The 56163-nt window shown below is 64.1% G+C and carries 53 protein-coding genes, 1 tRNA gene, 1 pseudogene and 1 riboswitch (1 of these 56 only partly in view); of the genes and pseudogenes, 40 read left to right on the top strand and 15 right to left on the bottom strand.

Going from position 1 to position 56163, the window contains the following annotated elements:
* Positions 1 to 5: 5 nt before the first annotated feature.
* On the top strand, positions 6 to 251 hold the full coding sequence (locus tag JC607_RS15970; protein ID WP_198837950.1) for an SH3 domain-containing protein: 246 nt from the start codon (positions 6 to 8) through the stop codon (positions 249 to 251).
* Between the two features lie 511 nt (positions 252 to 762).
* Positions 763 to 1116 carry a hypothetical protein gene (locus JC607_RS15975; RefSeq protein ID WP_198837900.1) on the top strand — a complete coding sequence of 118 codons (354 nt, stop codon included), beginning with the start codon at positions 763 to 765 and terminating at the stop codon, positions 1114 to 1116.
* A 926-nt stretch (positions 1117 to 2042) separates the two neighbouring features.
* On the opposite strand, the gene JC607_RS15980 is transcribed toward JC607_RS15975, so the two are convergent.
* The gene (locus tag JC607_RS15980; RefSeq protein ID WP_233092948.1) at positions 2043 to 3683 is read right to left on the bottom strand and encodes a PAS-domain containing protein; all 1641 of its coding nucleotides are present in this window, start codon (positions 3681 to 3683) and stop codon (positions 2043 to 2045) included.
* An 83-nt stretch (positions 3684 to 3766) separates the two neighbouring features.
* A complete protein-coding gene (gene regB / locus JC607_RS15985) occupies positions 3767 to 5155 on the bottom strand; it encodes a sensor histidine kinase RegB (protein WP_198837901.1) in 1389 nt (462 codons plus the stop codon).
* A 125-nt stretch (positions 5156 to 5280) separates the two neighbouring features.
* Between regB and JC607_RS15990 the strand changes: the two genes are divergently transcribed.
* From JC607_RS15990 to JC607_RS16000, 3 genes are all read left to right on the top strand, one after another.
* Positions 5281 to 5904 (top strand): SCO family protein, encoded by a 624-nt coding sequence (locus tag JC607_RS15990; protein ID WP_198837902.1) that lies wholly within the window; start codon positions 5281 to 5283, stop codon positions 5902 to 5904.
* Positions 5905 to 6001: 97 nt separating this feature from the next.
* Entirely contained in the window at positions 6002 to 6556 is a 555-nt protein-coding gene (locus JC607_RS15995; RefSeq protein ID WP_198837903.1) for an ActR/PrrA/RegA family redox response regulator transcription factor, read from the top strand.
* A 67-nt stretch (positions 6557 to 6623) separates the two neighbouring features.
* Positions 6624 to 6941 (top strand): H-NS family nucleoid-associated regulatory protein, encoded by a 318-nt coding sequence (locus tag JC607_RS16000; RefSeq protein WP_092899913.1) that lies wholly within the window; start codon positions 6624 to 6626, stop codon positions 6939 to 6941.
* A 115-nt stretch (positions 6942 to 7056) separates the two neighbouring features.
* On the opposite strand, the gene JC607_RS16005 is transcribed toward JC607_RS16000, so the two are convergent.
* Positions 7057 to 7923, bottom strand: a complete 867-nt coding sequence (locus tag JC607_RS16005) for an N-formylglutamate amidohydrolase (RefSeq protein WP_198837952.1) — start codon at positions 7921 to 7923, stop codon at positions 7057 to 7059.
* Positions 7924 to 8196: 273 nt separating this feature from the next.
* Here JC607_RS16005 and JC607_RS16010 point away from each other — a divergent pair.
* From JC607_RS16010 to JC607_RS16040, 7 genes are all read left to right on the top strand, one after another.
* Positions 8197 to 8271, top strand: a tRNA-Val gene (locus JC607_RS16010).
* 77 nt (positions 8272 to 8348) lie between these two features.
* Positions 8349 to 8474: a type B 50S ribosomal protein L36 gene (gene ykgO / locus JC607_RS16015; protein WP_198837904.1), complete on the top strand. Its 126-nt coding sequence runs from the start codon at positions 8349 to 8351 to the stop codon at positions 8472 to 8474.
* Between the two features lie 161 nt (positions 8475 to 8635).
* Positions 8636 to 8938 carry a hypothetical protein gene (locus JC607_RS16020; protein ID WP_198837905.1) on the top strand — a complete coding sequence of 101 codons (303 nt, stop codon included), beginning with the start codon at positions 8636 to 8638 and terminating at the stop codon, positions 8936 to 8938.
* A 41-nt stretch (positions 8939 to 8979) separates the two neighbouring features.
* Positions 8980 to 9588 (top strand): glutathione S-transferase family protein, encoded by a 609-nt coding sequence (locus JC607_RS16025; RefSeq protein WP_198837953.1) that lies wholly within the window; start codon positions 8980 to 8982, stop codon positions 9586 to 9588.
* A gap of 193 nt (positions 9589 to 9781) precedes the next feature.
* Entirely contained in the window at positions 9782 to 10348 is a 567-nt protein-coding gene (gene petA, locus JC607_RS16030) for a ubiquinol-cytochrome c reductase iron-sulfur subunit (RefSeq protein ID WP_092899907.1), read from the top strand.
* 10 nt (positions 10349 to 10358) lie between these two features.
* Positions 10359 to 11672, top strand: a complete 1314-nt coding sequence (gene petB, locus JC607_RS16035) for a cytochrome b (protein ID WP_198837906.1) — start codon at positions 10359 to 10361, stop codon at positions 11670 to 11672.
* Between the two features lie 20 nt (positions 11673 to 11692).
* Entirely contained in the window at positions 11693 to 12484 is a 792-nt protein-coding gene (locus JC607_RS16040) for a cytochrome c1 (protein ID WP_198837907.1), read from the top strand.
* A 63-nt stretch (positions 12485 to 12547) separates the two neighbouring features.
* Here the strand turns inward: JC607_RS16040 and JC607_RS16045 are convergent, their stop codons facing one another.
* The 4 genes from JC607_RS16045 to JC607_RS16060 all read right to left on the bottom strand — a co-directional run bounded on the left by JC607_RS16045 (position 12548) and on the right by JC607_RS16060 (position 17017).
* Complete coding sequence (locus tag JC607_RS16045; protein ID WP_198837908.1) at positions 12548 to 13249, bottom strand: ATP-binding cassette domain-containing protein; 702 nt, start codon at positions 13247 to 13249, stop codon at positions 12548 to 12550.
* The gene (locus JC607_RS16050; RefSeq protein ID WP_198837909.1) at positions 13233 to 14759 is read right to left on the bottom strand and encodes a thiamine/thiamine pyrophosphate ABC transporter permease ThiP; all 1527 of its coding nucleotides are present in this window, start codon (positions 14757 to 14759) and stop codon (positions 13233 to 13235) included. The genes JC607_RS16045 and JC607_RS16050 overlap by 17 nt, the downstream gene beginning before the upstream one ends.
* Complete coding sequence (gene thiB, locus JC607_RS16055) at positions 14735 to 15709, bottom strand: thiamine ABC transporter substrate binding subunit (protein ID WP_198837954.1); 975 nt, start codon at positions 15707 to 15709, stop codon at positions 14735 to 14737. Before thiB ends, JC607_RS16050 begins: the two co-directional genes overlap by 25 nt.
* A 46-nt stretch (positions 15710 to 15755) precedes the next feature.
* A riboswitch (TPP riboswitch) is annotated at positions 15756 to 15856 on the bottom strand.
* Between the two features lie 138 nt (positions 15857 to 15994).
* The gene (locus JC607_RS16060; RefSeq protein WP_198837910.1) at positions 15995 to 17017 is read right to left on the bottom strand and encodes a TerC family protein; all 1023 of its coding nucleotides are present in this window, start codon (positions 17015 to 17017) and stop codon (positions 15995 to 15997) included.
* A gap of 306 nt (positions 17018 to 17323) precedes the next feature.
* On the opposite strand from JC607_RS16060, the gene aroC reads away from it, so the two are divergent.
* The 7 genes from aroC to trxA all read left to right on the top strand — a co-directional run bounded on the left by aroC (position 17324) and on the right by trxA (position 27236).
* Positions 17324 to 18424, top strand: coding sequence for a chorismate synthase (gene aroC / locus JC607_RS16065; RefSeq protein WP_198837911.1), 1101 nt, complete (start codon positions 17324 to 17326; stop codon positions 18422 to 18424).
* A 38-nt stretch (positions 18425 to 18462) separates the two neighbouring features.
* Positions 18463 to 18918: a tRNA (adenosine(37)-N6)-threonylcarbamoyltransferase complex ATPase subunit type 1 TsaE gene (tsaE, locus tag JC607_RS16070; RefSeq protein ID WP_198837912.1), complete on the top strand. Its 456-nt coding sequence runs from the start codon at positions 18463 to 18465 to the stop codon at positions 18916 to 18918.
* Complete coding sequence (locus JC607_RS16075) at positions 18915 to 19913, top strand: aminoglycoside phosphotransferase family protein (protein ID WP_370584832.1); 999 nt, start codon at positions 18915 to 18917, stop codon at positions 19911 to 19913. Before tsaE ends, JC607_RS16075 begins: the two co-directional genes overlap by 4 nt.
* Positions 19892 to 20605 carry a nucleotidyltransferase family protein gene (locus JC607_RS16080; protein ID WP_198837913.1) on the top strand — a complete coding sequence of 238 codons (714 nt, stop codon included), beginning with the start codon at positions 19892 to 19894 and terminating at the stop codon, positions 20603 to 20605. Before JC607_RS16075 ends, JC607_RS16080 begins: the two co-directional genes overlap by 22 nt.
* Complete coding sequence (gene addB / locus JC607_RS16085; protein WP_198837914.1) at positions 20602 to 23526, top strand: double-strand break repair protein AddB; 2925 nt, start codon at positions 20602 to 20604, stop codon at positions 23524 to 23526. Before JC607_RS16080 ends, addB begins: the two co-directional genes overlap by 4 nt.
* Entirely contained in the window at positions 23523 to 26834 is a 3312-nt protein-coding gene (gene addA, locus JC607_RS16090) for a double-strand break repair helicase AddA (RefSeq protein ID WP_198837915.1), read from the top strand. Before addB ends, addA begins: the two co-directional genes overlap by 4 nt.
* A gap of 75 nt (positions 26835 to 26909) precedes the next feature.
* Complete coding sequence (trxA, locus tag JC607_RS16095) at positions 26910 to 27236, top strand: thioredoxin (protein WP_092899883.1); 327 nt, start codon at positions 26910 to 26912, stop codon at positions 27234 to 27236.
* A gap of 50 nt (positions 27237 to 27286) precedes the next feature.
* Here trxA and JC607_RS16100 read toward each other — a convergent pair whose 3' ends face one another.
* Positions 27287 to 27985 (bottom strand): spermidine synthase, encoded by a 699-nt coding sequence (locus tag JC607_RS16100; RefSeq protein WP_198837916.1) that lies wholly within the window; start codon positions 27983 to 27985, stop codon positions 27287 to 27289.
* Between the two features lie 323 nt (positions 27986 to 28308).
* Between JC607_RS16100 and hslV the strand changes: the two genes are divergently transcribed.
* The 9 genes from hslV to holA all read left to right on the top strand — a co-directional run bounded on the left by hslV (position 28309) and on the right by holA (position 38317).
* On the top strand, positions 28309 to 28866 hold the full coding sequence (hslV, locus tag JC607_RS16105; protein ID WP_198837917.1) for an ATP-dependent protease subunit HslV: 558 nt from the start codon (positions 28309 to 28311) through the stop codon (positions 28864 to 28866).
* Positions 28863 to 29936, top strand: a complete 1074-nt coding sequence (locus JC607_RS16110) for a hypothetical protein (protein WP_233092949.1) — start codon at positions 28863 to 28865, stop codon at positions 29934 to 29936. Before hslV ends, JC607_RS16110 begins: the two co-directional genes overlap by 4 nt.
* Positions 29933 to 31231, top strand: coding sequence for an ATP-dependent protease ATPase subunit HslU (gene hslU / locus JC607_RS16115; RefSeq protein WP_198837918.1), 1299 nt, complete (start codon positions 29933 to 29935; stop codon positions 31229 to 31231). Before JC607_RS16110 ends, hslU begins: the two co-directional genes overlap by 4 nt.
* A gap of 134 nt (positions 31232 to 31365) precedes the next feature.
* Positions 31366 to 32505 (top strand): alpha/beta hydrolase, encoded by a 1140-nt coding sequence (locus JC607_RS16120; protein ID WP_198837919.1) that lies wholly within the window; start codon positions 31366 to 31368, stop codon positions 32503 to 32505.
* A gap of 65 nt (positions 32506 to 32570) precedes the next feature.
* Complete coding sequence (gene dapE / locus JC607_RS16125; RefSeq protein ID WP_198837920.1) at positions 32571 to 33725, top strand: succinyl-diaminopimelate desuccinylase; 1155 nt, start codon at positions 32571 to 32573, stop codon at positions 33723 to 33725.
* Positions 33722 to 34138 (top strand): GNAT family N-acetyltransferase, encoded by a 417-nt coding sequence (locus tag JC607_RS16130; protein ID WP_233092950.1) that lies wholly within the window; start codon positions 33722 to 33724, stop codon positions 34136 to 34138. Before dapE ends, JC607_RS16130 begins: the two co-directional genes overlap by 4 nt.
* A gap of 61 nt (positions 34139 to 34199) precedes the next feature.
* The gene (gene leuS, locus JC607_RS16135; RefSeq protein WP_198837921.1) at positions 34200 to 36758 is read left to right on the top strand and encodes a leucine--tRNA ligase; all 2559 of its coding nucleotides are present in this window, start codon (positions 34200 to 34202) and stop codon (positions 36756 to 36758) included.
* Positions 36759 to 36779: 21 nt separating this feature from the next.
* Positions 36780 to 37301: an LPS assembly lipoprotein LptE gene (gene lptE, locus JC607_RS16140; RefSeq protein WP_370584833.1), complete on the top strand. Its 522-nt coding sequence runs from the start codon at positions 36780 to 36782 to the stop codon at positions 37299 to 37301.
* Complete coding sequence (gene holA / locus JC607_RS16145; RefSeq protein WP_198837922.1) at positions 37301 to 38317, top strand: DNA polymerase III subunit delta; 1017 nt, start codon at positions 37301 to 37303, stop codon at positions 38315 to 38317. The genes lptE and holA overlap by 1 nt, the downstream gene beginning before the upstream one ends.
* 128 nt (positions 38318 to 38445) lie before the next feature.
* Here holA and JC607_RS16150 read toward each other — a convergent pair whose 3' ends face one another.
* Positions 38446 to 38964, bottom strand: coding sequence for a DUF3576 domain-containing protein (locus tag JC607_RS16150; protein WP_198837923.1), 519 nt, complete (start codon positions 38962 to 38964; stop codon positions 38446 to 38448).
* Positions 38965 to 39314: 350 nt separating this feature from the next.
* Here JC607_RS16150 and JC607_RS16155 point away from each other — a divergent pair, with 350 nt between their 5' ends.
* Entirely contained in the window at positions 39315 to 40292 is a 978-nt protein-coding gene (locus tag JC607_RS16155; protein WP_198837924.1) for a porin, read from the top strand.
* 122 nt (positions 40293 to 40414) lie between these two features.
* A complete protein-coding gene (locus tag JC607_RS16160; RefSeq protein WP_198837925.1) occupies positions 40415 to 41062 on the top strand; it encodes a YggS family pyridoxal phosphate-dependent enzyme in 648 nt (215 codons plus the stop codon).
* Here the strand turns inward: JC607_RS16160 and JC607_RS16165 are convergent.
* The gene (locus JC607_RS16165) at positions 41059 to 41550 is read right to left on the bottom strand and encodes a L,D-transpeptidase (protein WP_370584834.1); all 492 of its coding nucleotides are present in this window, start codon (positions 41548 to 41550) and stop codon (positions 41059 to 41061) included. The genes JC607_RS16160 and JC607_RS16165 overlap by 4 nt on opposite strands.
* A gap of 29 nt (positions 41551 to 41579) precedes the next feature.
* Positions 41580 to 42692 (bottom strand): GTP cyclohydrolase II, encoded by a 1113-nt coding sequence (ribA, locus tag JC607_RS16170; protein ID WP_198837926.1) that lies wholly within the window; start codon positions 42690 to 42692, stop codon positions 41580 to 41582.
* Positions 42693 to 42847: 155 nt separating this feature from the next.
* Here ribA and JC607_RS16175 point away from each other — a divergent pair, with 155 nt between their 5' ends.
* Together JC607_RS16175 and JC607_RS16180 are read left to right on the top strand one after the other, a co-directional pair.
* Positions 42848 to 43534 carry a response regulator transcription factor gene (locus tag JC607_RS16175; protein ID WP_092899859.1) on the top strand — a complete coding sequence of 229 codons (687 nt, stop codon included), beginning with the start codon at positions 42848 to 42850 and terminating at the stop codon, positions 43532 to 43534.
* A 466-nt stretch (positions 43535 to 44000) separates the two neighbouring features.
* Positions 44001 to 44789: an exodeoxyribonuclease III gene (locus tag JC607_RS16180; protein WP_198837927.1), complete on the top strand. Its 789-nt coding sequence runs from the start codon at positions 44001 to 44003 to the stop codon at positions 44787 to 44789.
* 399 nt (positions 44790 to 45188) lie between these two features.
* On the opposite strand, the gene JC607_RS16185 is transcribed toward JC607_RS16180, so the two are convergent.
* Positions 45189 to 45758: a TlpA disulfide reductase family protein gene (locus JC607_RS16185; RefSeq protein WP_198837960.1), complete on the bottom strand. Its 570-nt coding sequence runs from the start codon at positions 45756 to 45758 to the stop codon at positions 45189 to 45191.
* A 25-nt stretch (positions 45759 to 45783) separates the two neighbouring features.
* On the opposite strand from JC607_RS16185, the gene argH reads away from it, so the two are divergent.
* From argH to JC607_RS16205, 5 genes are all read left to right on the top strand, one after another.
* Positions 45784 to 47187 carry an argininosuccinate lyase gene (gene argH / locus JC607_RS16190; protein WP_198837928.1) on the top strand — a complete coding sequence of 468 codons (1404 nt, stop codon included), beginning with the start codon at positions 45784 to 45786 and terminating at the stop codon, positions 47185 to 47187.
* 27 nt (positions 47188 to 47214) lie between these two features.
* A complete protein-coding gene (locus JC607_RS25820) occupies positions 47215 to 47346 on the top strand; it encodes a hypothetical protein (RefSeq protein ID WP_255532542.1) in 132 nt (43 codons plus the stop codon).
* Between the two features lies 1 nt (position 47347).
* A complete protein-coding gene (locus tag JC607_RS16195) occupies positions 47348 to 47584 on the top strand; it encodes a hypothetical protein (RefSeq protein WP_198837929.1) in 237 nt (78 codons plus the stop codon).
* Positions 47585 to 47672: 88 nt separating this feature from the next.
* Entirely contained in the window at positions 47673 to 48947 is a 1275-nt protein-coding gene (gene lysA / locus JC607_RS16200; protein WP_198837961.1) for a diaminopimelate decarboxylase, read from the top strand.
* Between the two features lie 42 nt (positions 48948 to 48989).
* Positions 48990 to 51521, top strand: coding sequence for a DUF4175 domain-containing protein (locus JC607_RS16205; protein ID WP_198837930.1), 2532 nt, complete (start codon positions 48990 to 48992; stop codon positions 51519 to 51521).
* Positions 51522 to 51613: 92 nt separating this feature from the next.
* On the opposite strand, the gene JC607_RS16210 is transcribed toward JC607_RS16205, so the two are convergent.
* Together JC607_RS16210 and JC607_RS26085 are read right to left on the bottom strand one after the other, a co-directional pair.
* Entirely contained in the window at positions 51614 to 52306 is a 693-nt protein-coding gene (locus tag JC607_RS16210) for a hypothetical protein (protein ID WP_233092952.1), read from the bottom strand.
* A 228-nt stretch (positions 52307 to 52534) separates the two neighbouring features.
* A pseudogene (locus tag JC607_RS26085) lies at positions 52535 to 52630 on the bottom strand (zinc-ribbon domain-containing protein); the annotation flags it as partial.
* Between the two features lie 199 nt (positions 52631 to 52829).
* Between JC607_RS26085 and JC607_RS16215 the strand changes: the two are divergent.
* The 3 genes from JC607_RS16215 to JC607_RS16225 are packed head-to-tail and all read left to right on the top strand — an operon-like array spanning position 52830 to position 55164.
* Positions 52830 to 53501, top strand: a complete 672-nt coding sequence (locus JC607_RS16215) for an ATP-binding cassette domain-containing protein (RefSeq protein WP_198837932.1) — start codon at positions 52830 to 52832, stop codon at positions 53499 to 53501.
* 35 nt (positions 53502 to 53536) lie between these two features.
* Positions 53537 to 54409 (top strand): ABC transporter permease, encoded by an 873-nt coding sequence (locus JC607_RS16220; RefSeq protein WP_198837962.1) that lies wholly within the window; start codon positions 53537 to 53539, stop codon positions 54407 to 54409.
* Positions 54406 to 55164, top strand: coding sequence for a 1-acyl-sn-glycerol-3-phosphate acyltransferase (locus JC607_RS16225; protein WP_198837933.1), 759 nt, complete (start codon positions 54406 to 54408; stop codon positions 55162 to 55164). The genes JC607_RS16220 and JC607_RS16225 overlap by 4 nt, the downstream gene beginning before the upstream one ends.
* A gap of 18 nt (positions 55165 to 55182) precedes the next feature.
* On the opposite strand, the gene JC607_RS26090 is transcribed toward JC607_RS16225, so the two are convergent.
* A protein-coding gene (locus JC607_RS26090) for a Hint domain-containing protein (RefSeq protein ID WP_198837934.1) crosses the window boundary here: on the bottom strand, positions 55183 to 56163 show its 3' portion. 42 nt of this gene lie beyond the right edge of the window; the window shows 981 of its 1023 coding nt (coding positions 43-1023); its start codon lies beyond the right edge, outside the window — the gene reads right to left on this strand; it ends in the stop codon at positions 55183 to 55185.

Consider the following 56163-nt stretch of genomic DNA (forward strand, 5'->3'; position numbering starts at 1 on the left):
CCCTCATGTCACCGGTGCAGGCCGGTGTTGCCGGCGAGTACGAGGTTATCGGGGTTGAAGCCGAAGATATGCTGAAAATGCGGACCGGACCCGGCATCGGCTACAACATCATCCTCGGCCTGCCGAATGGCACGCTGGTCAGGGTTCACAGCTGCGAGCAGAGCGGCAGCACGCGCTGGTGCAAGGTCTCTCTTAAGCAAGCCCGCGCGCTGAAGGGCTACGTGTCGGCATCCTACCTGCGGAAACTGTGACCTGCGCGAGGCCGATCCGGTCCTCTCCCGCCGAGAAACCGAAGATCCGGATACGGCCTGTGCCATGGACCGGCATATCCGCAGTACCCCAGAAGACGATCTCTGCGCCGGAGCCAATAAAAGCCGGTCGCCGCCACTGTCTGCGAAAAACAGATCATCGCCGTCATTGCCGCAAAGGATGCCATAACCGGCGCCACCACAAAGGCTGGAAATTCCGGCGCAGCCCTATATTTTATCAGCGGCACCAACACCTATGATCAGGACATGGCCATCGTCTCCGCAAAGCCGGTCAGCATTGGCGCCGCCAACGAAGTGTCATTGCCGCGGCCGACAAAGATGTGTCCGGTGATGGTGATCTTGGGGTGATCTGGGTCATATTCACCCCCTTCGCCCGCAAAACAGGAGCACGATATAGTGTCTGCACGATTGTTGATCGTGTCATTCCTCCGGCTCATGTGTCATTCCACCGGCTCATAACACTATCGCCGTCCAGCTGTCCGCGGTTCAGAATGTGATCGACCGTTGCGCTCCCCATAGCGGATATGACATTGCCGCCGATGGCCTCACCGCTGTTGGCCAGGCGATTGGTGGCAGAATCGGGCGCAACCCAGGTGAAAGCGACCCCGTTGTGACAACCCGAAAATCTGGTGTCATGATTTTTCACCAGGTTTCCGCTGCCGCCAGTGAAATGGGCCTCGGAGCCATGACGGTTCTGGGTCTGTACGATGCCGCCGGTTTGATTGAAAACAATGTAAAATATCCGCAGGAAGACAATTGGAGATCTGAAAATCGTCAGCCTCCGCTGCCGCTCAAGAGGAGGGGTGGTTCCGGAATTTGGGGAGGCGCGTCCATCTGCGTAATTTAAGATGCCCGGAATGGAACCTCTGAACTCACCGGTGTTCGGCGATCACATACTCATGTGATAATCAGGATGCCGCCGCCGATTGTTGTGGTGCTTCAATATTGTTTGAGAATTTTACTATCATGATTTATTGCCCCGGAACCGCTGAAAGCCGAATCTGAAAGAGTTAGATCTCCCGATGGGGAGGTCGCAGCAGGTTCGCGGTACCGACATGTGCCGGTTTGAGTATTCCGAACCAAAGATGTTGGCGATATTCGTGATGCCATTATCTGATTGAGTTGCAGAATTCCGCGTCATAAGGATCGATTGATGCAAGATGCCCAGGTCCTCTCCGAAGGCGAAGAATTGCAAAACAAACGATATGTATGAATAGCAATGGTCCGTGATGATGAGCGCCATATTTCTGGTCTCACATGAAAATGGGCGACTTTCTGGCATTGCATGCCTGCCGAAGCGATCTCACGGTTCTCTGGCGGCGCCGGTTTTATTAAGCACAGGTTCATTGCCGCTTGCGTGCAAAGTTATGGTTGTCTGCGATCTGCCCGGGGCGGCCGGAAAACGGGATCGAAAGAGGCATCTTGCGGCAGATGGCTTCGGGTGCATGGCGCATCTGCTGTCCGGGCGCGGTGAGGTTTTGCCCGGGCTGACCGCGAATCGTCGTCTGACGCTGCGGTGATCGGACCGATCTCCGCAAAACTGCCAGTCGCGGGCGGGATCGGGGGACGGTACAAGACGGGGGCCGCCGCCTGCTCCCGCTCCGCGACGAAGATGGTGCTCACCTTCACCTGGCGCCCGGTCCGGGTCGGATTGGCCGGCCTGTGGCCGCGTGGTGATAGCTTTCATCCTGACGGGGAAGTATCCGGTAAGGCGAGCGACCGCTGCCCGCAAATCGCGATGCGCCAGGTCCTGCCTCGGGGCACCGTGACGGATCAGGCAATCAGCATAGCGCGGGAGCCACCGGCCTCCCCCGCGGCGGATGGGTCTGACAGGCGGAATGTGACAAGCGTTGCGCCATGCGGCATTGGTGCGACGCGGCAGGAAAAGGCGCGGCCGTCAGTCATGCGCAGATCGCCGTCCCAGGCCTCGCGGGTGCCGAACAGGCCGATGAACTCTTCCAGATCATTCCACAGGAGTGTCGGGGCGGTTTTTTCGCGCCAGAAGTGGATCGCCTTGCCGCCGCTGCTGTTATCCGGCCCTTCCAGCGGGCTTTGCCCCCAGAGCCGGGTCGCCGCCGCATTGGCCATTGCAACTGAGCCATCCTGGGCGAAGACCACGACCGCATCCGGCAACCCGTCGATCACCGCCTGGCCGAGTTCCAGATCTGCACGGTAGCGGCGGGTGCGGGTCATTTCGGTCGAGATATCTTCCAGCATGAAGGCAAGCGCGCCATTGGGATGCGGCCGCCCGGTGACCCGCCAGGTGCGGCCCGATGGCAGGGCCCAGGTTTCCTCGAACAGGCCTTCAGCGGCGGCTTTCTCCATCTCGGCCATCTGGCGCCGCCAGGAGCGGTAATCCTTCGGCTCCGGCAGCATCGAGCGTTCGCGCAATGCGTCGAGCAGCGCCGGCAGGCTTGGGCGCGCGATCAGGAATTCCACCGGCAGCCCGGTCAGATCCAGCATCGCGGGGTTGAACATCTGCAAAACCCGCGATTTGTCGAAAATCGCGAGGCCAATCGGCAGTTGTGCGAAGGTCTTGGCCAGGGTCTGGGTGAAGTCACGCAGGCTGCTTTCCGCCGCGACCAGCCCGTCGGCGGGCAGGGCATAACACAGACGCCCTGCATTGCTGCCCCGCCCGGGCAGGGGGCGCGACAGGACATCATACCACTGGACCGTTTGGCCCAGCGTCAGCGAGGCGCGGGTCGCATCGGGCAATCCCCGTGATTTCGCGGCAAGGGCGCTGGTTTTGGCGGAACCGGCTTCAGGGTCATCCGGTTTGCGCGGAAAGATCGCGGGCAGCGGCCAGGTAAGTTCCTTGCCGGGTTCCAGCCGCTCGGCCGCTGCTGCGAGATAGGGGCCATTGGCCCAGATCACCTCGCCATCTGCCGTTTCGCGCCAGATCGGCAGCGGCGCGCGCGCAAGCGTGTCATGCAGCCCGGCCAGCTCATCGCGCAGCGCAAGTTCCGCCAGACCGTCCGAGCCGGGCCGGGCGGCCTCGCCCTCGCCATCCACCAGGGTCAGCCGTGTCAGCCCGCCCAGATATTCGGCGCGCAGCACCATCGGCGGGGTGACATCCTCGCGCGAGCAGAGCACGAAACGTCCCTCGCGCTGCAACCCTTCCAGCCGCGTCCAGAGCCCGGGGAACATCGGCTCCAGCCGTGAGAGAGCCCGGAACCAGGGGCCGCCGGATTCGACCCCGGTCGCCATCAGCGCGCGGGCCGGAGGGGTGGCATCGACCAGCGCCTCACCATCGAAAATGAATACGGTTTCAGGCGAGACGGAACCGAAGACCGAGGCCGCTGCCGGGCTGCGCGACTGCACCGCCGCCATCACGAGAAGGCAGGCGATTGCGATCAGGGCCGCAGTGATCACCAGCCCGCCTGCGAATATCCAGTCCGCTTCCATACCTGGCATGACCCTGCCCACAGCTTCACGTTCCGGTGAAGAGGTTAATGTGCGATGCGTTAATTGCGCGTTAATGCTGAAACGCGCCGCCGTCAGATCTCGATCTGCGCATTGGCAGCGCCCGGCGCGATGTCTGAGGCGAGGAGATCCGCTTTGCGCCAGCGGACCCCGACCAGCGCGCCTGACCGCTCCTGGCGGTCGGCGTCGGGCAGGAACGGATCATGGGCATTGGTGAAGGTCAGACTTGCCCCGGTGCGCTCGAGCAGCGTTTTGGCGATGAAAAGGCCAAGACCCATGCCCTCATATGCCGGGCGCCGGCTCAGATCCTGTTCGTTGCGGCGCGAGCGCACGAAGGGGTCGCCGATCCGGTTGATCACATTGGGCGGATAGCCAGGCCCGTCATCGACGATGCGCAGCGCGATATGGTCGCCGCTCCAGTCATACTGGATCCAGACATGGCCTGCCGCGAAATCGACCGCGTTCTGGATCAGGTTGCGCAGCCCGTGGATGGTTTCGGGACTGCGGCGCACCATTGGTTCGCGCAGGGCGCTGCTGGCGGGACCGGGTTCGAACACCAGTTCTTTGCCGCGGTTCATATGCGGCTCTGCGGCCTCGCGCAGCAGGGTCGAAAGCGGCGCCTGGCGCAGCTGGAGATCATCTTTGCCGGCCCGTCCCATGTCATGCAGGATGTCGCGGCAGCGGTCGGCCTGTTCGCGGATCAGCCGCGCATCGGCCAGCAGCTCCGGCTGATCCGACAGCTCGTCCATCAGCTCGGCCGAGACCAGTTTGATCGTCGCCAGCGGCGTCCCGAGCTCATGCGCCGCCGCCGCGACCACGCCGCCAAGATCGGTCAGCTTCTGTTCGCGCGCCAGCGCCATCTGTGTCGCGAGCAGCGCGTCCGAAAGCGCCCGGCTCTCGCGCGCGACGCGGCGGGCATAGACGCCGAGAAAGACGATGCCGACCACGATGGCCGCCCAGAAGCCAAAGGTGAAAAGCCGCGGGATGGTCAGCGTGATGCCACCCGCAAGCGTGATCGGGATATTCACCACCGCCAGGCCCGAGACCATCGCAATCGAGGCGGTGCCGAGGATCAGTGTCGGGCCGATCCCGAGCACCGAGGCTGAAATGGTGACCGGCGCGATGAACAGAAGCGCGAAAGGATTGGTCAGCCCGCCGGTGACAAAGACCAGAAACCCAAGCTGGCAGAGATCAAACAGCAGCGACAGGAGCGCGCCGGTTTCGCTCAGTCTGCGGTTGCCGGGAAAGATGAAGGTCACGATCAGATTGACGATGACCGAGGCCCCGATGGCGAGCAGGCAAAGCCCCAGCGGCAACGCGATCCCGAACCACAGATCGGCGAGGGAGATGGCCGCAAGCTGACCGCAGATCGCCAGCCAGCGGATGAGGATCAGCGTCCTGAGCCAGACGCGGTCTGCCGCAGCTGTTCCGGCGACAAAGCCAAAGCCCGCGATTTGTCGCATTGTGAATGCGCCTTTACTCGTATCGTTATGCCTTGTTACGGCCCGCGCTCCAGGGGATCAATGGGGCAACTGGACAGCGCAGGAGGCTCCGCGGGGCGTTCCTGGTGACAAAAGCGGAGAAGGCGATGAACAGGATTTACGCAATCGGAGCGGCGGGGCTGCTGGCCGCGCTGATAGGGGGGACGGCGGGCTATCTGTTCTTTGCCGGCCAAAGCAATGCCGACCCGCTGGCGCAATGTCGTGAAGGGAATGTCGGCGGCGCAGATATTGGCGGGCCGTTTACGCTTCTCGACAAAACCGGCACTGAGGTGACCGATAAAGAGGTGATCACCCGGCCGACACTGGTTTATTTCGGCTATACATTCTGCCCCGATGTCTGCCCCTTCGATATGTCGCGAAATGCCGAGGCCCTGGATTTGCTGAAGGACGCGGGTCGCGATGTCGGGCTGGTTTTCGTCACGGTCGATCCCGGGCGGGATACGCCGCAGGTTGTGGGCGATTACGCCGAGGCTTTCAGCGAAACGGCGATTGGTCTGACGGGCAGTCCGGAACAGATTGACGCGGCGGCAAAGGCGTATCGGGTCTATTATAACCTCCAGCCGGCCACCGATGATTTCTATATGGTTGACCATTCGGCCTTTACCTATCTGATGCTGCCCGGTATCGGTTTTGCCGATTTTTACCGCCGCGATGCGACGCCCGAACAGATCGCCAAAGGGGTCGGATGTATGCTGGATGTGACGGGCTGAATTGACCCCGGCCGTCCAGGACCGTAAATTCTGCCAGACCGGGGAAGCCTCTCCGGGTCTGGCATTCGGGTCAGGCACCCGTCAGGAGATATAGCGAATGTCCGGAGAGCTGAATGCCGAGCTGGGGCCGGATCGGACCCTTTTGCTGGTCGATGATGACGAGCTGTTCGTCAAACGTCTCGCGAGGGCAATGGAAAAGCGTGGCTTCCAGCCCGAGACGGCAGAAAGCGTGGCGGTGGGCAAGCAGATCGCCCAGACCCGCCCGCCGGCCTATGCGGTGGTCGATCTGCGGCTGGAGGATGGCAACGGGCTCGACGTGGTGGAGACGCTGCGCGAAAAGCGGCCCGATTGCCGGATCGTGGTGCTGACCGGCTATGGTGCGATTGCGACGGCGGTCGCGGCGGTGAAAATCGGCGCGCTGGACTATCTGTCGAAACCGGCTGATGCCGATGATGTGACAAATGCGCTTCTGGCCAGAGGCGAGGCTTTGCCGCCGCCGCCGGAAAATCCGATGTCGGCGGATCGGGTTCGCTGGGAACATATCCAGCGCGTTTACGAAATGTGTGACCGTAATGTTTCCGAAACGGCACGCCGGCTGAACATGCATCGCCGCACTTTGCAGCGGATTCTTGCAAAACGCAGCCCGCGCTGAAGGCTTTAATTGCGGCCCGCATTTTTTTGCAATAGGGAAGGCTCATGATGAGTATCAGGAGCACTGAATGGAACTCGATCTTAATTCCCTTGATCTGAAAGATCTGAAATCGCTGCAGGCGAAAGTCGGCAAAGCCATTTCGACTTTTGAGGATCGTCGCAAGAAAGAAGCGCTGGCAAAGCTGGACGAAACCGCGCGTGAGCTCGGTTTTGCGTCGCTGGCGGAACTGACCGGGACGGCGGCTCCGCGCAAGCGGGCGCTGGTTGGCGCCAAATATGCCAATCCGGCCAATCCGGCGGACACCTGGTCGGGTCGTGGCCGCAAGCCGCGCTGGTATGCTGAGGCGCTGGCTTCGGGTAAAAGCGAATCTGACCTGCTGATCTGAGCCGGATTTCCGGCGGTGGTATTGCCCGTTCAGCGACGGGCAGCGCCTGACTGCGCGACAGGTCTGGCGGGCGGGAGAGGACTGAGCCCTTCTCTGCCCGCTTAACCGAGCGCGCTTATTCCGCCGCGAGCGGGGGCCGGCTGCCGGTCATAAGCCCGGCGGCGTGGATATCGGCCCCGGTCACTTCGGCAATGACCCCGGTGATCAGCTGGCGAAACCCCTCGAAACCTCCATGCGGCTCGATCCGCGCCTCATCCATGTAAAGCTGGCGGTCGATTTCGATCTGGACGGCGTGAACATTGCGCGAGGGCCGGCCATAGGTCTGGGTGATATAGGCGCCGGCAAAGGGCATATTGCGGCTGACGCGCAGGCCGGCGGCCTCGAAAGCGCCGGCGATCTGATCGACCACATCCCGGCCTGCACTGGCGCCGAAGCGATCCCCCAGAACGATTTGTGGCCCGGGCTGGCTGCCCCGCGATTGCAGATCTGCCGCCTCATGTGGCATCGAGTGGCAGTCAAACAGCACCGCCTTGCCAAATATTTCGCGGGTCTCTTCAATCAGCCCGCGCAGCGCATCATGCCAGGGATGCCAGAAGCTTTGCAGCCGCGCCTCCGCCTCGGGGCGGGCCATTTTGCCGCGATAGATGTGCCGCCCGCCGGCGACCACGCGGGGAATCACCCCGAGCCCCGAAGAGATGCGCGGATTATGTGCCGGCCGTTCCACCCCTTCGATCACCGCCGGATCCAGCTCATCCGGGCCCCGGTTGAGATCGACAAAGGCGCGCGGTGCCCGGGCGGCAAGCAGCGGCGCACCAAGCGCGGGCGCAGCGCCGAACAGCTGGTCGATGAACGCATCCTCGGAAGAGCGGATCGCATGGCTGTCCAGCGCGCTGTCCTGCAGAAAATCCGGCGGATAGATGCGCCCGGAATGCGGCGAGGAAAAAACAACCGGGCAGGTCTGTTGCCCGGGCCGGTGCAGCATATACGCGTCGGAGGAGGTGATTCCTTGCAAAATGGCCTCGGTACAAGCAGGGACGGGCTGGCGCGGCAGAAATCCCGGCTGAAAATCAGGGCGGGATTTCCTCTTCCTGGCGGTATCCTGCGATATAACGTCATAATTCTTCGTTCCGAAACCCCTTGCAGCCAGGATATGGGTTGAGTATAGACCCCTCCACGCCGACGCGGTCAGCCGCGCCTTAATGGTTTTGCCCTGATGGCCAGATCAGAGAAGCGCGGGCAGAGTGTAGGTCAGAGTGGGCGGTTAGCTCAGCGGTAGAGCACTACGTTGACATCGTAGTGGCCACTGGTTCGATCCCAGTACCGCCCACCATTTCATCGCTTTTGGGGTCATACCCGGGGCACGGGTTAATCAGGCGCGTGATGCGCCGCGAAGGACAGGAGACAGCCATGAAGGTTGCCAATTCGCTCCGCTCGCTGAAGACGCGTCACCGCGATTGCCAGGTCGTGCGCCGCAAGGGCCGGGTCTATGTGATCAATAAGACGCAGCGTCGCTACAAAGCCCGCCAGGGCTGAGTGCAGCTTCCAGCTGACGGATACAGGGCCGCTTCGGGAAACCGGAGCGGCCTTTTCCATTTCCGGCGCGTCTGACCGCCGCTGCGGTTGACAGTGCGAATCGCCCGCACCAGTCTGGCCGGTGACGACACCCGGCACCTGTCCCTCTGGTGGAGATTGCCATGCCCCTGCCTTTTGTTCCGCTGGCGTTGCGAATCGGTCTGGCCGCTGTGGCGGGCTATGGCCTTGCGAGATGGGCGACCCTGCGGGCCGGTGAGGGGCGGCGCGATCAGCGCGCCGAGGATGCGCTGGATGATCTTGACGAAGGGTTTTTGCTGCACCGGACGGCGAGCGGCGCCTCGCCGGAGGCGCGCCAGCAAAATGCCAGCCTGCGGCTGAAGCGGATCATCGGCTTTCGCGGCCGGGAATGGGAAATCGACGCGGGCCTTATCGCGAGGCTGCGGTTCAGGGAGCGACGGCAGTGACGGACGGCAAGACGGGGCCCGAAGGCAAAACGGGCAAGGGGCTGAAGCTTTATGGCGGGCCGACCTCGCCCTATGTGCGCAAGGTGCAGGTCATGGCGATCGAGGCCGGGCTGGGGCCGATTGCGATGATCCAGGCGTCAGCTACCCCGGTAGATTCGGCTTTGCCGGCGGTGGCGGCAGTCAACCCGCTGGGCAAGGTGCCGGCACTGGTGACGCCTTCGGGCGAGGCGCTGTTTGACAGCCGTGTGATCACGCGCTGGCTCGATGCTTATGCCGGCAGCGGGTTTTACCCGCAGGACGATGCGCTCTGGCCGGTGCTGACGCTGGAGGCGCTGGCCGATGGCATTCTCGATGCCGCGCTGCTGATGGTCTACGAGGCGCGGCTGCGCCCCGAGGAAAGCCGTTTTACCCCCTGGATCGAAGGGCAATGGGCCAAAATCGCCAGGGCGCTGGATCTGATCGAGGCTGCGCGCCTTTCGGATCTGCAGGGCGCGCTGACGGCGGGGCAGATCGCCCTTGGCGTGGCCCTTGGCTATGTCGATTTCCGCCTTGGCGCGCGCGACTGGCGGGCCGGACGACCCGGGCTCGCGGCCTGGGAGGCCGGATTTGCGGTGCGTCCGTCGATGCTGGAAACCGTTCCGAAGGGGTAGGCGCGGGCCACTGCGCCTGCGGCATGTTCGCATCAATCGTCTTTATCCTTGAATTTGAGGGCGATTGCGTCGGATTGTCCGCTGGACGATCTATCACGGCTTGTTTACAACCGCGCCCGTCAGGGCAGCCGGGAATCCGTCTGCCCCCGCACAAATATCTGGCCGCGCGCGGCCATGCCAGGGAGAGGAACTCGTGTCCCAAGCAGATGATCACGCAGGCAGCCGCCGCGACTTCCTGTATTACGCCACCGCCGGCGCCGGAGCAGTTGCGGCCGGAGCCGCCGCCTGGCCGCTCGTCAACCAGATGAACCCCTCGGCCGATACGCGTGCGCTCGCCTCGATCTATGTCGATGTGACGAATGTGGCCGTTGGCTCGCAGCTGACGGTGAAATGGCGCGGTAAGCCCGTTTTCATTCGTCGTCGCACCGCCGAAGAAATCGAAGCGGCCCGCGCCGTTTCCGGCGATGATGCTTCGCTCATTGACCGCAATTCCGAAAATAAGAACAAGCCGGGCACCGATGCCTCGGACCAGAACCGCTCGCTGGACGAAGCCGGCGAATGGCTGGTGATGATGGGCGTCTGCACCCATCTGGGCTGTGTGCCTCTGGGCAATGGCGCCGGTGAATTCGGCGGCTGGTTCTGCCCGTGCCACGGGTCTCACTATGATACGGCTGGCCGTATCCGCAAAGGTCCGGCCCCCCGGAACCTCGAAGTGCCGGTGGCTCAGTTCACCGACGAAACCACGATCCTGCTGGGCTGAGGAACGCAACATGGCCGGTATTCCGCACGACCATTACGAACCGAAGACCGCCCCCGAGAAGTGGCTGCACAAGCGGCTGCCGATCGTTGGCCTGGTCTATGACACGCTGATGGTGCCTACCCCGAAAAACCTGAACTGGATGTGGATCTGGGGCATTGTCCTCGCATTCTGTCTGGCGCTGCAGATCGTGACCGGCATCATCCTTGCGATGCATTACACGCCGCATGTCAGCCTCGCCTTCTCATCGGTCGAGCGCATTATGCGCGACGTGAATGGCGGGCATATGCTGCGCTATCTGCACGCGAACGGCGCCTCGCTGTTCTTCTTCGCTGTCTATCTGCACATCTTCCGCGGTCTCTATTACGGCAGCTACAAAGCGCCGCGCGAAGTGACCTGGATCATCGGCATGCTGATCTATCTCATGATGATGGGCACGGCGTTCATGGGCTATGTTCTGCCCTGGGGACAGATGTCCTTCTGGGGCGCCACCGTGATCACCGGCCTCTTCGGCGCGATCCCGGGCATCGGCGAGCCGATCCAGACGCTGCTGCTTGGTGGCCCGGCGGTCGACAACCCGACCCTGAACCGCTTCTTCTCGCTGCATTACCTGCTGCCTTTCGTGATTGCCGGTCTTGTGATCCTGCACATCTGGGCCTTCCACCACACCGGCAACAACAACCCCACGGGTGTTGAGGTCCGCCGCGACAGCAAGGCCAATGCCGAGAAAGACACGGTTCCGTTCTGGCCCTATTACGTCATCAAGGACCTCTTCGCGCTGGCCGTGATCCTGGTGGTGTTCTTCGCGATTGTCGGCTTCATGCCGAACTTCCTCGGCCACCCCGACAACTATGTCGAGGCGAACCCGCTTTCGACGCCTGCGCATATCGTGCCGGAATGGTACTTCCTGCCCTTCTACGCGATCCTGCGGGCTTTCACCGCCGATGTCTGGATCGTGATTGCGGCGGAATGGGTGACCTTCGGCATCGTCGACGCCAAGTTCTTCGGCGTGCTCGCGATGTTCGGCGCGATCGCGGTCATGGCGATTGTTCCCTGGCTCGACACCTCCTCGGTGCGTTCGGGGCGCTATCGTCCGATGTTCAAATGGTGGTTCGCGCTGCTCGCGGTCGACTTCGTGGTGCTGATGTGGGCTGGCGCTATGCCCGCAGAAGAGCCCTATGCCACGATCTCGCTGATCGGTGCGGCCTATTGGTTCGCCTATTTCCTCGTGATCCTGCCGCTGCTTGGCATCATCGAAAAGCCGCTTCCTGCGCCGGCGACGATCGAGGAAGACTTCAAATCCCACTACCCGCACGCGGCTGAGTGAAGAAAAGGATCTGACGCAAAATGTTCCGCAAGATCATTCTTTCTGCAGCCACCTCGCTCGCCCTCACGGGCGCAGCGCTGGCAGCTGGCGATGCCGGCCATATCGAGGACGTGACCTTCTCGTTTGAAGGCCCGTTCGGCACCTATGACCAGTTGCAGCTGCAACGCGGTCTCCAGGTCTTCACCGAAGTCTGCTCGGCCTGCCACGGGGCGAAATTCGTCCCGATCCGCAGCCTCGCGGATGATGGTGGCCCGCATCTGCCGGCCGATCAGGTCCGCGCCTATGCGGCCGGCCTTGATGAAGTCGACCTGCCCGATGGCACCACCCGTCCGCGCGAATGGACCGACAACTTCCCCGCGCGTTCGGGCGAAGGTATGGGTCCGGATCTCTCGCTGATGGCCAAGGCCCGCGCGGGGTTCCACGGTCCGGAAGGCACCGGGATCAACCAGCTGCTGCGCGGCATCGGTGGACCGGAATATATCCATGCGATCCTCACCGGCTATACCGGCGAGACCAAGGAAGAAGCCGGCACCACCTTCTACGAAAACCACGCCTTCCCCGGCGGCTGGATCGCCATGCCGCCGCCGCTGACCGAAGACCAGATCACCTTTGAGGATGGCAGCCCCGCCAGCATCGACGCGATGTCGATGGATGTCTCGGCCTATCTGATGTGGTCGGCAGAGCCCAAGATGATGGACCGCAAGAAAGCGGGCTTCGTCGCGGTGACTTTCCTGATCCTCCTGTCGGTGCTCCTCTATCTGACCAACAAGAAGATCTGGGCGCGGGTTAAAGGCAAAGAATTCACGGCCTGAGATCAGGCGTGATTCCGAAAAGACCAGGGACAAAGCCCCGCCCCTCCGGCGGGGCTTTTCCTTTTACGTCTTAAAGCCAAGATAGGCCGCCAGCGCTGGCGGTGGATCGGCCAGCAAGGGCCCCGTCGCAACCGGCGCCGCCGCCACGCCATCCGCGACAAGCACCGTCTGCCCGGCAAAATCCAGCGCGTCGCGGGGCTCATGCGTAACCATCAGCACGGTGGCACCGGTTTCCCCGGCGACTTCGGCCAGCAGGGCCAGCATCTCTCCCTTCAACGCCGGTCCAAGCGCCGCAAAGGGCTCGTCCAGCAAGAGAAGCGGTCGCGCGCGAAGAAGCACCCGCGCCAGCGCCGCCCGGCTCGCCTGACCGCCGGAAAGCTGCGCGGGTTTTCGTGCGCCAAACCCCGACAGCCCGACCCGTTCCAGCGCCTCCGCCACCCGCACGTGATCCGGCGGCGTGAGCCGCAGATCCGGCCGGATCCCGAGCCCGAGATTCTGCGCCAGGGTCAGATGCGGAAACAGGTTCTGATCCTGAAACAGGATCGACAAAGGCCGCTCCCCCGGGGGCAGTCCGGTCAGATCGCGCCCGTCAAGCCAGATCCGGCCCGAGGCCGGTGCATAGAACCCGGCAATCGCTGCCAGAAGCGAGCTTTTCCCGGCGCCCGAAGGCCCGATCACCGCGATCTTCGCCCCAGGCTCCGCCTGCCAGTCCGCGGACAGCCGAAAGCCCTCCTGCTCCAGAACCAGGTTATCGAGCCTGAACATGCCGCCCTCCCGCATCGAAAATCCAAAAGAGCCCGAAGCTGAGCGTGATCAGCACCAGCGCTGCCGCCGCCGCGGCCTCGGTCCGATAGGCGCCCATCAGCTGTTGCACCAGAAGCGGCAATGTCGCCTCCTGGCCGCTGGCGAAAAGCGCGATCACGCCCAGATCCCCCATCGACAAAGCCGCCGCCACTCCGGCCGCAAATCCCAAAGGCCGCGCCAGCCGGGGCAGGGTCAGATAGCGCAACCGCGCGACCCCTTGCAGATCCAGTGATGCCGCCAGCCGCCCGTAATCCGCCTCGAGCGCGCGGGCATCGGTGATCAAAAGCCGGTAGACGAAAGGCAGCGCCATGACCGCATTGACCAGCACCGTCACCGGCAGCGCCAGCTGCCCGGGGGACGCAAAGGGCCGCGCGATCAGGAAAAGCCCGGTCCCAAGCACCAGGCCCGAGACTGCCAGCGGCAAAACGGCGTTCAGCTCCATCCTCCGCGAGCGGCTTCGCGCCACGCCAAGTGCCAGGGTCAGCCCCGCTGCCACCGTCACCAGCGTCGAGATCAGGGCGACCAGAACCGAGCGCAGCGAGGCCCCCCAGAGGCTGGGCGGCAGCTCCGCCAGCCCCGGCAGCCCGCGCAGGATCAGCGCGAGCAGTGGCAACAGCAGGAACGCTGCCGCCAGCAAAAGCCAGCCCGCATCCGCAAGGCGCCGCCAGCCCGCGGGCGCGGGCAGCGGCAGCGCGCGGTCAAGGCCCGCGCCGAAACCTGGCGCGGATGCCAGTCGCCAGGCCAGCAGGGCGGCAAACGCCCCGATCCCGGTCTGGATCAGCGACAGCCCCGCCGCATCGCCAAGGTCGAATTCGAACCGGATCGCCTGATAGATCGCCAGTTCCAGCGTGGTGGCACGCGGGCCGCCGCCCAGCGTCAGCGCCACGGCGAAAGAGGTCAGGCAGATCGCAAAAACCGTCGCCAGCGCGCCGGGCAGGACCGACGCCAGCATCGGGCGCTCGATATGGCGCGCGATGTCGCGCGGGCGAAAACCCAACGAGGCGGCAAGGCGAAACCGCTCTGACGGCACCGAGACCCAGGCCTGCAGGATCATCCGCACAGCCAGCGGCAGGTTCAGGAAGACATGCGCGATGACCACACCATGCAGCCCATAAATGCTGAACCCGGGCAGGCCGAGCGTGGCAAGGCCCGCATTGACCCAGCCCGAGCGGCCGAAAACCGTGATCAGCCCGATCACCGCGACGATCACCGGCAGAAGGAACGGGGCGCCCATCAGGGTGATCAGAAGGCCCCGCAAGGGAAAGCGCCGCCGCGCCAGCGCTTTTGCGACCGGCACCGCCAGCGCGACGGAGATCAACGCCGAAAGCCCGGCCTGCAACAGGGTAAACCGCAGCGCAGCAAGGTCAGGTGTGCTCAGCCTTACGCCCCCCGCCCTGAAGGCCACCGCCGCCAGAGGCGCGGCGACCATGAGCGCGGCGGCGAGGCTTACTGCCCGAGCGAGGCTTGCCATTCCGCCAGCGCAGGGCCCCGCGCCTCCAGCGCCTCATCGGCGGTCAGCAACAAGGATTTCGCCGGACGGTGGGTCTCGAACCCTTCGGGCAGCGCGATCTCGGTTGCGGGATACATCCAGTTGGTTTCCGGGATCACCGACTGGAAGGCCGGCGACTGGGTGAAGGCGATGAACTCCTTCGCAAGTTCGGGCTGTTTTGAGGAGGCGAGGATGCCCGCGACCTCGATTTGCAGGTAATGGCCCTCGGCAAATTCGGCCCAGTCCTTGCTGTCGTCTTTCTCGGCCAGCCGGTGATAGGCGGGGGAAGTGGTATAGGAGAGAACCATATCCGCCTCGCCCCCGAGGAAGAGGCCGTAAGCCTCGGACCAGCCCGGGGTCACGGTCAGGATATTATCGGAGAGCCCGGTCCAGATTTCGGGGGCGCGGTCACCATATGCTGCCTTGACCCACATCAGCAGACCGAGGCCGGGGGTCGATGAGCGCGGATCCTGGATCACGATCTTCAGATCGCTGTCGCCCAGGGCGCGGAAATCTTCGGGCGGCATTGCGGTTTTGGTGCGGTCATAGACAAAGGCGAACCAGCCCCAGTCCCATGGCAGGAAGAGATCATCCTCAAAGGCGACGGGCAGGCCGGTCGGTGCCGCTTCGCCATGTGGGGCGAAAAGTCCGGTCGCGCGCGCCTGGGCGGTCAGGTTGTTGTCGAGGCCAAGAACGACATCCGCCTCGGTGGCGGCACCTTCGAGCTGGAGACGCGCCAGCAATGCCGCGCCGTCGCCGCCGGTGACAAAGCGCAGATCGCAGCCGCAGACCTCTTCAAACGCCTTTTCCACCGCCGGGCCGGGGCCCCATTCGGTGGTGAAACTGTCATAGGTCATGACGGTGAGCACGGGGGTCTCTGCCGCTGCCGCCAGGGGCAGGGAAGCGAGACATGCCGCAAGGAAGGGGCGCATCGGGCGCATGGAGGTCCTCCTGTTGCGACGGGGGCGATGCGCAAGGGGGGATCCGATGCACCTTCCCTCCGCCGGTATGAGCCGGTTCAGGTTCAACGGGTCCGCATGACGCATCTCAGCCCGTGACGGGCACCCCGAGGTGGGGCGGAGCATAGGGGAATGCCGGCGGGGTGCAAGGGGCAGCCGGGGGAGGGGGCGCTGCCCCCGAGGCTCTGGCGAGCCTCTCCCCCGGGATATTTAGCGACAGAAAATGAGGAAGGGGCGCGGTCAGCGCCCCTTGCGGGTTCAGGGGCGGGCGGGGTGGTTGTCGCCTGGCTCGCCGGGGAGGGTGGCATGAACTGGCTGGCCGCGGGTCTTCCACAGCGAGACGACGACGCCGGTGGCGAGGATCGCGAAAGTGACGCCGAGCGAGACCGAGGCCGGGAATTTCTCAAGATCCAGCAGGGCGGCGACAAAGACCTTGGAGCCGATGAAGATCAGGAGGATCGCCAGCGCATATTTCAGATAGGCGAAGCGGTGCAGGATCGCGGCCAGTGCGAAGTAGAGCGCGCGCAGCCCGAGGATCGCGAAGATATTCGAGGTGAAGACGATATAGGGGTCAGAGGTGATGGCGAAGACCGCCGGAACTGAATCGACTGCGAAGACCACATCGGCGATTTCCACCATGATCAGCGCGAGCAGAAGGGGCGTCGCAAAGAGTTTCAGCTTGCCGGTCTTCGGGTCTTCCTTGCGCACGGTAAAAGCGTGACCATGCAGCTCATCGGTGAAATTGAGGCGCCGGCGCAGGAATTTCAGCAGGGGGTTGCTGGCGATATCGGGGGCGTGATCGTCTTTGGCGAGCAGCATTTTAAGGCCGGTGAAGATCAGGAATGCGGCGAAGATATAGAGCACCCAGTGATAGTTCTGCACCAGAGCCGCGCCGAAGCCGATCATCAGCCCTCGCAGGATAATGACGCCCAGGATGCCCCAGAACAGCGCCCGATGCTGGTATTTGCGGGGGATGGCGAAAAAGCCGAAGATCATCGCGATCACAAAGACATTGTCCATCGCCAGGGATTTCTCGACCACGAAAGCGGTGAGGTAGAGGCCTGCGGCCTCGGGCCCGATCTGCCACCAGACAAAACCGGCAAAGGCCACGCCAAGCGTGACATAAAAGGCCGAGAGCTTCAGGCTTTTCGCGACGCCGATTTCCTCGTCGCCCTTGTTCAGGAGGCCGAGGTCCAGCACCAGCAGCACGAGGACGATTGCAAGGAAGGTGAGCCAGAGCCAGAGCGGCTTGCCCAGAAACAAAGTCAGCAGGATCTCCATCCGACTGTAGCCCTTTACACAAGGCGCCAGAGGGAATGACCGTCAGCTGAACCGTGGAAACGGATCGGGAAAATGCCGGGCAATCCATCGGGCGCGTTTCCCGATGCGGTCCGACATCACGCCAGGCGTTTCCCGAAAGAAACTGGCCCTGAGCGCCAGAGGGGCCCGGCCCGCTTTGGTGAAGTGGGGGCAGGCGGTGCCATTTCAACCCCGCGCTTCACTTTTTTGTGGAATGAGGTTGTAACCTGCAAGGGGCGGGCGCTATGCCGCCTGTGTCAGCCCGCCCTGTCAGCACGGAGCACCGTCATGAGCCTCAACACATTCGGCCATCTCTTCCGCGTCACCACCTGGGGCGAGAGTCACGGCCCGGCGCTTGGCTGCACGGTGGATGGCTGTCCTCCGGGCGTACGGCTGACAGAGGGCGATATTCAGCCCTGGCTGGATCTGAGGAAACCCGGCACCTCGAAATACACCACGCAGCGGCGTGAGGCGGATGAGGTGAAGATCCTGTCGGGCGTGTTTGACGGCGTGACGACCGGCACGCCGATCCAGCTGATGATCGAGAATACCGACCAGCGCAGCAAGGATTATGGCGAGATCGCCCATGCCTTCCGCCCCGGTCATGCCGATATCGCCTATCATCTGAAATATGGCCTGCGCGATTATCGCGGCGGCGGGCGGTCTTCGGCGCGGGAAACGGCGGCGCGGGTCGCGGCGGGGGGGGTTGCGCGGGCGGTTCTCGACATGATCGCGCCCGAGGTGACGATTACCGGCTATATGGTGCAGATGGGCGAGAAAAAGATCGACCGGCTGCGGTTTGATGCGGGCCAGATCCGTGAGAACCCGTTCTTCTGCCCCGATATTGTCGCGGCGCAGGACTGGGCGGTCTATCTCGATGATCTGCGCCGGTCGCATAATTCGGTGGGCGCAGTGATCGAGGTCGTGGCCGAGGGCGTGCCGCCGGGCCTCGGCGCGCCGCTTTATGGCAAGCTGGATTCTGACCTGGCCAGCGCGATGATGTCGATCAATGCGGTCAAAGGTGTCGAGATCGGCGATGGCATGGCCTCGGCCGCGCTGACCGGGGTCGAGAATGCCGATGAGATGCGGATGGGCCAGGATGGGGTCGAGTTCCTGTCGAACCATGCGGGCGGGATCCTCGGCGGGATTTCCACCGGGCAGCCGGTGGTGTGCCGGTTCGCGGTCAAGCCGACCTCGTCGATCCTGACGCCGCGCCGCACCGTGAACGAATTCGGCCAGGAGCTCGACCTTGTGACCAAGGGCCGCCACGACCCCTGTGTCGGCATCCGTGCGGTACCGGTGGGTGAGGCGATGATGGCCTGTGTGATCCTCGATCACATCCTGCTGGACCGCGGCCAGACCGCCGGACGGCGTGGCCGCATCGGCTGAGGCTTGCGCCTGACCGGGCAAAAGCCGAAACTCGCGCCATGAAATCTGTCGATCTTTTCCTGCCCGATGAAGAGGCGGCGCGCCTGTTCGGGGGGCGGTTCGGGCTGTGCCTGCGTCCGGGCATGACCGTGCTGCTGGAAGGCCCGGTTGGCGCCGGGAAGTCGCATCTCGCCCGCGCGGCGATCCGCGCCATGGCAGGGGCTGAAATCGACGTGCCTTCGCCCACCTTCACCCTGGTGCAAAGCTACGAGACCGAAGCCGGAGAGGTCTGGCATGCCGACCTTTACCGGCTGAGCCATATTGGCGAGGTCGAAGAGCTGGGTCTCGCCGAAGCCATCGGGCGCGACATCCTGCTGATCGAATGGCCCGACAGGCTGGGGCACTATGCGCCTGACGAGGCGATCCGCGTGACGCTGTCCTATGAGGGGGAAGGGCGGCGGCTGCTGGTCTCCGGGCCAGAGGGTTTCCTCGCCTGCCTTGCGGGGGCGCCGTGAGAGAGGTTGCAAAGACAGAGTTCCTGGCCCGGGCCGGCTGGGCTGCGGCGCGGCGCAGTCATCTCGCGGGGGATGCCTCGGCCAGGTCCTATGAGCGGCTGGTGCTGGGCGATCAGCGCGCGGTCCTGATGGATGCACCGCCCGGATGTGGCGATGATATCGGCGATTTCCACCGGATCGGCGCGCATCTGGCTGGGCTTGGCCTCTCGCCTCCTTTGACCCTTGCGATGGATGAGGCGCAGGGCCTCATGCTGATCGAGGATCTCGGTGACGGGATCTATGCGCGGCTGCTCGAGGCCGATTCCACAGCGGAACTGCCGCTTTACACGGCGGCGGTGGATGCGCTGATCCGCCTGCAATGCGCGGCGCCGCCCGGCCCCCTGCCGGATCTGAGCGCGGCGGACTGGGCGGCGTCAGCCGCTCTGGCGCCGGAATTCTATGCCCTTGCCGCCACTGGAGACCGACCCGATGCGGCGCCGCTCATCGGTGCGCTTGAGACTGCAATCCGCGCCCATGCCGACGGGCCGCGCGTGCTGATCCTGCGCGATTATCATGCCGAGAACCTTCTCTGGCTGCCCGATCGTCAGGGTGTCGCACGGGTCGGGTTGCTGGATTTCCAGCTCGGTCAGATGGGGCAGCCGGAATATGATCTTGTGTCCTTGTTGCAGGATGCGCGGCGTGACGTGTCACCCGGGGTCGAGGCCGCGATGGTGGCGCATTTCGCGCGAGAGACAGGGCGCGGCGATATCACGGCGTCCTATGCCACGCTTGGCGCGCTTCGGGCGCTTCGGATCATCGGGATTTTCGCGCGGCTGACCATGGTGGCGGGCAAGGACCGTTACCTCGCGTTTCTGCCCCGGGTCTGGGGTCAGCTGATGCGCAACCTTGCCCATCCAGGCCTGGTGGAACTGCGCGGTGAAACCCTCGCTCTCCTGCCAGATCCCACACCAGCCATCATCGAAAGGATCAGGTCATGCAGCCCGCCTTCCCCCTGATGGTCTTTGCCGCCGGTTTCGGAACCCGCATGCGCGCGCTGACCCGGAACCGCCCGAAGCCTCTGATCGAGGTGGCCGGGCAGAGCCTCCTCGATCGCGCGCTGGATCTGGGGGCCGGGGCGGGCTGCGACCCGGTGGTGGTCAATACGCATTACCTCTCGCAGCAGATCGCGGATCACCTGAGGGGCCGCCCGATCCGCATCAGCCATGAACCCGAGATCCTCGAGACCGGCGGCGGGCTGAAGGCGGCGCTGCCGGCACTTGGCCATGGCGCGGTGATGACGCTTAACCCGGATGTGGTCTGGACGGGGGGCAATCCGCTCAGCGCGCTGGCGCGGGCCTGGGATCCTTTGCAGATGGGGGCGCTGTTGCTGGTAAAGCCGCGCGAGGGCCTGCCGGGCCGCAAGGGCGGGGCAGATTTCTCGCTGGGCGCGGATGGCCGCCTGACCCGGATGCGCCGCGACAGCGAGACCGGCGAGGATCTCGACCCGAATGGCATGGTCTATCTCGGCGCGCAGATCCTGCGCACGGACTGGCTGTTCCGCCACCCCGAGCGGGTGTTTTCCCTGAACCTCGCCTGGGATGACATGATCCGGAATGACCGCGCCTACGGTCTGATCTGGGAGGGCGGCTGGTGCGATGTCGGCAGCCCCGAAGGTCTCGCCGAGGCCGGGGCTTTGCTGGCGTCATGATGTTCCCCGGATCCGGACCCCGCCTCTTCGGCCTGCCCCCCGGCGTGGATTTCCCCGCAAGGCTGGCGGCGGGCCTGCGCACGCGGCTTGCAGGCCAGCCGCCCGAGGCCATGGCGCGGGTGACGGTTTATCTGAACAGCCAGCGGATGCGCCGCCGCTTGCGCGAGACGCTTCTGGTCCAGGGCGCCGGTTTCCTGCCCCGGCTGAAACTGGTGTCGGAACCGGGGAATGATCCTTTGCTGACGGGCCAGGTCGAGGCCGCCTCGCCTTTGGGGCGGCGGCTGGAACTGGCGGTGCTGATCGACCGGCTGCTGGCGGCAGAGCCCGATCTTGCGCCGCGTCACGCGCTTTATGACCTGGCCGACAGCCTTGCAGGGCTGATGGATGAGATGCGGGCGGAAGAGGTCGATCCGGGCGCACTCGACCTTCTCGATATCGAGGGCCATGCCGCGCATTGGTCGCGCACCCGCCGTTTCGTCTCGCTGATCGCGCAGTTTTTCACCGAAGGTGCGGCGCCGGACAGCGAGGCGCGGCTGCGGCTGGCGCTTTTGGCGCAGATCAGCGCCTGGGAGGCGGCACCGACCCCCGATCCGGTGATTGTTGCCGGATCGACCGGCTCGCGCGGAACCTCGGCTTTGCTGATGCAGGCAGTGGCGCGGCTGCCGCAGGGCGCGATCCTGGTGCCGGGCTTTGATTTCGACCAGCCGGAGGAGGTCTGGGCCAGCCTTGATGACGGGACCGGCCAGGAGGATCACCCGCAATATCGCTATCACCGGCTGATGCAGACGCTGGGCCTTGGCCCACTGGAGGTGCAGGACTGGGACGCACAGGGCACTCCCGATCCGGCGCGGGGCCGGCTGATTTCGCTGGCGCTTCGTCCGGCGCCGGTCACCGATCAATGGATCGCGCAGGGGCCGGATCTGGGCGATTTGCAGGCCGCAACCGCGCGCATGACGCTGATCGAGGCCGCGAGCCCGCGTGACGAGGCCCAGGCGATTGCCCTTTGTCTGCGCGAGGCGGTTGCGGCGGGGAAACGCGCGGCGCTTTTAACACCGGACCGTGACCTCACGCGGCGGGTGACGGCGGCGCTGGACCGCTGGCGGCTGGTCCCGGACGATTCCGCCGGCTCGCCGCTGATCCACAGCCCGGCGGGGCGGATGTTGCGGCTGGTCGCGCGCGGTATGGGCAAGCGGCTGATGGCGGATGAGGTGCTGACGCTGCTGAAGCACCCTTTGTGTTTCTCTACCGATCAGCGCGGCCCGCATCTGCGGCTGACGCATGAGCTGGAACTGCGGCTCAGGGCGCGCGGCCCGGCCTATCCCGATCTCGCCTCGCTGCAGGCCTGGGCGGCAGAGCAGCGCGATCCTTTTGCGGGTCCCTGGGGCGATTGGCTCGGCGGGCTTTTGGCAGAGCTGGAGGCCTGCGCCCCGGCCCCCCTCCCCGATCTGATCACCCGCCACCGCGCGCTGGCCGAGGCTTTCGCGCGCGGGACAGATGCCGGAACCGGCAGGCTCTGGCAGGATGCGGCGGGCGAAGCGGCGCTCGGCGTGATCGAAGACCTCGCCGCCGAGGCGCCCGGGGCGCTGCATCTCGGCCTTGGCGATTATGCCGCGCTGGCGGATGGGGTGATCAACCGCGCCCAGGTGCGCAGCCTGATCCCGGCGGATGAGCGGATCGTGATCCTTGGCGCCCAGGAAGCGCGGGTCCAGGGCGCCGATCTCGTGGTGCTTGCCGGTCTGACCGAGGGCGTCTGGCCGGCACAGCCCGACCCCGACCCCTGGCTGAACCGCAAGATGCGGATGGAGCTGGGGCTTTTGCTGCCCGAGCGCCGCATCGGGCTTTCGGCGCATGATTTCCAGATGGCGGTCGCGGCGCCCGAAGTGGTGCTGAGCCACGCGCACAGGAATGCCGAGGCCGAAACCGTGCCGTCCCGCTGGCTGAACCGGCTGATGAACCTGCTTGATGGCTTGCCGGACCAGGGCGGGCGCGCCGCGCTGGCCGCGATGAAAGCGCGCGGCAACCGGCTGATCCGGGATGCGGGTCTGGTGGCAGCGCCGATCCTCTCGCCCCGCGCGCGCCGCCCCTCGCCGCGCCCGAAGGTGGCGGACCGTCCGAAATCGCTGTCGCTGACCGAGATCGAAAAGCTGATCCGCGACCCCTATGCGATCTATGCGCGGCACCTGTTGCGGCTGCGCCCGCTGATGCCTCTGCGTCCGATGGCGGATGCGCGGCTCAGGGGCGAGATCCTGCATAAGGTGCCCGAGGCGCTTTTGCGCGAAGGCCTGCCGCCCACTGCCGCCGAGGCCGCAGCCGCGCTGATGCGGATCACCGACCGGGTGCTTGAGGAAGACGTGGCCTGGCCCGCGATGCGCGCGATCTGGCGGGCGCGGATGGCGGAACTGGCGCTGCCCTTCGTGCAGGGGCTTCTGGCCGAGGGCGGCGAGGTGGTCTCACTGGAACAGAAATACCGGGTCGAGCTGAAGGACCCGGATTTCGTGCTGGTCGGCAAACCCGACCGGCTGGATGTGACGGCGGAAGGCAAGCTCAGGATCGTCGATTACAAGACCGGCGCGCCGCCGACGGAAAAGCAGCAGGCGGCATTCGCGAAACAGCTGCATCTGGCGGCGGTGATGGCGAGCCTTGGCGGCTTTCCCGAGGCCGGTTTCCCCGATGAGGTCGAGATCGCGTATATCCGTCTGAGCGCCGATCTGAAGACGATATCGGCAGTGCTTGGCCCCGATGACCTGCATCGGCTGCTGGAAGAATTCCGCCGGTTGATCCGCGCCTGGGAAGACCCCGGGCGGGGCTATACCGCGCGCCAGGCCATGCTGGGCGCGCGTGAGCACAGCGATTATGACGATCTCGCGCGGTTTGGCGAATGGGACATCACCGAACAGGCCGAACCGGAGGATATGCCATGACCCAGCATCCGGCATCCCTGGCGCAGATCGCGGCGGCAGATCCTTCGGTCAATGTCTGGCTGGTGGCCAACGCGGGGTCTGGCAAGACCAAGGTGCTGACCGACCGGGTGGCGCGGCTGTTGCTGCGCGGCACCGACCCGCAGAATATCCTCTGCCTGACCTATACCAAGGCCGCGGCCGCCGAGATGCAGAACCGTCTCTTCCGCCGGCTGGGGGAATGGGCGATGGCGCCGGATGCGGGGCTGCGCCGGAACCTTGGCGATCTGGGCGAAGGCGGCGATCTGTCGGAAGCCGCGCTGAAACGCGCCCGCCAGCTCTTTGCCCGCGCCATCGAGACGCCGGGCGGCATCCGGATCCAGACCATTCACTCCTTCTGCGCCGGTCTCTTGCGGCGCTTTCCGCTGGAGGCCGGGGTCAGCCCGTCTTTCAGCGAACTTGATGACCGGTCGGCGGAACTTCTGCGCAACCAGATCCTTGAGGAAATGGCCGAAGGCGAGGCGCGCGGCCTGTTCGAGGCGATCCTGCCCGAGGTGGGCGAGCGGATTGATCCCTTCCTTGCAAAACTCACCGGGATGCGGGCCGAGCTGATGCAGGTGCCGGAAGAGGCCGCGCTGCGGGTGGCGTTCGGGCTGCCGCCGGGCCTTGATGAGGCGGCATTGGAGGAAGAGGTCTTCGGACCGGGCGATCAGGCGATGATCGACGCGGTGGCGCCGGTGTTGATCGGGTCTTCTAAGGTGACCGACCAGAAAGCGGGGGCCGCGCTGGCGGCCTTGCCACCGCTCGGGGTTGCGGTCCTGCCGGTGCTCGAAGGACTGTTCCTGTTTGGCGCCACGGCGAAAGCACCGTTCGGGGCAAAGCTGGACACTTTCCCGACCAAAGACTGCCGCGCGGCGCTCGGGGCGCATCTCGACGGGCTGCAATCGCTGATGCGCCGGGTCGAGGGCGGGCGGGCGTTGCGGCTTGGCCTTTCGGCGTTTCGCAAAGCACTGGCGCTGCACCGGTTCGCCGCCGATTTCCTGCGCCGCTATGAGGGCGCGAAAGCCACGCATGGCTGGCTCGATTTCGATGATTTCATCACCCGCGCGACGGCCTTGCTGACCGACCCGAGTGTGGCGCCATGGGTGCTGTACCGCCTTGATGGCTCCATCGACCATGTGCTGGTTGATGAGGCCCAGGACACCTCGCCCGCGCAATGGAAGATCATCGCGGCGCTGACTGAAGAATTCATGGCCGGGGAAGGCGCGCGCGACACCGAGCGGTCGCTTTTCGTGGTCGGTGACAAGAAACAGTCGATCTATTCCTTCCAGGGCGCCGATGTGGCGGGGTTTGATGCGGTAAAAACCCGTTTCGCGCAAGGTTTTGCGGCGGCGGGTGTGCCGGTCACCGAACAGGCGCTGGAATATTCCTTCCGCTCGTCTCGCGCGCTGCTGGATCTGGTCGATCAGTCCTTCCCGGGCGAGGCCGAGGCGGCGCTTGGCGGGGCTTTCCGCCACCGTCCTTTCCACGAGGCGCTGCCCGGACGGGTGGAGGTCTGGCCGGTTGTCCCGAAACCCGAAGACCCGGAGCCGGGCGAATGGTTCGACCCCATAGACCAGGTCGGCGAGGAAGACGCGACCGAGGTGCTGGCCCGCCAGATCGCGGCTGAGATCGCGGCGATGATTGCGGCGGGACGGCAGATCCCGGATCACCGCGCGCCTGGCGGGTTCCGTCCGGTTCATGCCGGGGATTTCCTGATCCTCGTGCAGCGGCGCGGGCCGATCTTCAACGCGGTGATCCGCGCCTGCAAGACCGCTGGCCTGCCGATTGCCGGACCGGACCGGCTGACGCTGACAGGGGAACTCGCGGTGCGTGACCTGCTGGCGCTCTTGTCCTTCCTCAACACGCCCGAGGATGATCTGGCACTGGCCCAGGTGCTGCGCTCGCCGCTGTTCGGCTGGTCCGAAGCGCGGCTTTACGCGCTGGCGCATGGGCGCAAGGGCTATCTCTGGGAGCGTCTGCGCCATCTCGACGAGCCCGGGACGCTGTCGGTGCTGGATGATCTGAGGAAGCTTGCCGAATATATGCGGCCCTATGATCTGCTGGACCGGGTGCTGACGCGGCATCAGGGGCGCGCAAAGCTCCTGGGTCGGATGGGCGATGAAGCGGCGGATGCGATTGACGAGCTGTCGCAGCAGGCGCTGGCCTATGAGCGCGGCGAAGTGCCCAGCCTGACCGGGTTTCTGGTCTGGATGGAGGCCGGCGAGGTCGAGGTCAAGCGCCAGGCCGAGGGCGAGGGGCGGCTGATCCGCGTCATGACGGTGCATGGATCGAAGGGCCTTGAGGCGCCGGTGGTGATCCTGCCCGATACCGGCGACCGGCGGCTGACCGATAAGGACATGATCCTTGCGATCGGTGAGGGCATGGTCACCTGGTCGGGGCGCAAGGCGGAAGATACCGGCCTCGAGGCCGAGACCAAAGCCGCCCGCGCGGCGGCGCGTGAGGCCGAAAACCTGCGGCTGCTTTACGTGGCGATGACGCGGGCAAAGCACTGGCTGATCGTCGCGGCGGCGGGCGAGGCGGGGCCGGGATCATGGCATCATGCGGCGCTGACCGGGGCAGAGGCGCTGGGCGCTGTGCCGGGCGAGGACGGGCGCATCCGTCTGGGGTTTGGCGACTGGCCGGGGGATGCCCCTGCGGCAGCAGCCGCGCCAGAGGTGCCGCATGCGCTCAGCCTCGCGCCGCTGCCGGGCGCGGTGGCGCCGCCGCGGATCTGGTCGCCCTCGGGCCTCGGCGGTGGCGAAGCCAAGGTCGAGGGCGGGCGATTCCACGTGGTGCTGGATTTCGAGGAAGACGATCCGCTGGAGCGCGGCACCAGGCTGCATCTTTTGCTGCAACATCTGGCAGAGGCGCCGGTTGCGGCCTGGCCGCAGCTCGCGGCCCGGCTGGGCGCGGGCGAGGTACTGCTGGGTGAGGCGCGGGCGATCCTGACCGCGCCGGATCTGGCCTGGATGTTCGGCCCGGGAAGCCTTGCCGAGGCCGAGCTTTCGGCGCCCTGGAATGGCGGCTGGCTGGCCGGGTCGGTCGACCGGCTGGTGATCACCCCCGACCGCATCACGGTGGTCGATTTCAAATCGAACGCGGTGGTGCCCGACGGTGAGGATGGCATCCCTGAACCCTATCTGCGCCAGCTTGGTGCCTATGCCCATGCGGCGGCGCTGATTTACCCCGGGCGCGAGATCAGGGCGGCAATCCTCTGGACCAGGGTGCCCCGGCTGATGCCGGTGGATCCCGCCAGGGTGCAGGCCGCCTTGCAGCGCGCGCAGGCCTGATCAGCCGGACCGGTCCTTGACGTTCGCCAGGGTCAAACCTAGCTTCCATACAACCCAATTCTCAGGAGAGACCCCATGGGCGCTGCAACTGTCGCTGTTACCGATGCCACTTTCGACGCCGAAGTCCGCCAGTCGGATGTGCCGGTGGTGGTGGATTTCTGGGCCGAATGGTGCGGCCCGTGCCGGATGATCGGCCCGGCTCTGGAAGAGCTGGCGACCGAATATGCCGGCAAGGTCAAGATCGTGAAGGTCAATGTCGACGAGAACCCGGAAAGCCCGGCGGCGCTTGGCGTGCGCGGCATCCCGGCTCTGTTCCTGTTCAAGGATGGCCAGGTCGTGTCGAACAAGGTCGGCGCCGCGCCGAAAGCTGCGCTGGACAACTGGATCAAGGCGGCAATCTGATCTGTCGGACGAATGCGGACGGCCCCGGGAAACCCGGGGCCGTTTGCGTTTCATGCGGCCTTTTTCAGGCCCAGAGCCGCCGCGTCATCGGCGGCGAAATAGATGTGATGCATTGCATCGACCCGCCCCGGCATCAGCGCGATATCATCGCGCCGCCAGGGCCAGCCCTGCCGGGTCAGACGCTGTTCGAAACCGGGGGCGATCTCGGCCGACCAGAAAGCGGCAATACCGCCTTTGGCCAGCGCCCCCCGGCTGCGGCTCAACCCGCTTTCGGTATAGATCGCGCCATTGGTGTCCCGCACCAGAGTGTCCGGCCCGTTATCGGTATCCATCAGGATCACGTCGAACCGCCCCGGATTGCGCGCCAGAACCGCTGTCACATCTGCGATTTCAACGCTTACGCGCGGATCGGTCAGCGGATGACCGGCGAGATGCGAGAGCCGCCCGTGATTCCAGGCGACGATTTCCGGCACCAGTTCGCATACCGTCACCTGTGCCCCTGGGCCCAGCAGATCCAGCGCGGCGCGCAAAGTATAGCCCATGCCAAGCCCGGCGATCAGCACATCGCGCGGCGCACGGCCCAGCAGACGCAGCGCGCGGGTCGCCAGCACCGCTTCGGACTGATGGTTGAGGTTCGACATCAGCTCGATGCCGTTATAGCGGATCTCGTAAAGGCTATCCCGCTGGCGCAAAAGGATTTCATCGCCCGCCGCATTGGTGGCGCGGGCCAGATCGTTCCAGACTGTCATGGCTGTCCCATAGCTGAAGCCGCGCCAGGCGCGGTCTGTCAAAATCAAGCAGGTTCAGAGAAGGGGGTTGCCCGCCGGCTCAGCGGCGTGGCAACCCGAAGCCATTGCGGGCGCAGGTTCCGATCAGCACCGGGAACAGCGCCGTGATATTCGGTAGGTTCCGGCTGGAAATCGGGCTGGACATCGGCTCGCCTGGGTCGGGGTCATGAAAGACAGGTGATCATGGCCGTCTGCCCTCCGGAAGTCCAGCCTTACGCCGCTGACTTGTGCCAGTCCGGCCGGCGCTCCATATAGGGGCACGGAACAATGCGAAGGGCATTCCCATGGCTGACGACAAATTCCCCGGCTGGCACGGGACCACGATCCTCGCCGTGCGGCGGGGGGGCGAGGTTGTGGTGGCGGGGGATGGCCAGGTCAGCCTGGGCCAGACGGTGATCAAGGGAACGGCGCGCAAAGTGCGCAGGCTTTCCCCTGGCGGGCATGATGTGGTGGTGGGCTTTGCCGGTTCGACGGCGGATGCGTTCACCCTGCTTGAGCGGCTTGAGAAAAAGCTTGAAGCGGCGCCAGGGCAGCTCGCGCGGGCCTGTGTCGATCTCGCGAAAGACTGGCGGATGGACAAATATCTGCGCAATCTCGAAGCGATGCTGATCGTGACCGATGGCGACCAGCTTTACGTGCTGACCGGCGCGGGGGATGTGCTGGAGCCGGAACATGATGTCGCGGCCATCGGGTCTGGCGGCAATTTCGCGCTCGCCGCCGCGCGCGGGCTGATGGAGACCGAGATGCCGGCCGAGGATGTGGCGCGCAAAGCCATGGCGATTGCCGCGTCGATCTGTGTCTACACCAATGGCAATCTGACGGTGGAGACGATCCGCAAATGACCTCTGATGACCTTCGCGCCGGCGTTCAGGCCGGTATCCTGACCGAGGCTCAGGCCGCGTCTTTGTCGACATTGGTCGCGGCCCGCGCCGGCCGGCGCGCGGCAATGCCGGCGGAAGACGAGCCTTTTGAGTTTTTCAAAGGCTTTTCCGAGATCTTCATCTCGCTTGGCCTGATCATCCTGCTCTCAGGCACGCTTTCCTGGATCGCCTGGGCCGGAGGCGCGACAATCGCCATTGTTCTGCCGCTGATTGCGGCAGGGATCGCCTGGTGGTGGGCAGAGTATTTCACGCTGAGGCGGCGGATGAACCTGCCGTCGATGGTGCTGGCACTGGTTTTTGGCGGCGGTTTGCTGATCGCCGTCACCACACTTGTGTTGCAAAACGCCGGCCAGCCGTCCCGGGGCCTTCTGATGCTGCCGCCACTGGTGGCGACTTTGGGCATGGCGGCCTGGTATCGCCGGTTCCGCTTGCCGTTTTCCATGTTCGTCCTCGGCGGGTTTGCGCTTTTGACGCTTTATGCGCTGACCACCTCGACCGAGGCGCTGATCGGGCTGGCCATCGGGACGCGTTCCGGCGGCATGAACGGGCTCTTTGATCTGCGCGAAAGCCCGGCCTTTGCTTTCGCGACGCTGGGCTTCGGGATCGCAGCTTTCCTTGCGGGGATGTGGTTTGACATGCGCGACCCGCACCGGCTGGGAAGGAATGCCGCAACGGCCTTCTGGCTGCATCTGCTGGCGGCTTTCGCGCTGGTCAATACCGTGGCGGTGACGCTCTACGGCTCGGGCGGCATGGTGCTTTTGCTGATCGCGCTGCTGATCATCACCGGGCTGGCGCTGGTGATCGACCGGCGCTCGTTTGTCTCGGCTGCCATTGGCTATATGGCTTTCGTGATCGTCTGGGCGACGGGGGGCGGCGATTTCGGCTCCTGGGCCTTTGCGCTGCTGCTTCTGGGGGCGCTGATCACCGCCATCGGCACCTGGTGGGTGCAGCTGCGCGGCTGGCTGATGCGCAGCCTCCCCGACTTCCCCGGCAAAGACCGGCTTCCTCCCTATTCGAGGCCCGAAGTATGACCGACCTGACCCCCCGCGAAATCGTCTCGGAACTGGACCGTTTCATCATCGGCCAGGCAGATGCCAAGCGCGCCGTGGCTGTGGCCTTGCGCAACCGCTGGCGCAGGAACCGCCTGGCCGCCGATCTGATCGATGAGGTTTACCCGAAGAACATCCTGATGATCGGGCCGACCGGGGTTGGGAAAACCGAGATCTCGCGCCGGCTGGCGAAGCTCGCGAAAGCGCCGTTCCTCAAGGTCGAGGCGACGAAATTCACCGAGGTCGGCTATGTCGGGCGCGATGTGGAAAGCATCATCCGCGATCTGATGGATGTCGCCATCGTCGATACCCGCGCGATGATGCGCGACGAGGTGCGGGAAAAAGCCAAGCGCGCCGCCGAGGAGCGGGTGATCGAGGCGATTGCCGGCAAGGATGCGCGCGACCAGACCCGCGAGATGTTTCGCAAAAAGCTGCGCTCGGGGGAGCTGGACGAGACCATGATCGAGATCGAGATCCAGGACCCCGTACCCGCCATGCCGATGATGGGCGGCGGCCAGGGGATGGAGATGCAGCTTCAGGGCCTGCAGGAGATGTTCGGCAAGGCATTCCAGCGAACATCGAAAAAGCGGGTCACGGTGGCGGACAGTTATGATCTGCTGCTGGGCCAGGAGGCCGACAGGCTTCTGGATGACGAGGCGGTGAAGGCGCGCGCGCTGCAGGTGGTGCAGGCGGATGGCATCGTCTTCCTCGACGAGATCGACAAGATCTGTGCGAAATCCGAGGCGCGGGGCGCAGATGTGTCGCGCGAGGGCGTGCAGCGGGATCTGCTGCCGCTGATCGAGGGGACGACCGTTTCGACCAAATACGGGCCGGTGAAGACCGATCATATCCTGTTCATCGCCTCTGGCGCCTTCCATATCGCCAAACCCTCGGACCTGCTGCCTGAATTGCAGGGCCGTCTGCCGATCCGGGTCGAGCTGGAGGCGCTGACCGAGGGCGATTTTGTCCGGATCCTGACCGAGACCGACAATGCGCTGACCCGGCAATATACCGGGCTGATGGCGACCGAAGAGGTGGCGGTCAGCTTTACCGAAGACGGGATCGCGACGATTGCGGCGCTTGCGGCCGAGGTGAACCGCTCGGTCGAGAATATCGGCGCGCGCAGGCTTTACACGGTGATGGAGCGGGTGTTCGAGGAACTCTCCTTTACCGCGCCGGACCGCCCGGGTGAGGCGGTGGTGGTGGATGAGGCCTTTGTCGAAAAGAATGTAGGCGGCCTGGCGCGCTCGGCTGATATTTCCCGCTACGTGTTGTGAGGTTGCGGGCGGGGGCCAGCCCCCGCACCCCCGGAGTATTTGTACCAGGGGGAAAGGCAAAGCTTTCAGCCGTGTCACAAGGCGTGATGGGCAGTGGGCTTGACCCGGTGCGGCGGGGCGGTCAGGAAAGAGGCATGAGAATTTTCGTTGCCCTTTTGGCGTTTGTCCTGTTCGCCTCCTGCGCGCCGCGCGGGAATTTTGTCATGCTTGAAGAGCTGACGCCGGAGAAGATCGCGCTGGCGGAAGAGGTCTCGATCCGGGTGCCGATCTATGTCGGCACGTCGCGGCGCGAAGAGAATGGTGAATTCGGGTTCGCGCGGTCGGATTTCGCGAGTTTCATGCGCTATGACATCCTGATGCCGCGTGATCATAAAGTGGGCGAGGTCACCTGGCCGAAATCGGTGAAGCGGGCGGATCCGGCGAAGGATTTCCTGACGCTGTCGGATCAGCAATTCGCAACGTCGGGCGATTTCCGCAAAGAGCTGGCGAAGAACCTGGGGCAGCGCGGCAGTCGTGACGTGACTGTCTATGTGCATGGTTTCAACAATACCATGGCGGAAAGCATCTACCGCGTGGCGCAGATGCATTACGATCTGAAGGTGCCGGGCGTGGCGGTGCATTATGCCTGGCCCTCGCGCGGATCGGCGCTTGGCTATGTCTATGACCGCGATTCCGCTCTGTTCGGTCGCGACGGGCTTGAGGCCTTGCTCCGTGAGGTTGCCGGCGCCGGGGCGGAGCGGATCATCATCGTGGCCCATTCGATGGGCGGCGCGCTGACGATGGAGACACTGCGCCAGGCCTCGATCCGGGGGGATCGCAAGGTGATGGACCGTCTGGCGGGGGTGATCCTGATCTCGCCCGATCTCGATGTTGACCTGTTCCGCGCCCAGGCCCATGCGATGGGGAAACTGCCGCAGCCCTTCCTGATCTTTGGCAGCACCCGTGACACCATCCTGAACATCTCGTCGCGCATCGCAGGCGCGCCTGACCGGCTGGGCAACCTGACGGATCTGCGACCGATCTCTGATCTTGAGGTCACCTATTACGACACCGCCGCCTATAATCAGGGGGCGGGGCATAACAATCTCGGCACCTCTCCGGCCCTGTTGCAGGTGCTGGGCGGCATCGCCAATATCGACGCGGCCTTCCGGGCCGAGGCGCGGACGCGGGTCGGGCTGTTGCCGGGCGTGGTTCTGACGGTGAAGAATGCGACGGCGATTGTACTTTCGCCGGTTGAGGCGGTTGCGGCCGGGGGCGCAGGGGGGGCGGACTGAGGTGCCGGTTGCTCCGCGCGGCGGCCCGGATTATGGCTGTCGCAAGCGCCTGAAGGAGACCCCCCATGACCGATTTCACCCCGCTTGACCCGGCCAGGCTGACCGCACAGCTGATTCGCTGCCCTTCGGTAACGCCGGCAGAGGGCGGCGCGCTGGTTTTGCTGGAGGCAGTGCTGAGCGAGGCCGGGTTCGCCTGTACGCGGGTCGATCGCGGCGGGATTTCCAATCTCTATGCCCGCTGGGGCATGCGGGGTGCGAACCGGTCATTCGGCTTCAACGGTCATACCGATGTGGTGCCGGTGGGGGATTTTGCGGCCTGGTCGCAGGACCCGTTCGGCGCGGCCGAGGTCGATGGCTGGATGTATGGCCGTGGCGCCACTGATATGAAATCCGGTGTGGCGGCCTTTGCCGCCGCTGCGGTGGATTTCGTGCGCGAGACCCCGCCCGACGGCGCGGTGATCCTCGCGATCACCGGCGATGAGGAAGATGTTGCCGAACATGGCACCGTGGCGCTGCTGGACTGGATGGCAGAGCAGGGCGAGCGGATGACGCATTGCCTGGTGGGTGAGCCGACCTGCCCCGATGTCATGGGCCAGATGATGAAGATCGGCCGGCGTGGCAGCGTGACCGCCTGGTTCACCGCGGAAGGGGTGCAGGGGCATTCCGCCTATCCGCATCGCGCGAAGAACCCGATGTCAGCGCTGGTGACGCTGATGGCGCGGCTGGAGGCGGAGCCGCTGGACGCGGGATCAGATCATTTCGACGCCTCAACCCTCGCGATCACCACGATTGATTGCGGCAATAAGGCCACCAATGTGATCCCGGCGCGCGGCACGGCCACGGTCAATATCCGCTATAATGACCTGCATTCCGGGGAAAGCCTTGCGGCCTGGCTGCAGGGGCACGCGGCGGCGGTGGCTGCTGAGACCGGGGTGAAGATCACGGTGCAGGTCAAGAGCTCCGGCGACAGTTTCCTGACCGAGCCGGGCGAATTTTCCGCGATGATCCGCAAGGCGGTGCAGGCCGAGACCGGGGTTACCCCGGAATATTCCACAAGCGGCGGCACTTCGGATGCGCGTTTCGTCAAGGATCACTGCCCGGTGGTCGAATTCGGGCTGGTCGGCAAGACCATGCACCAGGTCGATGAACGGGTCGAAATCGCGCAGATCCACCAGCTGAAAGCGATCTACAGCCGCATTCTCAGGGAGTATTTCGCATGATCCGGGTTACGCTTACCGATGATCTGGCCGCCTGTCAGGCGCTGCGGCGCCGCGTTTTCATCGAGGAACAGGCGGTGTCCGAGGCTGATGAGGTCGACGGGCGTGACGGCGAGGCGCTGCATCTTCTGGCCACAGACGGCCAGCCGCTCGGGACCGCGCGCATCCTGATCGACGGCGCGACCGGCAAGATCGGCCGGGTCTGTGTGCTGGCCGAAGCACGTGGTCGCGGCATCGGCCAGGCGCTGATGCGCGAGGCGGTGGCGGTTTTGCGCGTGCAGCCCGGTGTCACCCGCGCGAAGCTTGGTGCGCAGATCCATGCGCTTGGTTTTTACGAGGCGCTTGGCTTTCGGGCCTTCGGGCCGGAATACCAGGATGCCGGAATTGCCCATCGCGATATGGAGCTGATGCTGTGATCCTTTACCTCTGACCCCGGGAGGGGTAATTCCCTCTCTGTCAGATACAGAGGCTCATCCCATGTCGCGCTACGAACCCGGTCAGATCGAGAAGAAATGGCAATCCGCCTGGGATGAGGCCGGGGTTTTCACGGCGAAAATCGACCCGGCCAAGCCGAAATATTACGTGCTCGAGATGTTCCCCTATCCGTCGGGGCGCATCCATATGGGGCATGTGCGCAATTACACGATGGGCGATGTGGTCGCGCGCTATAAGTCGTCCTGCGGCTTTTCGGTGCTGCATCCGATGGGCTGGGATGCCTTCGGGATGCCGGCGGAAAACGCGGCGATGGAGCGCGGCGGCCATCCGAAAGACTGGACCTATGGCAATATCGCCGTGATGAAGGACCAGATGAAACCGCTGGGCCTGTCGATCGACTGGAGCCGCGAGTTTGCCACCTGCGACCCTGAATATTACGGCCAGCAACAGTCGATGTTCCTCGACATGCTCGAGGCCGGGCTGGTTTACCGCAAAGCCGCTGTGGTGAACTGGGATCCGGTCGATATGACCGTTCTGGCCAATGAGCAGGTCGAGAACGGGCGCGGCTGGCGCTCGGGCGCGCTGGTTGAACGCAAAGAGCTGACGCAATGGTTCTTTAAGATCTCGGCCATGGCCGATGACCTGCTGAGCTCGCTGGATGGTCTGGAGAACTGGCCTGAAAAGGTGCGCCTGATGCAGGCGAACTGGATCGGAAAATCCCAGGGCCTGCAATTCGCGTTCGAGACGGTGAATGCGCCGGAAGGCTTTGAAAAGCTGGAAGTCTACACCACCCGCCCCGACACGCTGGGCGGCGCGAGCTTTGCCGGGATCTCGGCCGATCATCCACTGGCAAAAGCGCTGGCCGAGAAAAACGAGGCCATCGCGGCCTTTGCCGCCGAATGCCGCAAGGGCGGCACCACCGCCGAAGAGATCGAGACCGCCGAGAAGATCGGCTTCGATACCGGCCTGCGGGTGCGCCATCCGCTGGATCCTTCGGTCGAGCTGCCGGTCTGGATCGCCAATTTCATCCTGATGGATTACGGCACCGGCGCGATTTTCGGCTGCCCGGGCCATGATCAGCGCGATTTCGAATTCGCGACCAAATACAGCCTGCCGATCATCCCGGTTTTCGTGGCCGAAGGTGGCGTTGAGGCGCCGCTGTCGGAACCCTTCGTTCCGATGAAATCCGAGCGCGTCACCTATATTCGCAATGTCGCCGGGGCCGGGGTCAAAACCGGCGAACAGGGTATCCTCGATGCCATCGCTCTGGCCGAGGAAAAGGGCTTCGGCGAGGGCGTCACCAAATTCCGCCTGCGCGACTGGGGCCTGTCACGGCAACGCTATTGGGGCTGCCCGATCCCGGTCGTGCATTGTCCGACCTGCGGCGTGGTGCCCGAGAAGAAAGAGAACCTCCCCGTCGAGCTGCCCTATGATGTGAGCTTCGACAAGCCTGGCAATCCGCTGGACCGCCACCCGACCTGGCGCGATGTGCCTTGCCCGAAATGCGGCCAGGCGGCGAAGCGCGAGACGGATACGATGGATACTTTCGTCGATTCGTCCTGGTATTTCACCCGTTTCACCGCGCCGCGCGCCACCACGCCCACGGTGATGTCGGATGCGGACTACTGGATGAATGTCGACCAGTATATCGGCGGCATCGAACACGCGATCCTGCATCTTCTCTATTCGCGCTACTTTGCCCGCGCGATGAATGTGACCGGCCATCTGCCCGCGAAATCGCGCGAGCCGTTCGATGCGCTCTTTACGCAGGGCATGGTCACGCATGAGATCTACAAGACCACCGATGACAAGGGCCGCCCGGTCTATCACCTGCCCGAAGATGTGATCCGCCAGGACAGCGGTGTGACCCTGGCCGATGGCAGGTCGGTCGAGGTGATCCCTTCGGCCAAGATGTCGAAATCAAAGAAAAACGTCGTCGACCCGATGAATATCATCGCCTCTTACGGCGCGGATACCGCGCGCTGGTTCGTGATGTCGGACAGCCCGCCCGAGCGGGATATCGAATGGACGGCCTCGGGCGCCGATGCCACCAGCAAGCACCTCACCCGCGTCTGGACGCTGTCGGACCGCGTCGCCTCGATGCCATCGGATTACGCCGGCACCGGTGACCTCGAGCTGCAAAAGGCGGTGGCGCGGGCGGTGGTCGAGGTCACGAAGTCGATCGAGGGCTTTGCCTTCAACAAGGCGATTGCCGTGCTTTACGGGCTGACCAATACGCTGGCGAAAGCCGACGCCTCGGCACTGGTGGCGCGCGATGGGATGCGGGTGCTGGCGCAGCTGATGCAGCCGATGACGCCGCATCTGGCCGAGGAAATCTGGGCCATGCAGGGCGGCGAGGGGCTGTGCGCCCGCGCGCCCTGGCCGAAGGCCGATCCGGCGCTTCTGGTCGATGATGTGATCACGCTGCCGATCCAGATCAATGGCAAGAAACGTGCGGAAATCAGCGTGCCGAAAGATCTCGCCTCTTCCGAGGTTGAAAAGCTGGCGCTGGCCCATGAGGATGTGGTGAAATTCCTCGGCGGCAATGCGGTGAAGAAGATCATCGTGGTGCCGGGGCGCATCATCAACGTCGTCGCGTGACGGTATCAAGGGGCTGAACCCGTGGGGACTGACCGCCGGACCTTCCTGCTGATGCCGCTGGCGCTTGCCGCCTGCGGCTTTACCCCCGCCTATAAAAAGGGCGGACCGGCCGAGGCTCTGCTGGGTCAGGTGCGCGCCGCAGACCCCGATACCAAAGAGGCTTTTGCCTTTGTGCAGCGAATCGAGGAGCGTCTCGGGCGGCCCGAGCGCCATCTTTATGACCTCGACTATGCCATCACGACCAAAACCGATGGTGTCGGCGTCACCGCAGACAATCGTACCACGCGCTACAATATTTCCGGCGTCGTGACCTTCCGCATCTCGGATACGCTCAGCGGCACCGTGCTCGCAAGCGGGCGGGTGCAAAGCTTCACCGCCTTCAACGCGACCGGCTCGACCGTGGCGATGCTGGCGGCAGAGGAAGATGCGCAAAGCCGGCTGATGTCGATCCTTGCCGATCAGGTCGTGGCGCGGCTGATCGCGGAAATGGCGGCACTGCAACGGCGCAACAGCGCGCGCGCCTCCAGCCCTTCGGCCGGCTGATGCTGCTGCGCGGCGCCGAGGCCAATCGTTACATGGCAAAGCCTGACCCCGCCCGTGCGGGGCTGCTGATCTTTGGCGCCGATACGATGCGGGTCGCGCTGAAGCGCCAGGCGGCGATTCTGGCGCTGATCGGGCCCGAGGGCGAGGCCGAGATGCGGCTCGCACGCATGTCGGGCGCGGATCTGCGCAAGGACCAGGCGGCGCTGTCGGATGCGGTCAAGGCGGTTGGTTTCTTCCCCGGCCCCCGTGTGGCCTTTGTCGAGGATGCAACCGACGGGCTGACCGCCACTTTCACCGAGGCGCTGAAGGACTGGAAGCCAGGCGATGCGGTGATCATTGCCACGGCAGGCGATCTGAAGGGCAAATCGGCACTTAAGTCATTGTTTGAAAAGATGCCCCATGCGGTTTGCATCGGGCTTTATGACGATCCGCCGACCCGCGAAGAGATCGAAACCGAACTGGCCAGAGCCGGGCTGGCGCAGATCCCGGCGGCGGTGATGGATGATCTGACGCAACTTGCGCGGGCGCTGGATCCGGGTGACTTCCGGCAGACGCTTGAGAAGATCGCGCTGTATAAATGGCAGGATCCGACGCCCTTGACGCCGGATGAGGTCGCGGCGCTGGCACCGGCAACGATTGACGCCGAGGTGGACGAGCTCCTGAATGCTGTGGCCGAGGGGCAAAGCCGCCAGGTCGGCATGTTGATGCTGCGGCTGGGAGGGCAGGGCGTATTGCCGGTAACCCTCTGCATCCAGGCGTTACGGTATTTCCGAATACTGCATCTTGCGGCAAGCGATCCGGGCGGCACAGGCAATGGCTTGCAAAAGGCGCGGGTCTTCGGGCCGCGCCGGGATCGGATGCAGGGGCAGCTCAGGAAATGGGGCATGCTCAGCCTGGAACCCGCCATCGCCGATCTGGTCGAAGCGGATCTGACGCTGCGTTCAACGATGAAAGTGCCGGGGCTTGCGCTGGTCGAGCGGGTTTTCCTGCGGATCGCGGCGCGGGCAGGGCGCTGACTGCGGCGCTGCAGCGAGCCATTCGCAGACAGGCCCAGTCTTCCGGGCCCAGTCTTCCGGGCCCAGTCTTCCGGGCCATGAAAAAAGGCGGCCGAAGCCGCCTCTGGTCGTCCCGATTCTGGCTGTGATCAGAGCTTGCTGTCCCGGACCCGGAGCTGCCGCGCCCGGGTGAGAATCGCATCCTCTACCGCGCGGACGGTTTCCGGCGCCACCGCGCCGCCCCCCTGGCTTTGCAGCGCGATCTTCAGGCTGCGTGCCTCGAGCGCCGGATCCTGCACATAGATCGTGGCGCGGTAGGCACGGCCACCACCCGGCGGGCGGCCATAGCCGGTGACGATCACGCCGGTGAAGGGGTCAATGCTTTCGATCGGCAGGAAATTCAGAACTTCAAGCGAGGCCTGCCAGATGTATTTGTTCACCTCGACAGTGGTGTTCGGATCTTCGCCATTGCCGAAGAGATTCCAGATCGTGCCGCCCGCGCGGTTTGATCTTTCGCGCGAATTGCCCAGTTCGGCCGCGCCCTGCTTGCCAGATCTCGCCCCGGCGCGGGTCTCGTCCGCGGTTCCACCACTATTGCCACCGCAGGCCGCAAGGATAACAAGCAGGCCACCACAAAGAAGGGTGCGCGCGGATTTCGCCAGAGCCATCGGAAACTCCCGTTTAACTTAAACGGCTATCTAGCTTAGCCACCTGTGTGGAACAAGGCTTTTTGCCCGGCAAGGCCCCGGTGGTGGCGGCGCCATGCCTGTGCCGCCGCTGTAATGTGGCAATACCAAAGGCCACATCCGGGGCGAGGGACTTGCGGCATGTGGCCCCGCGTGGCCGGCTGTCAGGGGGCGAAAAGGCACTGTGACTTTGCTGCACCACAGGCGAGGCGTTTCCGGGCAGGTCGCGCCATGATCGTTGCAATCAGACCCCGAGAGGCAGAAATACGATCCATACCCAATTCGGATTCCCCTGAGTTGGGCCATCCTTGGAAGTCAATCGAGGGAATACGATGAAAAAGCTTCTTATCGCGACCACCGCTCTGGTTGCTGGCGCTTCGGCAGCCGCAGCAGACGTGACCATCTCGGGCTACGGCCGTTTCGGTCTGCAATATGTCGAAGACCGCGGCCTCGGCCTGGAAGACACCATCATCTCGTCGCGTCTGCGTCTGAATATCGACGCCACCACTGAGACTGATGTTGGTGTGACCTTCGGCGCTCGTCTGCGCATGCAGTATGATGATGGCGACGCTGGAACCATCGGTAACGCTGCCCGTTTCAGCATCGGTTACGAAGGCCTCACCGTTCAGGTCGGCAACGTCGACACCCCTTGGGATTCGGTTGGCCTGACTTATAATTCGGAAATGGGCTACGAAGACAGCTCGTTCGGCGACGACAACGACAGCCCGTTCTTCGCATACAACTCGAAAACCCAGCCGAACGGCTATCAGGGCGTTGCTGCGACCTACTCCATCTCGGACATCAATCTGTACTTCTCGTACATTGACCCGAACCAGATCGTCGACACCCTTCCGGCTGGCGTTTCCGAAGAAGTCGGTCTGGCTGCTGACTGGTCGAACGGCCAGATCTCGGTCGCCGCTGCAATCAACAACAACGTTGGTGGCAACAAAGACTATGACGCCTACTTCCTCGGTGGTGCGTATAACTTCGGTGACGGCAATGTCGGCCTGAACTTCTACAACTACGACAACCCGGCTCTGAACGACTCGTACAACCAGATCACCCTGTACGGTAACTACACCTTCGGCGCCACCACGCTCCGCGCTTACATTTCGGACCTGGACGCAGACGGTGCTGACACCGCTTACGGTATCGGTGCTGATTACTCGCTCGGCGAAGGCGCTCGTATCTCGGGCTCCATCCAGCGCGGCTTCGGCAGCGACGTGACCTTCGTTGACAACACCGGCGCCCGCTTCAATGACGCTCGCGCTAAGACCGTTGCTGACATCGGCGTTCGCTTCGACTTCTGATCTTAACGGATCAATATCTTTGGAAAGAGCGGGCATTGCCCGCTCTTTTCATTTCTGGCGTTTCCCTTCTGTGCCCGGCCGTTGTAATCAGGGCGCGTTCTGAGGCAGCAAAGGCGCGGGCAATGTCACTTACCGGGATCACCGCAAGGCTGCGCGCCGCCGAACTGGCCGCGGGCCGCGAAGCGGGCTCTGTCACCCTGATCGCAGTCTCGAAAGTACAGCCCGGCCCGCGGGTCGAGGCGGTGCTGGATGAAGGCCAGCGCGTCTTTGGCGAAAATTACGTCCAGGAGGCGGCTTTCAAATGGCCCGTCTGGAAGGCAAAATACCCCGGCGTAAAGCTGCATATGATCGGGCCCTTGCAAAGCAACAAGGCAAAGGTCGCGGTCGATCTTTTTGACGCGATCCATTCGGTTGACCGCCCCTCACTGGCCGAGCGGCTGGCGACGCTTGCCAATGCGCGTGGCGCCAGTCCCGATATTTTCATCCAGATCAATACCGGCGAAGAACCGCAAAAGGCCGGTATCCTGCCGGGCCAGGCCGATGATTTCATCTCGGCCTGCCGCGCGATGTATCTGCCGGTGGTGGGGCTGATGTGCATTCCGCCCGATGGCGAAGACCCGGTGCCGCATTTTAAAATGCTGGCCGGGATCGCGGCGCGGAACGGGGTCGGGGGGCTCTCGATGGGGATGAGCTCGGATTTCGAGCTTGCCGTCGCGCATGGGGCAACCCATATCCGGGTCGGCTCGGCGATTTTCGGGGATCGTGCCTAGGCGAAATAAGGCACGATCAGCCTTGTGCCGGGGCGGATGCGCCGCGCGATCCACAGAAGATCGGGTTGTGCAAAGGCCACGCAGCCGGCAGTGGGCCAGCCCGGGCGGCGCCAGGAATGCAGGAAGATCGCAGATCCCCGGCCGGGTGTCGCATCGGGCCAGTTCCAGTCCGTGACCAGCACCAGATCATATTGCGGGTCGGAGCGGCGCAGATCCTCATGCGAAAAACCATGCGGCGCCCGGACATGGGAATTATAGGCCGGATCGCGGCCGTCATCTGACCACAGATCGCCCGGGATCAGCGCTTCCGCCCAGGCCGGCACGTCAGCCCGGGCCAGCCGGTCGGGGCGGTAGAAACCGCCAACGATATGATGCAGCCCGAAAGGCGTCGCCCCATCGCCCTCGCGTTTCTCGCGCGAGATGCCGCCACGCCCGATGGTGCAGGCGAAACGGCGACCCCGGAACAAAAGCCCCGTAGGGGTCAGCACAAGGTCCTCAGCGGTCTGTCCCGGGTGGATCACAGCAAATGCCCCGATCTGGCGGCCTTGGTGGCCAGATAGGCCGCGTTTTCGCGGGTTTTTCCGACCTTCAGTGGCACACGCTCGACCACTTTCAGCCCGCAGCTGTCCAGCATCGCCACTTTGCGCGGATTGTTGGTCAATAGCCGCACCTCGCGAAACCCGAGACCACGCAGGAGTTCGGCCCCGATGCGGAAATCGCGCTCATCATCTTCAAACCCCAGCCGGTGATTGGCGTCGACCGTGTCAAAGCCCTGATCCTGCAGCGAATAGGCGCGCATTTTATTCGCGAGGCCAATGCCGCGACCCTCCTGGTTCAGATAAAGCAGGACGCCCGCCCCCTCGTCGCCCATCTGGGCAAGTGCAGCCTGAAGCTGCGGGCCGCAATCGCATTTCAGCGAGCCCAGCACGTCTCCGGTGAAACAGGCGGAATGGAGCCGCGCCAGCACCGGACGGTCGCGCGCGGGCTGGCCGACCTCGATCGCGTAATGCTCGTCGCCGCCGTCATCGGGGCGGAAGATATGCAGCCGCCCCGCACCCGCCAGCGCCATCGGCAGCCGTGCCGAGACCACGTCGGCAAGCGGTGCCAGCCGCGACAGGGCTGGCAGTGCCTCGTCGATCCGAAGGAAGGTCAGCCCGTGATCAGCGGCCAGCCCCAGCGGGTTTTCAACCCGCACCAGCAGGGCCGCCGGCAAAAGATGCGCCGATTTTGCCAGCAGGACCGCCGCCCGGTGCAGCGCGCCCGAGCCTCCATAAAGCCCCCGCACCGGCCCCTTCAGCGGCACGCGCAGATCATCCTGCGGATCGGCAATGGCCTTGAGCCAGGTCGTATCGGCGCCCGATGGCACTGCGATCCGGGCGATGTCGCCGTCGCAGGCAAAGGCCTTCAGCGTCTCGGCCCGCCAGGCGGTCAGCGCCAGTTCCGGCTCGCCAAAGCTGCGCAAGGCGCTCAGGCGCGGCGACTCCAGCGGCTCGATGGCGATGGCCAGCGCGGCCTCGCCCTCGCCCGCCAGCACCACCGGCACACCCATCCGCAAATCGCCGCGCGCGCGCGAAAGGCGCTCGGTAATATCGGGTCCGAGAGAAGAAAAGCCACCGGCAGCTGCAGTCATATCGCGTCTCCTGACCCCGTTTATCTGGGCACAGGATGACAGAATTGAAATATTTCCTGCTCCTGCGACACGAGGCCGTGACTCCCTTGTCGCAAATCTTGCGGGAAATGTGAACGCGGCGCATCTCTTTCCCAAGCAAACGAAAGGACCGTATCATGGCCCAGCTTCGCAAAATTCTTCTGGTGGATGACGATGACGACCTGCGGGAAGCCTTGTCTGAACAATTGGTGATGACCGAGGATTTCGATGTCTTCGAGGGCCGTACTGGTGCCGAGGGGATGGAGAAGGCCAAGGCCGCGATCTATGACCTGGTGATTCTCGATGTCGGGCTGCCCGATACCGATGGGCGCGAGCTGTGCCGCCGGATGCGCAAATCGGGCGTGAAATGCCCGATCATGATGCTGACCGGTCACGATACTGATGCCGATACCATTCTGGGCCTTGATTCCGGCGCGAATGATTATGTGACCAAACCGTTCAAATTCCCGGTGTTGCTGGCGCGGATCCGGGCGCAGCTGCGCACCCATGAACAGTCGGAAGACGCGGTGTTCCAGCTTGGGCCCTATAGCTTCCGTCCGGCGCAAAAGCTTTTGGTGGATGAGAAGGACAAGAAGATCCGCCTGACCGAGAAAGAGACCAATATCCTGAAATTCCTTTACCGCGCGCAATCGGGCGTGGTGGCACGCGATGTGCTGTTGCATGAGGTCTGGGGCTATAATGCCGGGGTCACGACCCATACGCTCGAGACGCATATCTACCGGCTGCGGCAGAAGATCGAGCCCGATCCCTCGAATGCGCGGCTGCTGGTGACCGAGAGCGGCGGGTATCGGCTGGTCGCCTGAGCTGTGGTGTTTTCGCCGTCCAGTGAAAAGTCGTTAGAATTCGACATAATGTCGCTTGATTCACGACGTCTTAATGGATTGCGGCGCATGATGGCCAGGTGATGCAATGTCAGCGTGACATTGTGTCATGCGAGAGTTCCCCTTGTCGTGTCGGGGTTATGACACGGCATCCTCCCTGTTGGACTGGCCGGGCTCTCGCCCGGCCTTTTTTTGCCGCGCTTTGCGACCGGGCCGGTGCGCACAGCAATACCCGGCGCAGGTGTTGCGTTCCTGCAATAATTCTTGCCGTTTCTGCGGGGCAGTGTTCCCCGATGCTTCGTGCCGGGTCTGTTTGGTGTTAAATTATCCAAACCTCCCTGTTGGACTTATGCCCGGTATCTCGCGTTTCTCATCTGCGGTGCCGGGCTTTCTTTTGCGCGGCCATCGGCCTAGTCTCCGCTTCGGATCATGACTGCCGGAGAGAGAGATGAGCTTTACCCTCGCCACCTGGAACATCAATTCCGTGCGCCTGCGCGAGGGGCTGGTGTCAAAGCTTTTGTCAGAGGACGCGCCGGATGTGCTTTGCCTGCAGGAGATCAAGACGCCGATCGACAAATTCCCGACCGAAGGCTTCGCGGCGCTTGGCTATCGCTATTTGGTGGCGCGTGGGCAGAAGGGGTATAACGGTGTTGCGATCCTGTCGAAACTGCCGCTCGAAGATGCGGGGGATCGCGATTATGCGGCACTTGGCCATGCGCGGCACGTGGCGGCAAAGCTGGAAAACGGCGTGACCATCCATAATTTCTATGTGCCGGCGGGCGGGGATATTCCCGACCGGGCGCAGAATGTGAAATTTGGCCAGAAGCTCGATTTCCTGACCGAGATGCGGGATGCCTTCCATGCGGACCGGCCGGAAAAGGCGATCCTTGTCGGTGATCTGAATATCGCGCCGCGGGAGGATGATGTCTGGAATCATAAGCAGCTCCTGAAGATCGTGAGCCACACGCCGATTGAGGTCGAGCACCTCGGCGCGGCGCAGGACGCGGGGAACTGGGTCGACATCACCCGTCAGGATATCACCGAAGGCAAACTCTATTCCTGGTGGAGCTACCGTGCCGCGGACTGGGATGGGGCCGATAAGGGCCGACGTCTGGATCACATCTGGGCGACGCCCGATATCTCAAATGCCGGCCACGGCTCGAAGATCCTGCGCGCGGCGCGGGGCTGGGAGCAACCCTCGGATCATGTCCCGGTCTTCGCGACATTCGATCTGTAAGCGCAACCGATTTCTTTCAGGAAATCGGCCCGTTTTGTTGCACAAAACGGTCATGGCCGGGTCATGCCGGCAATCTGTCTGCCTCTGCTCAGCAGCAGGGCCTGACCATGTTGTGCGGCTGTGAGCAGTCATGTCGATGCCACGCGTATGATCAGGTTCATGCGCCCGGTATCATCGGCACTGCGCCCCCCGGACCCGGTGTGATTCCGGATCTTATGCACCGGACCAGCGCAGTTGGGGGGCGATCGGGGCCGCGCAGGTGTCGCATGGCAATGAACCGTTCGACGCAGGCCGCCGCAGCCCGGCAGGTGTCAGGTTGCACGCCCTGATCCCCTCCCGGGCTGCGGCGGCCCTGAAACACAGGCGGCACGGATGCGGGCTCTCTTTTGTCGCCGCGTCCTAGTGGCCGGCCATAAGCGCTGAAAGCACGGATTGCGCAGTCACGCTGTCCCATTCCGCATCACCGATCAGCCGGGCGACCTCCTGGCCTTCGGGGTTCAGGATCACGGTTACCGGCAGGGCCATCACCCCCATCCGGCTCGAAAGCGCAGATTTCGGGTCGCGCAGGATCGGCAGGCTGGTGATCGCGGCTTCGGCGTAAAAGCGGCTGATCGCGACGGGTTCGTTCCGACCTGTTGCGACCGGCACGACGGCGATATCGGGCATTGCCAGCTGCAGCCGGTCCAGCGATGGCATTTCGGCCCGGCAGGGCGCGCACCAGGTGGCCCAGAAATTCAGAACCACCCATTTGCCGCGGTAATCCTCCAGCGAGGCGGGCGTGTCGTCGAGCGTGACCAGCTCTGCCGCCGGCAGATCGATCGGGGAGTCATGCAGCTGGAGCTTCTTCATGTCGCCCTCGCGCAGGCCCGCCGCATCGCTGACCACATCTCCGGTTGCGCCCTCAGCCAGGGCTGCATTTGCACCAAGCGCCAGCGCGGTATAAAGAGCCGCCAGAAACAGCCGCATCACCAACTCCATCTCTCCGAGGCCCCGCATGTCTAATGAGGACCAGTCCAAAGCCGCAAACCAGATGTGGGGCGGGCGTTTTGCCGAAGGGCCGGATGCGATCATGCAGGCGATCAACGCCTCGATCGGATTCGACAAGCGGCTCTATGCCCAGGACATTGCTGGCTCGCGCGCCCATGCCGCGATGTTGGCGGCTCAGGGCATCCTTACCGATAGCGATGCCGGGGTGATCCGGGAAGGCCTCCTCACCGTCTTGTCAGAAATCGAGGCCGGTAATTTCCCGTTCCGGGTCGAGCTGGAGGATATTCACCTTAATATCGAAAGCCGCCTGACCGAGATCGTGGGCGAGGCGGGCAAGCGTCTGCATACCGGGCGGTCGAGAAATGACCAGGTTGCGGTCGATTTCCGCCTTTGGGTGCGCGATCAGTGCGACGCGGCGATTTCCGGTCTGAGCGCGCTGATGCGCGCCTTTGTCGCCCAGGCGGAGCAGGGGGCCGACTGGGTCATGCCGGGCTTTACCCATCTGCAAACCGCGCAGCCGGTGACCTGGGGCCATCACATGATGGCCTATGTCGAGATGTTTGCCCGCGACCGCTCGCGGTTTGAAGATGCGCGCAAACGCATGAATGAAAGCCCGCTGGGCGCCGCTGCCCTGGCCGGGACCAGCTTTCCGATTGACCGTCATATGACCGCCGGGGCGCTTGGTTTCGACCGTCCGACCGCGAACAGCCTTGATTCGGTGTCCGATCGCGATTTCGCGCTGGAATTCCTGTCCGTGGCCTCGATCACCGCGATGCATCTGTCGCGTTTCGCCGAAGAGCTGGTGATCTGGTCCTCGGCGCAGTTCCGTTTCGTGCGGCTTTCCGACAAATGGACGACCGGCTCTTCGATCATGCCGCAAAAGAAAAACCCCGATGCGGCAGAGCTTTTGCGCGCTAAACTCGGGCGTATTCTCGGTGCGACCGTGGCATTGTTCACCATCATGAAGGGTCTCGCGCTGACCTATTCCAAGGATATGCAGGAAGACAAAGAGCAGGTCTTTGACGCGGCTGACAACCTTATGCTGGGCCTTGCGGCCATGACCGGGATGGTCTCGGATATGGCGGCGAACCGCGACAGCCTCACGCTCGCGGCGGCCTCCGGTTTCTCGACCGCGACCGATCTGGCGGACTGGCTGGTGCGGCGACTGAACCTGCCCTTCCGCGAGGCGCATCACGTCACCGGCACCCTGGTCGGCATGGCGGAAAAGGCGGGGATCGACCTGCCGGATCTGAGCCTTGACCAGATGCAATCCGTTCACCCCGGCATCACGGATGAGGTCTTCACCGTGCTGGGTGTGGAAAATTCGGTCAATTCGCGCGTCTCTTATGGCGGAACCGCGCCGGTCAGGGTGCGCGAACAGATCGCACGCTGGAAAGCGCAGCTCGCCTGAGCCACGATCCGGAAAAGGGAGTATCCCATGCGTCTCTTTGCGTCTCTCGCGCTGACGATCCTGCTGGCCGCCTGCGGTGTCGCGGGCGAGCCGAAGCATCCTGACGAAAAGGTCAGCTTCTCGGGCAGCCTCAGTCTCGGCGCGAGCCATAGTTTCTGAAATGATCAGGGCGGGCCTGATCCTTTGCATCATTCTGGCGGGTTGCGCGCCCAGACGCGACCCGCTGGCAGATGGTCAGGTGGTCTATGACCCGACGCTTGGGCTTCATGTGTCACGGACCGGCACCGTCATTCCCTCCGCTTCGGCCAATGTGGCAGGGGTGACGGTCGGCGCCAGTACCGGCGGCGGCTATGTTGGTACAAGATTCGGGCCGATCCGCCTCAGCGCCGGGTTCTGAGCCGCCCCCTTCCGGGCCATCGCCGAATTGCGCTCTTGCGGCGCTCTGCTATAGCAAGGCGCGGATGCGGGATGCGAAAGGGCAGGGCATGGATCATTTCCTTTACCAGGGCGGTATTCTTCATGCCGAGGATGTGGCGATCCCCGAGATCGCGGCCGAGGTCGGAACGCCGTTCTATGTCTATTCCACCGCAACCCTGACCCGCCATTTCCGCCTGTTTTCCGAGGCGCTGTCGCCGCTGCCGCATCTGGTGTGTTTCGCGATCAAATCGCTGTCGAATGTCGCGGTGCTCAAGGTGCTGGGCGATCTTGGCGCCGGTATGGATGTGGTCTCGAAAGGGGAATATCTGCGTGCGAAAGCCGCTGGCGTGCCGGGCGAACGCATTGTTTTTTCTGGCGTTGGCAAGACCCGTGACGAGATCCGCACCGCGCTGGAAGGCGGTATCCGCCAGTTCAACGTGGAATCTGAGCCAGAGATGCGGGCGATTTCTGAAATCGCGACCGAACTGGGCAAACTGGCCCCGATCACCGTTCGCGTGAACCCCGATGTCGACGCGAAAACCCATGCCAAGATCGCAACCGGCAAATCCGAGAACAAATTCGGCATCCCCATCGCCCGCGCGCGCGAGGTCTATGCCGAGGCTGCGAAGCTTCCGGGCCTGAAGGTCGTCGGCATCGACGTGCATATCGGCAGTCAGCTGACCGAGCTCGCGCCGTTTGAGGCCGCTTTCGACAAGGTGGCCGAACTGACCGAAGTGCTGCGCGCGGACGGGCATGAGATCACCCGGCTCGACCTGGGAGGCGGGCTGGGCATTCCTTACACGCGCTCGAATGAGGCGCCCCCCTTGCCGGTCGAATATGGCCAGATGATCCGGCGCAAGCTTGGCCATCTCGGCTGCGAGATCGAGATCGAGCCGGGCCGGCTGATCTCCGGCAATTCCGGCATCCTGGTCTCAGAGGTCATCTATGTGAAAAACGGCGAGGGGCGGGATTTCCTGATCCTCGACGCTGCGATGAATGATCTGGTGCGCCCGTCGATGTATGATGCCTGGCACGATATCGTGCCGGTGGTTGAGGGGGCGCCAGGTGATCCGACGCAACCCTTCGACGTGGTTGGCCCGGTCTGCGAGACCGGCGACACTTTCGCGAAAGCGCGCGATCTGCCGCTGCTGAGCGACGGCGATCTGGTCGCCTTCCGGTCGGCGGGGGCCTATGGCGCGGTGATGGCCAGCGAATACAATACCCGCCCGCTGATTCCCGAAGTTCTTGTCAATGGGCATCAATTCGCTGTCATTCGGGAACGCCCTACCTTTGACGAAATCCTCGCACGCGATAGACTGCCCGCGTGGATGAAGGATCAGTAACCTCCGCGCGGCCGAAAGGCCCTGGCGGCGAAGGGAGAACGGATGGCAGCGCGACAGCCCGGCCCGAGCAGTGACAGCGCGACCATCGCGGCGCTTCAGGCCCTGAAATGGCCGCGTCGCCTGACGCTGGCGGGGCTGTGGGCCGAGCGCCTTGCGCGCGCCTTCTGGCCGCTCTGGACCGTGCTTTTGCTGGCGTTTTCGGCGGCGGCTTTCGGGCTGCATGAGGTCGGAACACTCTTGCAGGTGCAGATCGGGCTGGGGCTGGTGGCCCTTCTGGCGCTGGCCTCGCTGATCTGGGGCTTCCGGAAATTCCGCCGCCCGACCCCGGATGAGGCGCTGATCCGGCTTGATGCTTCGCTGCCCGGGCGCCCGATTGCGACCTTGCGGGACAGCCAGGCGATCGGGGCTGATGATGCGCAATCGTCGGCGGTCTGGCGGGTTCACCTGGCGCGGATGGCAGAAAAGGCGCGTGCGGCCCGCGCGGTGCCGCCGGATCTGCAACTCGCGTCACGCGACCGCTGGTCCTTGCGCTATGTCGCGCTGACGGCGGCGGTGATGGCGGCTTTGTTCGGATCGTTCTGGCGCGCGGCAGAAGTGGTGGCCATCGGCCCTGGCCCGGCCCAGGCCATTCCCTCCGGCCCGATCTGGGAAGGCTGGGCGAGGCCCCCGGCCTATACCGGCAAGCCGGTGCTTTACCTCAATGACATCACGGCGGGCGAATTCGAGGTGCCGGTTGGCAGCCGTATCCAGATCCGCGTCTATGGCGACAGCGCGGATGCGCAGATCGAGCAGACCATCGCCCAGGTCGCGCCACCCGCGCCCGAAGGCCCTGGCTCTGAAAATCAGGCCGCCGCCGCGATCCCGGAAGGGCTGAAAGGCCTGACCGAGCTGGTGGTCAGCCAGTCCGGTCGCCTCGCCATTGGTGGCCCGGGCGGGCGCGACTGGCAGGTCATCGCCACGCCCGACACCGCACCCAGCATTGCCGTTTCGGGCGAGATGGGCCGCGAGGCGGATGGCCGTTTCAAGCAGGAATTCAAGGCCAGCGACGATTACGGCGTCACCGCCGGGCGCGTCACCATCAGCCTGCAACCGGAAAAGGTCACCCGCCGCTACGGGCTGGAGACCGATCCGGAGATCTGGGAGCCGGTCACGCTTGACCTGCCGATGCCGATGAAGGGCAACCGGGCCGAGATCACCCAGACCCTTGTCGATGATCTTTCGGAACATATGTTTTCGAATATGCCGGTCAGCATGGTGTTCACCGCGCTGGATGCCGCCGGGAATGAGGGCAGCGCCGCGCCTTATGAGGTGACGCTGCCCGGCAAGCGCTTTTTCGATCCGATGGCCAATGCGGTCATCGAGATGCGGCGCGATATCCTGTGGAACCGCGAAAACCTGCCGCGCGCGCTGGAGCTTTTGAAAGCCATCGGCAACCGGCCTGAAGAGCTCGCGCGCTCGCAGAATGCCGCGAAACGGCTCAGGGTGCTGGTGCGCCAGGCCGATGCCATGGCGCTGCCGCTGACGGATGGGCAGCGCGATGAGGTGGTAAAAGAGCTCTGGGATATCGCCTTCATGTTCGAAGAGGGCGATTTGGGCAATGCCTTCGAGCGGCTGCAACGCGCGCAGGACCGACTGGAAGAGGCGATGCGCAATGGTGCCTCGTCCGAGGAAATCGACCAGCTGATGAAAGAGATGCAGCAGGCGATGCGCGAGTATCTCAAGGAACTGGGCCAGCAGGCGCAGCAGAATGGCGACCGCCAGGATGGCGAGGGCGCCCAGCAGGGTGGCCAGACCATCACCCAGGACCAGCTGCAACAGATGCTCGACGAGATCGAGCGGCTGATGAAAGAGGGCAAGACCGCCGAGGCGATGGCGCTGATGGAAGAGCTGCGCCAGCTGATGGAGAACCTCCAGGTGCAGCAGGGCCAGGGCCAGGGACAGGGCGGTGAAGGCCAGGGCCAGGGCACGATGAAAGACCTTGGCGAGACGCTGAAAGACCAGCAGGGTCTCTCGGATGACGCCTACCGCGACATGCAGCGCGGCCGGAATGGCCAGCCGGGCACCGATCCGGGCGAGCTGGCGGATCGTCAGCGCGACTTGCGCGACAAGCTCAACGAGATGCAGAACGGCAAGCTGCCGGGCGATGGCTCGGAAAAGGGCGAAGAGGGGCGTGAGCGGCTGGGCGAGGCCGAACGCGCGATGCGCGAGGCTGAAGAGGCGCTGCGTCAGGGCGATCTGGCCGGCGCGCTCGACAAACAGGCCGAGGCGATGGAGCGGCTGCGTCAGGGCATGCGCGATTTCGGCGATGCGCTGGCGGATCTGGAACGCGAACCCGGGGCCGAAGGCGGCAACCAGGAGCCGCGCGACGCCCGCCGCGTCGACCCGAATGCGGTCGATCCTCTGGGGCGCGAGCCGGGCGATTCGGCCCGGATCGGGTCGGACCGCAATATGGTGCAGAACAACCCCGATCAGCGCGCGCAGGAGCTGCTGGACGAGATCCGCCGCCGGTCGGGCGAGGCGGGGCGCCCGGATGCCGAACTCGACTATCTGAAGCGCCTGCTCGACCTGTTCTGACCACGAGCGGTAAAAGCCTGAATAGAAAAACCGCGCCGGACACATCGGCGCGGTTTTATTCAGGGTAGCCTTGGCGGAAGCGGGATCGGGCCTCAGCCGCCTGTCTGCGGATCGCCAGTCAGGGCCTGGGTCGCATCATCCATCAGTGAATTGAGCCAGTTGCGCAGGTTGTCGACAAAGACCACATAGGCCTGCAACGCGCTTTCCAGCGCCGGCACCGCCGCGACGATACGGTCGGAAAAAACATAGAGCAGCGCGGCGATCACCAGGACCAGCATGGCCAGAAGGAAGCCGGTGCGGAAACTGCCCCGGGTCAGATCCGGCAGCGAATCCACCTCGGCTTCGGGGTCGAAACGGCTGTCGTCGGGCTGCAATGTGGAATTGATTTCCTCGACATCGGGCAGGAGATCGCGCCGCGCCGTCGGGCGGGCGGGTTCGGGATCCGGCTCGTCGAGATCTTCGCCGCGCAGCATGGCGAGGCGCTTCTGCTGGGCAGTCATTTCCGGCGTGGGCGCGGGTATCGACAGCTCAGGCTGCGATTGCAGCCCGGTATCGGCCTCGGCCCGGCGATTTGTGTTGCGCTGCGCTTCGGCCTTGCGGGCGCTGGCCTCGCGTTCGGCTTCTTCGCGCAGGATTTCAAGCACGGCCTCGTCCAGCTCACGGCGCACCGGCTCCGGGGCAGGGGCCGGGGGAGCGACCTGCGCGGCTGCAGCCTTGCCGGCCAGCGCGGCTTTCAGCGCATCGGTGCCAGTCAGGTCGGTGCCAGTCAGGTCGGCGCTGTGCACGGGTGCTGCGCCTTGTTGCGAGACTTCCGCCTCTGTCACATCTGAGTTGCCCGCGACGAGGTCGGGCCCTCTTGAAACAGCGGCGGCTTCGTAATTTTTTTCTGATCTTTCAGCAGTATTACCTTCACCGCCGGAGATATCGGCGAAATCAGCACCTGTCAGATCTTCCGCAAAGGCATCAGCCAGACCGTCTGAGACCGACTCAGCCGGAAGTTGGAACCAGGCATGGCCGCAATTCGAGCACTGAACGTCGCGCCCGGCCTCCGGGATCGCATTATCCGGCACATCGTATCTGGCGTCACAATTTGGACATGCCAGTAACATGAAAAACCCCGCCCCAAGCTAAGCCCTTTTCTCTTCTAACAATAATCCTGCAATCGTCCAAGACTATGTGTCCCGGACTTGAACAATCCCTGAGAGCCGTGCGAATTAAGTCATGGTTTGTCAGAGTTAGCGCGCATAAAGCTCGGGCGCGCAGTGGTATCGCAGGGGTGTCGCGGAGGCATCGCAGGGGGATCGGGCAGTGATTGCCTTTGAAAGTGCAGCCTATAACTACGGCGGTGGCGAGCTTCTGTCGGATGTGACGCTGAAGCTGGCGCCGGGGTCGTTTCACTTTCTGACCGGCCCCTCGGGGTCGGGCAAGACGACATTTCTCAAGCTTGCCTATGCCGAGCTTCTTCCCACATCCGGTCATGTCACCCTGTTTGACCGTGAGGTGAAATCGCTGCCGCGTGACGACGTGGCGAACCTGCGCCGGCGGATCGGGGTGGTGCATCAGGATGTGCAGTTTCTCGACCATCTGCCACTTGCCGCCAATGTGCAATTGCCACTGACGGTCGCCGGGCGGCGCAGCGAAAGCGGCGATCTGGACGAACTGTTGAAATGGGTCGGTCTGTCGCATCTGGCCGATGCGCTGCCGCCCTCGCTTTCCGGCGGCGAACGCCAACGCGCGGCCCTGGCGCGGGCAATCATCATGGGCCCCGATATCATTCTCGCCGATGAGCCCACGGGCAATGTCGACTGGGAAATGTCGCTCAGGCTGCTGACGCTGCTGGTCGAACTGAACCGGATGGGCAAGACGATCCTGATCGCAACGCATGATCTGAACCTGATCCGCCAGGCCAAGAACCAGATCCCGACCCGGGTGCTGCGAATCTCAAAGCGGCGGATTCAGCTGGCGGGGGCGGATCTGTGAAACTGCCCAGACCGATTTCCCGCGCCCTTGCCCTGATGTCGCCGGATGCGCGATCTGACCGCGTGGTGCCGCCTTCGGGCCACACCGCCTGGCTGACTTCGTTCACCGCCGCCGCGATGACCTTTCTCTGCGTCTTCGCGATGGCGCTGTCGCTGGCATCAGACCGGCTCGCCGGGCGCTGGTCGGATGCGCTGGCGCGGACCTCGACGATCCGCCTTTCGGCGCCGCCCGCGCAGATGGAGCAGCAGACGGCGGCGATCCTGACGCTTTTGGCCGCGACGCCGGGGGTCGAAGCCGCCCGCGCCCTCACCGATGCGGAAAACCGCGCTTTGCTGGAACCCTGGTTCGGGGCCGAGCTGCCGGTCGAGGAACTGCCGCTGCCGCGCCTGATCGAGGTGACCGAGGCCGATCCCGGCTATGATGCCGAGGGGCTGCGCCAGAGGCTCAGCGCCGAGGCGCCCGGTGCGGTTCTTGATGATCATACCCGCTGGCGTCGTCCGCTGGCCGAAGCCGCCTCGAAGCTGCGGCTGCTGGGCCTGTTGTCGATCGTGCTGATCGGCACCGCTATGGCCGCGATGGTGACGCTGGCGGCAAGTGCCTCGCTTGAGGCCAATGCCCAGGTCGTGCGCGTCTTGCGGCTGGTGGGCGCCCGCGACCAGTATATTGCCCGCGCTTTCGTGCGGCGCTTCACGCTGCGGGCCTTTGCCGGCGCCTGTGCCGGTGCGGTGGCCGGGGTGATCGGCATGCTGTTCCTGCCGGGGGCCGATACCGCCGGCGCCTTCCTGACCGGTCTTGGCTTTACCGGCGCTGGCTGGCTTTTGCCCTTTATCCTGCCACCGCTGGTCGGGCTCGTCGCCTTTTTCTCGACCCGCTATGCCGCCCTGCGCAAGCTGAGGGAATTCAGATGATCGTGTTTCGCTGGCTGTTGTCGCTGATTTTCGTGATCCAGATGTATGTCATGCTGGCCGTGGTCGCGGTGCTCTTCGCACCCTGGGCGCTGATGTCGCGCGACGGCGCCTTTGCCGCCTGCCATTTCTACGCCCGCTGGGTGATCGCCTCGGTGCGGATCCTGTGCGGCCTGCGCACCGAGATCCGTGGTGAGGTGCCGCAGGACGAGGTGATCGTCGCCGCAAAACATCAGAGCTTTTTTGACATTCTGGTGATTTTCGGCACATTGCCGCGCCCGAAATTCATCATGAAACGCGAGCTGATCTACACGCCTTTCCTCGGGCAATATGCGCTCAGGATCGGCTGTATCCCGGTTGATCGCGGCCGGCGTGGTGCGGCGATCGCGAAGATGAAAGCGGATGTGGCGAAGGGAAGCGCGGATCCGGGGCAGCTGGTGATCTACCCGCAGGGCACCCGCGTCGCGCCAGGGGTGGTAAAGCCATATAAAGCCGGATCCGGCCTGCTTTATCAACAGCTTGGCCAGCCCTGTGTGCCAGTGGCAACCAATGTTGGGGTCTTCTGGCCAAAGCGCAGCATCCTGCGCAAACCGGGCGCGGCGGTGATAGAATTCCTGCCGCGCATCGCGCCGGGGCTCCCCCTGCCCGAGTTTCTTGCGCGTATCGAGGACGAGATTGAAAGCAATTCCAACAGGCTGATGGCCGAGGCCGGTTTCCGCCAGACGCCGGTCCCGCCACCCTCTGTGCCGCAGGGCTGACCCCGAAAGCGCCCCCGTTCAGTTCGCGAGAACCGAGGCCAGTTTGCGGCGAATGACCTGACGCGCGGCGATGACCGGCGTGGTATTCAGTTCGGGGAACAATGCGAGGACTTCGTCGCGCGCGGCGCGGTCAAGCCCTTTCAGCGAATGGTCACCAGGATGGAAACTCTCGCTCGGGCACCCTTCGGCGAGGACGATCTCATGACCCTCAAAGAGGAAATGCACATAGGTCACATCCTCATCGGCGGTGGTCTGGCGGATGGTATTGCCATTCACCAGCGAGATCGCCGGCACCAGCACTTCCGATTCCGCGAACCAAAGCTCGGCCTTCCAGCCCGAGACGAGCATCCGGTGCTGCGGCGAAACCGCAAGCCGCCGCTCCGGGAGACCCTTGCCCAGCGAACCGGGCTCGAACACGACCGGACGCAGGCTTTCATCGACAATCTGGTCTTCCATCGAGACCCTGCGCGCCCCTGTCCAGATGACCGGCAGAGCATCGCCCTCGGCATTGAAGACCAGGTCACCGGGGCGCAGATCTTCGACCGGGCGTTGGCCATCAGGTGTCGCGATCAGCGTGCCGGCCACAAAGCAGACCAGCATCGAGATGTCATCAATGATCGCGCCGTAGCTGTTGTTCACCCCAAGCTCGGTAAAGCTGACCCGGTAATCTCCGGCGCTCGGGAAGTCGATATTGAGGCTGTGAAGTTCCCAGCTCTGGCCCTGGGGATAGATCGACTTCGTAAAAATGACCTTGCCGTTTGAATCGACGATATCGACGCGGAAGCCTTCCTTGTTGGCGAGCGGCTGGCCCTGGCGCAGCGCGGTGCGGAATTCCAGCGGGACGGAACCGGCATGGTCGATATGGACCACCTGAGACATCACCGTGATCTGGTTGCTGGCGCCATCCATCTCGGCAACCCGGTTGGGTGACCCATTCCCGAGATAGGTGCCCTCATTGTAGCTGGTTTCCAGATCGGTGCCGGACCAGCCGGTGCTGCC

Source organism: Paracoccus sp. IB05 (genome assembly GCF_016405985.1).
Classification (GTDB): domain Bacteria; phylum Pseudomonadota; class Alphaproteobacteria; order Rhodobacterales; family Rhodobacteraceae; genus Pseudogemmobacter.

What these genes read in the sequence shown, in the direction of transcription:
- lysA (WP_198837961.1), top strand. Translation starts at nt 47,673, where the DNA reads ATGGATCATTTCCTTTACCAGGGCGGTATTCTTCATGCCGAGGATGTG.
- JC607_RS25820 (WP_255532542.1), top strand. Translation starts at nt 47,215, where the DNA reads ATGCGTCTCTTTGCGTCTCTCGCGCTGACGATCCTGCTGGCCGCCTGC.
- JC607_RS16155 (WP_198837924.1), top strand. Translation starts at nt 39,315, where the DNA reads ATGAAAAAGCTTCTTATCGCGACCACCGCTCTGGTTGCTGGCGCTTCG.
- trxA (WP_092899883.1), top strand. Translation starts at nt 26,910, where the DNA reads ATGGGCGCTGCAACTGTCGCTGTTACCGATGCCACTTTCGACGCCGAA.
- addB (WP_198837914.1), top strand. Translation starts at nt 20,602, where the DNA reads ATGATGTTCCCCGGATCCGGACCCCGCCTCTTCGGCCTGCCCCCCGGC.
- JC607_RS15990 (WP_198837902.1), top strand. Translation starts at nt 5,281, where the DNA reads ATGAACAGGATTTACGCAATCGGAGCGGCGGGGCTGCTGGCCGCGCTG.
- JC607_RS15995 (WP_198837903.1), top strand. Translation starts at nt 6,002, where the DNA reads ATGTCCGGAGAGCTGAATGCCGAGCTGGGGCCGGATCGGACCCTTTTG.
- JC607_RS16205 (WP_198837930.1), top strand. Translation starts at nt 48,990, where the DNA reads ATGGCAGCGCGACAGCCCGGCCCGAGCAGTGACAGCGCGACCATCGCG.
- JC607_RS16060 (WP_198837910.1), bottom strand. Translation starts at nt 17,017, where the DNA reads ATGGAGATCCTGCTGACTTTGTTTCTGGGCAAGCCGCTCTGGCTCTGG.
- JC607_RS16000 (WP_092899913.1), top strand. Translation starts at nt 6,624, where the DNA reads ATGGAACTCGATCTTAATTCCCTTGATCTGAAAGATCTGAAATCGCTG.
- JC607_RS15980 (WP_233092948.1), bottom strand. Translation starts at nt 3,683, where the DNA reads ATGCCAGGTATGGAAGCGGACTGGATATTCGCAGGCGGGCTGGTGATC.
- ribA (WP_198837926.1), bottom strand. Translation starts at nt 42,692, where the DNA reads ATGACTGCAGCTGCCGGTGGCTTTTCTTCTCTCGGACCCGATATTACC.
- JC607_RS16045 (WP_198837908.1), bottom strand. Translation starts at nt 13,249, where the DNA reads ATGTTCAGGCTCGATAACCTGGTTCTGGAGCAGGAGGGCTTTCGGCTG.
- JC607_RS16050 (WP_198837909.1), bottom strand. Translation starts at nt 14,759, where the DNA reads ATGGCAAGCCTCGCTCGGGCAGTAAGCCTCGCCGCCGCGCTCATGGTC.
- dapE (WP_198837920.1), top strand. Translation starts at nt 32,571, where the DNA reads ATGACCGATTTCACCCCGCTTGACCCGGCCAGGCTGACCGCACAGCTG.
- JC607_RS16100 (WP_198837916.1), bottom strand. Translation starts at nt 27,985, where the DNA reads ATGACAGTCTGGAACGATCTGGCCCGCGCCACCAATGCGGCGGGCGAT.
- aroC (WP_198837911.1), top strand. Translation starts at nt 17,324, where the DNA reads ATGAGCCTCAACACATTCGGCCATCTCTTCCGCGTCACCACCTGGGGC.
- JC607_RS16220 (WP_198837962.1), top strand. Translation starts at nt 53,537, where the DNA reads ATGTCGCCGGATGCGCGATCTGACCGCGTGGTGCCGCCTTCGGGCCAC.
- JC607_RS16005 (WP_198837952.1), bottom strand. Translation starts at nt 7,923, where the DNA reads ATGCTGCACCGGCCCGGGCAACAGACCTGCCCGGTTGTTTTTTCCTCG.
- ykgO (WP_198837904.1), top strand. Translation starts at nt 8,349, where the DNA reads ATGAAGGTTGCCAATTCGCTCCGCTCGCTGAAGACGCGTCACCGCGAT.
- JC607_RS16040 (WP_198837907.1), top strand. Translation starts at nt 11,693, where the DNA reads ATGTTCCGCAAGATCATTCTTTCTGCAGCCACCTCGCTCGCCCTCACG.
- thiB (WP_198837954.1), bottom strand. Translation starts at nt 15,709, where the DNA reads ATGCGCCCCTTCCTTGCGGCATGTCTCGCTTCCCTGCCCCTGGCGGCA.
- petB (WP_198837906.1), top strand. Translation starts at nt 10,359, where the DNA reads ATGGCCGGTATTCCGCACGACCATTACGAACCGAAGACCGCCCCCGAG.
- hslU (WP_198837918.1), top strand. Translation starts at nt 29,933, where the DNA reads ATGACCGACCTGACCCCCCGCGAAATCGTCTCGGAACTGGACCGTTTC.
- tsaE (WP_198837912.1), top strand. Translation starts at nt 18,463, where the DNA reads ATGAAATCTGTCGATCTTTTCCTGCCCGATGAAGAGGCGGCGCGCCTG.
- JC607_RS16160 (WP_198837925.1), top strand. Translation starts at nt 40,415, where the DNA reads ATGTCACTTACCGGGATCACCGCAAGGCTGCGCGCCGCCGAACTGGCC.
- addA (WP_198837915.1), top strand. Translation starts at nt 23,523, where the DNA reads ATGACCCAGCATCCGGCATCCCTGGCGCAGATCGCGGCGGCAGATCCT.
- JC607_RS15970 (WP_198837950.1), top strand. Translation starts at nt 6, where the DNA reads ATGTCACCGGTGCAGGCCGGTGTTGCCGGCGAGTACGAGGTTATCGGG.
- JC607_RS16110 (WP_233092949.1), top strand. Translation starts at nt 28,863, where the DNA reads ATGACCTCTGATGACCTTCGCGCCGGCGTTCAGGCCGGTATCCTGACC.
- regB (WP_198837901.1), bottom strand. Translation starts at nt 5,155, where the DNA reads ATGCGACAAATCGCGGGCTTTGGCTTTGTCGCCGGAACAGCTGCGGCA.
- leuS (WP_198837921.1), top strand. Translation starts at nt 34,200, where the DNA reads ATGTCGCGCTACGAACCCGGTCAGATCGAGAAGAAATGGCAATCCGCC.
- JC607_RS16180 (WP_198837927.1), top strand. Translation starts at nt 44,001, where the DNA reads ATGAGCTTTACCCTCGCCACCTGGAACATCAATTCCGTGCGCCTGCGC.
- JC607_RS16130 (WP_233092950.1), top strand. Translation starts at nt 33,722, where the DNA reads ATGATCCGGGTTACGCTTACCGATGATCTGGCCGCCTGTCAGGCGCTG.
- JC607_RS16020 (WP_198837905.1), top strand. Translation starts at nt 8,636, where the DNA reads ATGCCCCTGCCTTTTGTTCCGCTGGCGTTGCGAATCGGTCTGGCCGCT.
- JC607_RS16150 (WP_198837923.1), bottom strand. Translation starts at nt 38,964, where the DNA reads ATGGCTCTGGCGAAATCCGCGCGCACCCTTCTTTGTGGTGGCCTGCTT.
- JC607_RS16120 (WP_198837919.1), top strand. Translation starts at nt 31,366, where the DNA reads ATGAGAATTTTCGTTGCCCTTTTGGCGTTTGTCCTGTTCGCCTCCTGC.
- argH (WP_198837928.1), top strand. Translation starts at nt 45,784, where the DNA reads ATGTCTAATGAGGACCAGTCCAAAGCCGCAAACCAGATGTGGGGCGGG.
- JC607_RS16080 (WP_198837913.1), top strand. Translation starts at nt 19,892, where the DNA reads ATGCAGCCCGCCTTCCCCCTGATGGTCTTTGCCGCCGGTTTCGGAACC.
- JC607_RS16195 (WP_198837929.1), top strand. Translation starts at nt 47,348, where the DNA reads ATGATCAGGGCGGGCCTGATCCTTTGCATCATTCTGGCGGGTTGCGCG.
- JC607_RS16225 (WP_198837933.1), top strand. Translation starts at nt 54,406, where the DNA reads ATGATCGTGTTTCGCTGGCTGTTGTCGCTGATTTTCGTGATCCAGATG.
- JC607_RS16175 (WP_092899859.1), top strand. Translation starts at nt 42,848, where the DNA reads ATGGCCCAGCTTCGCAAAATTCTTCTGGTGGATGACGATGACGACCTG.
- holA (WP_198837922.1), top strand. Translation starts at nt 37,301, where the DNA reads ATGCTGCTGCGCGGCGCCGAGGCCAATCGTTACATGGCAAAGCCTGAC.
- hslV (WP_198837917.1), top strand. Translation starts at nt 28,309, where the DNA reads ATGGCTGACGACAAATTCCCCGGCTGGCACGGGACCACGATCCTCGCC.